Annotated in this window: 52 protein-coding genes and 1 pseudogene (1 of these 53 cut by a window edge); 18 read left to right on the top strand and 35 right to left on the bottom strand. The window is 73.2% G+C overall.

Annotated features, from left to right (window positions below; all coding sequences use genetic code 11):
- On the top strand, positions 1-1,143 hold the 3' portion of the coding sequence (locus ACIP4Y_RS25095; RefSeq protein ID WP_401397421.1) for an ABC transporter ATP-binding protein. 672 nt of this gene lie to the left of the window's left edge; the window shows 1,143 of its 1,815 coding nt (coding positions 673-1,815); its start codon lies off the left edge, out of view; its stop codon occupies positions 1,141-1,143.
- The gene (locus ACIP4Y_RS25090) at positions 1,140-2,048 is read left to right on the top strand and encodes a serine/threonine-protein kinase (protein ID WP_401397418.1); all 909 of its coding nucleotides are present in this window, start codon (positions 1,140-1,142) and stop codon (positions 2,046-2,048) included. The genes ACIP4Y_RS25095 and ACIP4Y_RS25090 overlap by 4 nt, the downstream gene beginning before the upstream one ends.
- A 10-nt stretch (positions 2,049-2,058) precedes the next feature.
- On the opposite strand, the gene ACIP4Y_RS25085 is transcribed toward ACIP4Y_RS25090, so the two are convergent.
- The 10 genes and pseudogenes from ACIP4Y_RS25085 to ACIP4Y_RS25040 form a co-directional block, all read right to left on the bottom strand.
- Positions 2,059-2,823 (bottom strand): hypothetical protein, encoded by a 765-nt coding sequence (locus ACIP4Y_RS25085; protein ID WP_401397415.1) that lies wholly within the window; start codon positions 2,821-2,823, stop codon positions 2,059-2,061.
- Entirely contained in the window at positions 2,813-3,400 is a 588-nt protein-coding gene (locus ACIP4Y_RS25080; RefSeq protein WP_358643396.1) for a sigma-70 family RNA polymerase sigma factor, read from the bottom strand. Before ACIP4Y_RS25080 ends, ACIP4Y_RS25085 begins: the two co-directional genes overlap by 11 nt.
- A 108-nt stretch (positions 3,401-3,508) precedes the next feature.
- On the bottom strand, positions 3,509-4,054 hold the full coding sequence (locus ACIP4Y_RS25075) for an arginine repressor (RefSeq protein WP_401397411.1): 546 nt from the start codon (positions 4,052-4,054) through the stop codon (positions 3,509-3,511).
- Positions 4,055-4,061: 7 nt separating this feature from the next.
- Complete coding sequence (locus tag ACIP4Y_RS25070; protein ID WP_401397408.1) at positions 4,062-5,270, bottom strand: acetylornithine transaminase; 1,209 nt, start codon at positions 5,268-5,270, stop codon at positions 4,062-4,064.
- Positions 5,267-6,172, bottom strand: coding sequence for an acetylglutamate kinase (gene argB, locus ACIP4Y_RS25065; protein ID WP_401397405.1), 906 nt, complete (start codon positions 6,170-6,172; stop codon positions 5,267-5,269). The genes ACIP4Y_RS25070 and argB overlap by 4 nt, the downstream gene beginning before the upstream one ends.
- Positions 6,169-7,320 carry a bifunctional glutamate N-acetyltransferase/amino-acid acetyltransferase ArgJ gene (gene argJ / locus ACIP4Y_RS25060; protein WP_401397402.1) on the bottom strand — a complete coding sequence of 384 codons (1,152 nt, stop codon included), beginning with the start codon at positions 7,318-7,320 and terminating at the stop codon, positions 6,169-6,171. The genes argB and argJ overlap by 4 nt, the downstream gene beginning before the upstream one ends.
- Positions 7,317-8,345: an N-acetyl-gamma-glutamyl-phosphate reductase gene (gene argC / locus ACIP4Y_RS25055; protein WP_358643406.1), complete on the bottom strand. Its 1,029-nt coding sequence runs from the start codon at positions 8,343-8,345 to the stop codon at positions 7,317-7,319. Before argC ends, argJ begins: the two co-directional genes overlap by 4 nt.
- Positions 8,346-8,390: 45 nt before the next feature.
- On the bottom strand, positions 8,391-8,759 hold the full coding sequence (locus ACIP4Y_RS25050; RefSeq protein WP_358643408.1) for a GtrA family protein: 369 nt from the start codon (positions 8,757-8,759) through the stop codon (positions 8,391-8,393).
- Positions 8,759-9,709, bottom strand: a complete 951-nt coding sequence (locus tag ACIP4Y_RS25045; RefSeq protein WP_401397397.1) for a glycosyltransferase family 2 protein — start codon at positions 9,707-9,709, stop codon at positions 8,759-8,761. The genes ACIP4Y_RS25050 and ACIP4Y_RS25045 overlap by 1 nt, the downstream gene beginning before the upstream one ends.
- A gap of 22 nt (positions 9,710-9,731) precedes the next feature.
- Positions 9,732-12,237, bottom strand: a pseudogene (locus ACIP4Y_RS25040) (YfhO family protein).
- A gap of 270 nt (positions 12,238-12,507) precedes the next feature.
- On the opposite strand from ACIP4Y_RS25040, the gene ACIP4Y_RS25035 reads away from it, so the two are divergent.
- The 3 genes from ACIP4Y_RS25035 (at position 12,508) to ACIP4Y_RS25025 (ending at position 15,393) form a co-directional block, all read left to right on the top strand.
- Complete coding sequence (locus ACIP4Y_RS25035) at positions 12,508-12,933, top strand: hypothetical protein (protein WP_401397395.1); 426 nt, start codon at positions 12,508-12,510, stop codon at positions 12,931-12,933.
- Entirely contained in the window at positions 12,930-14,801 is a 1,872-nt protein-coding gene (locus ACIP4Y_RS25030; protein ID WP_401397392.1) for a caspase family protein, read from the top strand. The genes ACIP4Y_RS25035 and ACIP4Y_RS25030 overlap by 4 nt, the downstream gene beginning before the upstream one ends.
- A 157-nt stretch (positions 14,802-14,958) precedes the next feature.
- A complete protein-coding gene (locus tag ACIP4Y_RS25025; RefSeq protein WP_401397389.1) occupies positions 14,959-15,393 on the top strand; it encodes a carboxymuconolactone decarboxylase family protein in 435 nt (144 codons plus the stop codon).
- Here the strand turns inward: ACIP4Y_RS25025 and ACIP4Y_RS25020 are convergent.
- Entirely contained in the window at positions 15,380-17,860 is a 2,481-nt protein-coding gene (locus tag ACIP4Y_RS25020; RefSeq protein WP_401397386.1) for an alpha-L-arabinofuranosidase C-terminal domain-containing protein, read from the bottom strand. The genes ACIP4Y_RS25025 and ACIP4Y_RS25020 overlap by 14 nt on opposite strands.
- 120 nt (positions 17,861-17,980) lie before the next feature.
- On the opposite strand from ACIP4Y_RS25020, the gene ACIP4Y_RS25015 reads away from it, so the two are divergent.
- Entirely contained in the window at positions 17,981-18,451 is a 471-nt protein-coding gene (locus ACIP4Y_RS25015; RefSeq protein ID WP_401397383.1) for a DUF6314 family protein, read from the top strand.
- Here the strand turns inward: ACIP4Y_RS25015 and ACIP4Y_RS25010 are convergent.
- From ACIP4Y_RS25010 to ACIP4Y_RS25000, 3 genes are all read right to left on the bottom strand, one after another.
- Complete coding sequence (locus tag ACIP4Y_RS25010; RefSeq protein WP_401397380.1) at positions 18,433-19,026, bottom strand: histidine phosphatase family protein; 594 nt, start codon at positions 19,024-19,026, stop codon at positions 18,433-18,435. The two genes, ACIP4Y_RS25015 and ACIP4Y_RS25010, sit on opposite strands and share 19 nt — an antisense overlap.
- Positions 19,027-19,099: 73 nt before the next feature.
- Entirely contained in the window at positions 19,100-19,540 is a 441-nt protein-coding gene (locus ACIP4Y_RS25005; RefSeq protein ID WP_401397377.1) for a GNAT family N-acetyltransferase, read from the bottom strand.
- Between the two features lie 11 nt (positions 19,541-19,551).
- Positions 19,552-21,018 (bottom strand): PLP-dependent aminotransferase family protein, encoded by a 1,467-nt coding sequence (locus ACIP4Y_RS25000; RefSeq protein WP_401397374.1) that lies wholly within the window; start codon positions 21,016-21,018, stop codon positions 19,552-19,554.
- Between ACIP4Y_RS25000 and ACIP4Y_RS24995 the strand changes: the two genes are divergently transcribed.
- Together ACIP4Y_RS24995 and ACIP4Y_RS24990 are read left to right on the top strand one after the other, a co-directional pair.
- On the top strand, positions 21,017-21,928 hold the full coding sequence (locus ACIP4Y_RS24995; RefSeq protein ID WP_401397371.1) for a DMT family transporter: 912 nt from the start codon (positions 21,017-21,019) through the stop codon (positions 21,926-21,928). The two genes, ACIP4Y_RS25000 and ACIP4Y_RS24995, sit on opposite strands and share 2 nt — an antisense overlap.
- A gap of 19 nt (positions 21,929-21,947) precedes the next feature.
- Positions 21,948-22,145 (top strand): DUF1918 domain-containing protein, encoded by a 198-nt coding sequence (locus tag ACIP4Y_RS24990; protein ID WP_358643432.1) that lies wholly within the window; start codon positions 21,948-21,950, stop codon positions 22,143-22,145.
- Here ACIP4Y_RS24990 and ACIP4Y_RS24985 read toward each other — a convergent pair whose 3' ends face one another.
- On the bottom strand, positions 22,146-23,405 hold the full coding sequence (locus tag ACIP4Y_RS24985; protein WP_401397368.1) for a glycoside hydrolase family 10 protein: 1,260 nt from the start codon (positions 23,403-23,405) through the stop codon (positions 22,146-22,148).
- A gap of 171 nt (positions 23,406-23,576) precedes the next feature.
- Here ACIP4Y_RS24985 and ACIP4Y_RS24980 point away from each other — a divergent pair, with 171 nt between their 5' ends.
- Together ACIP4Y_RS24980 and ACIP4Y_RS24975 are read left to right on the top strand one after the other, a co-directional pair.
- Positions 23,577-24,437 carry a 3-hydroxybutyryl-CoA dehydrogenase gene (locus ACIP4Y_RS24980; protein WP_358643435.1) on the top strand — a complete coding sequence of 287 codons (861 nt, stop codon included), beginning with the start codon at positions 23,577-23,579 and terminating at the stop codon, positions 24,435-24,437.
- Between the two features lie 194 nt (positions 24,438-24,631).
- On the top strand, positions 24,632-24,892 hold the full coding sequence (locus tag ACIP4Y_RS24975) for a hypothetical protein (protein ID WP_358643437.1): 261 nt from the start codon (positions 24,632-24,634) through the stop codon (positions 24,890-24,892).
- A 26-nt stretch (positions 24,893-24,918) separates the two neighbouring features.
- Here ACIP4Y_RS24975 and ACIP4Y_RS24970 read toward each other — a convergent pair whose 3' ends face one another.
- From ACIP4Y_RS24970 to infC, 10 genes are all read right to left on the bottom strand, one after another.
- A complete protein-coding gene (locus ACIP4Y_RS24970; RefSeq protein ID WP_401397364.1) occupies positions 24,919-25,455 on the bottom strand; it encodes an NUDIX hydrolase in 537 nt (178 codons plus the stop codon).
- A gap of 65 nt (positions 25,456-25,520) precedes the next feature.
- Complete coding sequence (locus ACIP4Y_RS24965; RefSeq protein ID WP_358643441.1) at positions 25,521-26,861, bottom strand: transcriptional regulator; 1,341 nt, start codon at positions 26,859-26,861, stop codon at positions 25,521-25,523.
- A gap of 204 nt (positions 26,862-27,065) precedes the next feature.
- Complete coding sequence (locus tag ACIP4Y_RS24960; RefSeq protein WP_401397361.1) at positions 27,066-28,139, bottom strand: PP2C family protein-serine/threonine phosphatase; 1,074 nt, start codon at positions 28,137-28,139, stop codon at positions 27,066-27,068.
- A gap of 158 nt (positions 28,140-28,297) precedes the next feature.
- Positions 28,298-30,811: a phenylalanine--tRNA ligase subunit beta gene (pheT, locus tag ACIP4Y_RS24955; RefSeq protein ID WP_401397359.1), complete on the bottom strand. Its 2,514-nt coding sequence runs from the start codon at positions 30,809-30,811 to the stop codon at positions 28,298-28,300.
- Positions 30,811-31,932, bottom strand: coding sequence for a phenylalanine--tRNA ligase subunit alpha (gene pheS, locus ACIP4Y_RS24950; RefSeq protein WP_401397356.1), 1,122 nt, complete (start codon positions 31,930-31,932; stop codon positions 30,811-30,813). The genes pheT and pheS overlap by 1 nt, the downstream gene beginning before the upstream one ends.
- A gap of 125 nt (positions 31,933-32,057) precedes the next feature.
- Positions 32,058-33,194 carry an ATP-binding protein gene (locus tag ACIP4Y_RS24945; protein ID WP_358643449.1) on the bottom strand — a complete coding sequence of 379 codons (1,137 nt, stop codon included), beginning with the start codon at positions 33,192-33,194 and terminating at the stop codon, positions 32,058-32,060.
- A 50-nt stretch (positions 33,195-33,244) separates the two neighbouring features.
- On the bottom strand, positions 33,245-34,105 hold the full coding sequence (locus ACIP4Y_RS24940; RefSeq protein WP_401397353.1) for a TrmH family RNA methyltransferase: 861 nt from the start codon (positions 34,103-34,105) through the stop codon (positions 33,245-33,247).
- Between the two features lie 187 nt (positions 34,106-34,292).
- Entirely contained in the window at positions 34,293-34,676 is a 384-nt protein-coding gene (rplT, locus tag ACIP4Y_RS24935; protein WP_006141703.1) for a 50S ribosomal protein L20, read from the bottom strand.
- 97 nt (positions 34,677-34,773) lie between these two features.
- Positions 34,774-34,968 (bottom strand): 50S ribosomal protein L35, encoded by a 195-nt coding sequence (rpmI, locus tag ACIP4Y_RS24930; RefSeq protein ID WP_004933563.1) that lies wholly within the window; start codon positions 34,966-34,968, stop codon positions 34,774-34,776.
- 112 nt (positions 34,969-35,080) lie between these two features.
- Positions 35,081-35,743, bottom strand: coding sequence for a translation initiation factor IF-3 (gene infC / locus ACIP4Y_RS24925; RefSeq protein ID WP_041667362.1), 663 nt, complete (start codon positions 35,741-35,743; stop codon positions 35,081-35,083).
- Positions 35,744-36,083: 340 nt separating this feature from the next.
- Between infC and ACIP4Y_RS24920 the strand changes: the two genes are divergently transcribed.
- Positions 36,084-36,449 carry a DUF1844 domain-containing protein gene (locus tag ACIP4Y_RS24920; RefSeq protein WP_358643456.1) on the top strand — a complete coding sequence of 122 codons (366 nt, stop codon included), beginning with the start codon at positions 36,084-36,086 and terminating at the stop codon, positions 36,447-36,449.
- A 1-nt stretch (position 36,450) separates the two neighbouring features.
- On the opposite strand, the gene ACIP4Y_RS24915 is transcribed toward ACIP4Y_RS24920, so the two are convergent.
- Positions 36,451-37,182 carry an SseB family protein gene (locus ACIP4Y_RS24915; protein ID WP_401397348.1) on the bottom strand — a complete coding sequence of 244 codons (732 nt, stop codon included), beginning with the start codon at positions 37,180-37,182 and terminating at the stop codon, positions 36,451-36,453.
- Between the two features lie 193 nt (positions 37,183-37,375).
- Between ACIP4Y_RS24915 and ACIP4Y_RS24910 the strand changes: the two genes are divergently transcribed.
- Complete coding sequence (locus ACIP4Y_RS24910) at positions 37,376-38,563, top strand: alpha/beta hydrolase family protein (RefSeq protein WP_401397345.1); 1,188 nt, start codon at positions 37,376-37,378, stop codon at positions 38,561-38,563.
- Between the two features lie 13 nt (positions 38,564-38,576).
- Here the strand turns inward: ACIP4Y_RS24910 and mycP are convergent, their stop codons facing one another.
- Entirely contained in the window at positions 38,577-39,737 is a 1,161-nt protein-coding gene (gene mycP, locus ACIP4Y_RS24905; protein WP_401397342.1) for a type VII secretion-associated serine protease mycosin, read from the bottom strand.
- Positions 39,734-41,542 (bottom strand): hypothetical protein, encoded by a 1,809-nt coding sequence (locus tag ACIP4Y_RS24900; RefSeq protein WP_401397339.1) that lies wholly within the window; start codon positions 41,540-41,542, stop codon positions 39,734-39,736. Before ACIP4Y_RS24900 ends, mycP begins: the two co-directional genes overlap by 4 nt.
- Positions 41,543-41,813: 271 nt before the next feature.
- Here ACIP4Y_RS24900 and ACIP4Y_RS24895 point away from each other — a divergent pair, with 271 nt between their 5' ends.
- Positions 41,814-43,016 carry an amino acid deaminase/aldolase gene (locus ACIP4Y_RS24895; RefSeq protein ID WP_401397336.1) on the top strand — a complete coding sequence of 401 codons (1,203 nt, stop codon included), beginning with the start codon at positions 41,814-41,816 and terminating at the stop codon, positions 43,014-43,016.
- A 9-nt stretch (positions 43,017-43,025) separates the two neighbouring features.
- On the opposite strand, the gene ACIP4Y_RS24890 is transcribed toward ACIP4Y_RS24895, so the two are convergent.
- Genes ACIP4Y_RS24890 through ACIP4Y_RS24880 form a run of 3 tightly spaced genes read right to left on the bottom strand, consistent with a single transcriptional unit; the run spans position 43,026 to position 46,580 of the window.
- Positions 43,026-43,808 (bottom strand): 3-oxoacyl-ACP reductase, encoded by a 783-nt coding sequence (locus ACIP4Y_RS24890; protein WP_358643468.1) that lies wholly within the window; start codon positions 43,806-43,808, stop codon positions 43,026-43,028.
- Positions 43,805-45,178 carry an aldehyde dehydrogenase family protein gene (locus ACIP4Y_RS24885; protein WP_401397333.1) on the bottom strand — a complete coding sequence of 458 codons (1,374 nt, stop codon included), beginning with the start codon at positions 45,176-45,178 and terminating at the stop codon, positions 43,805-43,807. The genes ACIP4Y_RS24890 and ACIP4Y_RS24885 overlap by 4 nt, the downstream gene beginning before the upstream one ends.
- Before the next feature lie 43 nt (positions 45,179-45,221).
- Positions 45,222-46,580, bottom strand: coding sequence for a glutamine synthetase family protein (locus tag ACIP4Y_RS24880; protein WP_358643472.1), 1,359 nt, complete (start codon positions 46,578-46,580; stop codon positions 45,222-45,224).
- A gap of 95 nt (positions 46,581-46,675) precedes the next feature.
- Here ACIP4Y_RS24880 and ACIP4Y_RS24875 point away from each other — a divergent pair, with 95 nt between their 5' ends.
- Both ACIP4Y_RS24875 and ACIP4Y_RS24870 read left to right on the top strand, forming a co-directional pair.
- Complete coding sequence (locus tag ACIP4Y_RS24875) at positions 46,676-47,413, top strand: FadR/GntR family transcriptional regulator (protein WP_401397329.1); 738 nt, start codon at positions 46,676-46,678, stop codon at positions 47,411-47,413.
- Positions 47,414-47,469: 56 nt separating this feature from the next.
- Positions 47,470-48,156: a gamma-glutamyl-gamma-aminobutyrate hydrolase family protein gene (locus ACIP4Y_RS24870; RefSeq protein ID WP_401397326.1), complete on the top strand. Its 687-nt coding sequence runs from the start codon at positions 47,470-47,472 to the stop codon at positions 48,154-48,156.
- Here the strand turns inward: ACIP4Y_RS24870 and ACIP4Y_RS24865 are convergent.
- Both ACIP4Y_RS24865 and ACIP4Y_RS24860 read right to left on the bottom strand, forming a co-directional pair.
- Positions 48,140-49,090, bottom strand: coding sequence for a phosphotransferase (locus ACIP4Y_RS24865; protein ID WP_401397323.1), 951 nt, complete (start codon positions 49,088-49,090; stop codon positions 48,140-48,142). The genes ACIP4Y_RS24870 and ACIP4Y_RS24865 overlap by 17 nt on opposite strands.
- Before the next feature lie 290 nt (positions 49,091-49,380).
- On the bottom strand, positions 49,381-50,304 hold the full coding sequence (locus ACIP4Y_RS24860; RefSeq protein WP_358643480.1) for a LysR family transcriptional regulator: 924 nt from the start codon (positions 50,302-50,304) through the stop codon (positions 49,381-49,383).
- A 70-nt stretch (positions 50,305-50,374) separates the two neighbouring features.
- Here ACIP4Y_RS24860 and ACIP4Y_RS24855 point away from each other — a divergent pair, with 70 nt between their 5' ends.
- Positions 50,375-51,532: a TDT family transporter gene (locus ACIP4Y_RS24855; protein WP_401397320.1), complete on the top strand. Its 1,158-nt coding sequence runs from the start codon at positions 50,375-50,377 to the stop codon at positions 51,530-51,532.
- Here the strand turns inward: ACIP4Y_RS24855 and ACIP4Y_RS24850 are convergent.
- Positions 51,444-52,217 carry a helical backbone metal receptor gene (locus ACIP4Y_RS24850; RefSeq protein WP_401397317.1) on the bottom strand — a complete coding sequence of 258 codons (774 nt, stop codon included), beginning with the start codon at positions 52,215-52,217 and terminating at the stop codon, positions 51,444-51,446. The genes ACIP4Y_RS24855 and ACIP4Y_RS24850 overlap by 89 nt on opposite strands.
- A gap of 28 nt (positions 52,218-52,245) precedes the next feature.
- The gene (locus ACIP4Y_RS24845; RefSeq protein WP_401397314.1) at positions 52,246-52,818 is read right to left on the bottom strand and encodes a helix-turn-helix domain-containing protein; all 573 of its coding nucleotides are present in this window, start codon (positions 52,816-52,818) and stop codon (positions 52,246-52,248) included.
- Positions 52,819-53,427: 609 nt separating this feature from the next.
- Between ACIP4Y_RS24845 and ACIP4Y_RS24840 the strand changes: the two genes are divergently transcribed.
- A complete protein-coding gene (locus ACIP4Y_RS24840; RefSeq protein WP_401397311.1) occupies positions 53,428-54,348 on the top strand; it encodes a 5'-3' exonuclease H3TH domain-containing protein in 921 nt (306 codons plus the stop codon).
- 112 nt (positions 54,349-54,460) lie between these two features.
- Positions 54,461-55,309 carry a siderophore-interacting protein gene (locus tag ACIP4Y_RS24835; RefSeq protein WP_401397308.1) on the top strand — a complete coding sequence of 283 codons (849 nt, stop codon included), beginning with the start codon at positions 54,461-54,463 and terminating at the stop codon, positions 55,307-55,309.
- Positions 55,310-55,406: the final 97 nt, after the last annotated feature.

Genomic DNA, 55,406 nt, shown 5'->3' with positions numbered 1-55,406 from the left:
GCCGAGGAGTCGCTGGGCAACGTCGTGCTGGTGCAGGCGTACAACCGGCAGGGCTGGGAGGAGCGCCGGTTCGAGCGGGAGAACCTCGGCCGGTTCCGGGCGGCGATGGCCTCGGCACGGATCCGTGCCGTCTACGGTCCCGTCGTGGAGATCATCGAGGTGGCCGGCGGCCTGACGGTGATGGGTCTGGGCACCTGGAAGCTGGCCCAGGGTCAGCTCACGCTCGGCGGACTGCTGGTCTTCCTCGCGCTGATCGGCAAGCTGTACGGCCCGGTCCGCGGCCTGTCGCACCTCGGCACCACCTTCTACGCGGCCTCCGCCTCGGCGGAACGGATCATCGAGTTGCTGGACCAGCGGCCCCAGGTGGCCGAGGCTCCCGGCGCCCGGCGGACCGGCCGCGCACGGGGCGAGCTCGAGTTCGACGGGGTGTGGTTCCGCTATCCCGGCGGCCCGTCCTGGGCGCTGTCGGACGTGTCCTTCCACGTGGCGCCCGGGGAGACGCTCGCACTGGTCGGCGCCAGCGGGGCGGGCAAGTCGACCGTCGCCAAGCTCCAGCTGCGCTTCTACGACCCCGACCGGGGCGCGGTCCGCCTCGACGGGACCGATCTGCGGCAGCTGAGCCTGTCCGGCGTCCGGGAGAGCGTGGCGGTGGTGCTCCAGGAGACGCTCGTCTTCCACGGCACCGTCCGGGACAACATCGCCTACGGCCGGCCGGGGGCCACGGACGGAGACATCGTGGCCGCGGCGCGGGCGGCGGACGCGCACGAGTTCATCGAGCTGCTCCCCGAGGGCTACGACACCCTGGTCGACCAGCGCGGCCGCACCCTGTCCGGCGGCCAGTGCCAGCGCCTGGCGATCGCCCGCGCGATGATCCGGGACGCGCCCGTACTGCTCCTGGACGAGCCGACGGCCGGGCTCGACGTGCGGTCGGGCCGGCGGATCATGGACCCGCTGCGCCGGCTCATGGCCGGGCGGACCACGGTCGTCATCTCCCACAACCTGCTGACCGTCCGCGACGCCACGCGCATCGTCGTCCTCGACCACGGCCGGATCGTGGAGCACGGCGCCCACGACGACCTGCTCGGCCACGACGGCGCCTACGCCCGGCTGCACCGGCTGCACACGGGAGCGGTGCTGTCATGAGTGTCACCGCCGTGCCCGACACCCCGCCCCTGCCGCCCGGCACCGAACCGGTCCCGGGCTACGAGATCCTCGCGGGCCTGGCCCGCACCGGCTGGCTGGACGTCTACGACGCCTGGAGCGCGGAACGGGACTGCCGGTGCGTGATCAAGCTGGTGCGCCCCGACCGGCGCGGCGAGCGGCGGCTGGGCGAGCGGTTGCTGCGCGAGGGGCGGTGGCTGCGGGACTTCACCCATCCCCACCTGGTCCGGGCCTACGACGTCCGCACGGAGCCCGAGCCGCTCGTCGTCCTGGAGACCCTGACCGGTGAGACGCTGTCCCACCTGCTGCACCGGCTGCGGCACCGGCCGTCCGCGGCCGACGTGGCGCTCCTCGGGGTGCAGCTGTGCTCCGCGGCCCACTACCTGCACGGCCGGGGTCTGCTGCACCTGGACCTCAAGCCGTCGAACGTGGTGGTGGACCGGGGACTGGCGAAGGTGCTGGACCTGAGCGTCGCCCGGCCTCCGGGGCCCGCCCCGGCGGGCGTGGGCACCTGCTGCTATCTCGCCCCGGAGCAGGCCCGCGGCGGGCCGCTCACGGCCGCCGCCGACGTGTGGGGCATCGGCATCACCCTGTTCGAGGCCGCCTGCGGTGGCCTGCCGTTCGAGTGCCGCACGACCGGCGGGACGGCCGAGCGGCCGTACGCCGGGGACGAGCCGTGCTCGGGGACCGGCACGGGTGGCCCGGACGACTGGTATCCGCAGCCGGAGCGGACCGCGCCGCCGGTCGGGTCGCGGCGGCGGCTGCCGCCCGCGCTCGCCGCCGCCGTCGACGGCTGCCTGCGGCCCGATCCCGTGGCGCGGCCCACCGTCGCCGCACTGGCCGCCGCCCTGGAGGCCGTCCTGCCGGTACCGCGCCGCGGCCGGTGAGCGGGGCTGTTCACGCCTCCGGGGTCGTGACCTGACCCTTCTGCAGCTGGGCGGTGGCGAGGACGGTGCCGTCGGGGGACGTCAGGCGGGCGCCGGAGTACCGGGTGAGGTCGCCGGGCACCGCCACGCCCCAGTCGCCGTGTCCGTCGCGCAGGGCGAAGTCGCCGACGCGCAGGCTCGTGCCGTCGGGGCGGTCGAGGAGACAGGTGACCGGGCCGGTGTACCGGGTGCCGGTGAGGGCGACGGACACGAAGACCCAGCCGGGCGGGCCCGGGTGGGCGTAGACCTCGCCCACGGGCTGCCCGCCGTGCCCCGCCGGAGTCATGTCCCCGACCATCACCGGTTCGGACTCGACGGCGGGCGGCGAGGCGACGACCTGCTCGACGGCGGTGCCGATCGCCCAGCCGGCGAATCCGACGGCGACGGCGAGGGTGGCCCCGACCGCCGCGGCCCGCGCCCGGGCCCGCCGGGCGCCGCGGTGCGGGCCCGGGCGGGGGCGGCCGTAGGCGCGGGCGGGCCGCTGCCTCTCGGACGCGGACGCCTGCCGGGCGAGACTGCGCGCCACGCGGGTCTCGAAGCCCAGCGGCGGCTCGCGGTCCGGCAGCAGGCCGACCAGCCGGTCACCGACCTGGGTCAGTTGCCGGACGTACTCCCGGCAGTTCGCACACCGGTCCAGGTGGGCGACCGCCTCGGCCCGCTCCCGGCCGGGCAGCACGCCCAGCGCGAGCTCGGAACCGATCTCCCGCAGCTTCTCGCAGTCCACGTCACCGGACATGGTCGCCTCGCTTCGCAGACGCGACGGTGGTGCGCAGCTTTGCCATCGCCGTCCTGATCCGCGTCTTGGCGGTGCCCAGCGGGATCCGCTCCGCGTCGGCGACCTGCCGGGCCGTCATGCCGTAGATTCCGGCCATCATCAGCGCCCTGGCCTGCTCCCGTGGCAGCCGTGCCAGGGCGGCCCGGACCTGGGCGGAGGCCTCGTCGGCCAGCGCCCACTGCTCGGGGGTCTCGGTGACGACGTCCAGCAGGTCCTCGAGGTCCTCGGGCGCCATCGGCTCCGTCCGCCGGGCACGGACGGCGTCGATGGCCAGGTTGTGCGCGATGCTCGTCAGCCAGGTCATGACCGAGCCGCGACGCGAGTCGTAGATCTGCGCATGACGCCACGCACGCTCGAACGTCTGCTGGGCGACGTCCTCGGCTAGTTGCTGGTCCCCGGTGACCGCCATGGCCACACCGAAGACCCGATGCTGGAACCTCCGTACGAAGAGCCCAGCCAGCTCCGGATCTCCGGCGGCCAGCCCGGACAGCAGAGCCTCGTCCGGGAGGCGGCCGACGGGGAACCGGTTTCCCGACACACCTCTGTATACGTTCGACGGCCGCCAGGGGATTGCCCGGCCCCCGGCCCGCTCGCCGCGGAAGATCACATGCCCATTCTGCGTCGGCCGGGCGGACCCCGCATGCGGTCAGTGGCCGTTCTGCGCCAGCCGCAGCAGATGGTCCGCCAGCGCCTGCCCCCCGGTGGGGTCCCGGCTGATCAGCAGCAAGGTGTCGTCGCCGGCGATCGTGCCCAGGATGTCGTGCAGCTCCGCCTGGTCGATGGCGGAGGCCAGGAACTGCGCGGCCCCCGGCGGAGTGCGCAGGACCACCAGGTTCGCCGAGGCCTCCGCGGAGATCAGCAGCTCCTGGGAGAGCCGCCGCATCCGCTCCTCCTTCGCCGACCCCCCCAGCGGGGCGCGCGGGGTACGGAAACCGCCCTCGCTCGGCACCGCGTAGATCAGGTCGCCGTCGGTGTTGCGGATCTTCACCGCGTTCAGCTCGTCGAGGTCCCGGCTGAGCGTCGCCTGCGTGACGCTCAGCCCGTCGTCGGCGAGCAGCTTGGCCAGCTGGCTCTGCGACCGCACCGGCTGCCGGTTGAGGATGTCCACGATCCGGCGGTGCCGTGCGGTGCGGGTCTGCGGTACGGCGGGTCCGGCCCCCGCCGCCTGCTCGTGGTCCTGCGCCTGGCTCATCGTCGTCTCATTCTCCGGATCGTCCGTCCCCATCCACAGGGCCAGCTGCGTCGAGGATGCCGGGCAGCGCCCGGAGCAGCGCACCCACCTCGTCGTCGCGGACATTCAGCGGCGGCATGAGCCGTACGACGTCGGGGGCGGGCGCGTTCACCAGGAACCCGGCCTCCTGGGCCGCCTGCTGCACCTGAGGTGCGCGCGGCCCGGTGAGCACGATACCCAGGAGCAGGCCCGCGCCCCGGACATAATCGATCAACGGGTGGTTCAGCGCCTCGATTCCGTCCCGCACCCTCTCGCCCTGCCGCTTGACGTTGTCGAGCAGGTTCTCGCCCTCGATGGTGTCGAGCACGGCGAGCCCGGCGGCGCAGGCGACGGGGTTGCCGCCGAAGGTGGTGCCGTGCTGGCCGGGCTGGAGCAGTTCCGCGGCCCGGCCGAAGGCCACGGTCGCGCCGAGCGGCAGACCGCCGCCGAGCTGCTTGGCGAGGGTGACGACGTCGGGCAGCACGCCCTCGTGGGCCTGGTACTCGAACCAGGTGCCGGTGCGGCCGATGCCGGTCTGCACCTCGTCCAGGACCAGCAGGGCGCCGGTGGCGGCGGTGATCGCGCGGGCCGCCTTGAGGTAGCCGGCCGGCGGCACGACCACGCCGTTCTCGCCCTGGATCGGCTCGATGACGACGAGGGCCGTCTCCTCCGTCACCGCGGCGGCCAGCGCCTGGGCGTCACCGTAGGGGACGTGGGTGACCTCGCCGGGCAGCGGCAGGAAGGGCTCCTGCTTGGCGGGCTGGCCGGTGAGCGCGAGGGCGCCCATCGTCCGGCCGTGGAAGCCGCCGTCGGCGGCGACCATGTGGGTGCGCCCGGTGAGCCGGCCGATCTTGAACGCGGCCTCGTTGGCCTCGGCGCCGGAGTTGCAGAAGAAGACCCGGCCCTCCCGGCCGAAGAGCTGGAGCAGCCGTTCGGCGAGGGCGACGGTGGGCTCGGCCAGGAAGAGGTTGGAGATGTGGCCGAGGGCGGCGATCTGGCCGCTCACGGCCTCGACGATCGCGGGGTGGGCGTGGCCGAGGGCGTTGGTGGCGATGCCGCCGACGAAGTCGAGGTACTGCTTGCCGTCCGCGTCCCACAGCGTGGTGCCCTCGCCACGGACGAGGGGCAGGCGCGGAGTGCCGTAGTTGTTCATGAGCGCGCCCTGCCACCGCTGGGTCAGCTCCTGATTGCCCGTCACTGTGCGTCCCCCTCAGGCTGGTCGGGCACGACCATGGTGCCGATGCCCTCGTCGGTGAAGATCTCCAGCAGGATCGAGTGCTGGACCCGGCCGTCGATGACGCGGGCCGTCGTCACGCCGTTGCGCACGGCGTGCAGGCAGCCCTCCATCTTCGGCACCATGCCGGAGCTCAACTCCGGTAGCAGTTTCTCCAGTTGGGATGCGGTGAGGCGGCTGATCACCTCGTCGCTGTGCGGCCAGTCCTCGTAGAGGCCCTCGACGTCCGTGAGGACCATGAGGGTTTCGGCGCCCAGAGCAGCAGCGAGTGCCGCAGCCGCCGTATCAGCATTGACGTTGTAGACATGTCCGTCGTCCTGGCTACGGGCGATCGAGGAGACGACCGGGATGCGGCCGTCGGCGAGCAGTGCCTCGATGGCGCCCGTGTCGATCGCGGTGATCTCGCCGACCCGGCCGATGTCGACCGGTTCGCCGTCGATCTCGGGCTGGTGCTTGGTCGCGGTGATGGTGTGCGCGTCCTCGCCGGTGAGGCCGACGGCGAGCGGTCCGTGCTGGTTGAGCAGGCCGACCAGCTCGCGCTGCACCTGCCCGGCGAGCACCATCCGTACGACGTCCATGGCGTCCTCGGTGGTGACGCGCAGGCCCGCCTTGAACTCGCTGACGATGCCGTGCTTGTCGAGGGCGGCGCTGATCTGCGGGCCGCCGCCGTGCACGACGACCGGCTTGAGGCCGGCGTGGTGCAGGAACACCACGTCCTGGGCGAACGCGGCCTTCAGGTCCTCGTCGATCATGGCGTTGCCGCCGAACTTGATGACGACCGTCCTGCCGTTGTGCTTGACCAGCCAGGGCAGCGCCTCGATGAGGATCTGGGCTTTCGGCAGGGCCGTGTGCTTGCGAGTGCTCATGAGGAGTAGGCGCTGTTCTCGTGGACGTAGTCGGCGGTCAGGTCGTTGGTCCAGATGGTCGCGGTCTCGGTGCCCGCCGCGAGGTCGGCCACGATGTGGACCTCGCGGTAGCGCATGTCGACCAGTTCCCTGTCCTCGCCGACAGAACCGTTCTTGCACACCCAGACGCCGTTGATGGCGACATTCAGCTGGTCCGGCTCGAAGGCGGCCTTCGTGGTGCCGATGGCGGAGAGCACGCGGCCCCAGTTGGGGTCCTCGCCGTGGAGGGCGCACTTCAGGAGGTTGTTGCGGGCGATGGAGCGGCCCACCTCGACGGCGTCCTCCTCGCTCGCCGCGTTGATCACCTCGACCTTGATGTCCTTGCTGGCGCCCTCGGCGTCGCCGATGAGCTGCCGGCCGAGGTCGTCGCAGACCTGCCGTACGGCCTCGGCGAACTCGTCGTACCCGGGGGTGATGCCCGAGGCGCCGGAGGCGAGCAGCAGGACGGTGTCGTTGGTGGACATGCAGCCGTCGGAGTCGACGCGGTCGAAGGTGACCTTGGTGGCCGCGCGCAGGGCCTGGTCCAGCTCCTCGTTGCCGAGGTCGGCGTCGGTGGTGAGGACGACGAGCATGGTGGCCAGGCCCGGGGCGAGCATGCCGGCGCCCTTGGCCATGCCGCCGACGGTCCAGCCGTCCTTGGTCACGACGGACGTCTTGTGGACGGTGTCGGTCGTCTTGATCGCGATGGCGGCCTTCTCGCCACCGTGCTCGGACAGCTGCGCGGCGGCCGTCCCGACGCCGGGCAGGAGCTTGTCCATGGGCAGCAGCACGCCGATCAGGCCGGTGGAGCAGACGGCGACCTCGATGGCGCCGCGGCCGAGCACCTCGGCGGCCTTCTCGGCGGTGGCGTGGGTGTCCTGGAAGCCCTGGGGGCCGGTGCAGGCGTTGGCGCCGCCGGAGTTGAGGACGACGACCGAGACCTGGCCGCCCTTGAGGACCTGCTCGGACCAGAGCACCGGTGCGGCCTTCACGCGGTTGGAGGTGAAGACGCCCGCGGCGGCACGGCGGGGCCCGTTGTTGACCACGAGGGCCAGGTCGGGGTTGCCGTTCTCCTTGATCCCGGCGGCGATGCCCGCCGCCGTGAATCCCTTGGCTGCCGTGACGCTCACGGTGCGACTCCGATCGTGGAAAGACCCGTGGTCTCGTCGAGACCCAGGGCGATGTTCATGCTCTGGACGGCACCGCCCGCGGTGCCCTTGGTCAGGTTGTCGATGGCGCTGATCGCGATGATGCGGCCCACGGACTCGTCGTACGCGACCTGCACCTGAACGGCGTTCGAACCGTGGACGGACGCCGTGGCGGGCCACTGGCCCTCCGGGAGCAGGTGGACGAAGGGCTCGTCGGCGTAGGCCTTCTCGTAGGCGGCGCGGACCGAGTCCGCCGTCACCCCCGCGACGGCCTTGGCGCTGCACGTCGCGAGGATGCCGCGGGGCATCGGCGCGAGGGTCGGCGTGAAGGAGACCGCGATCCGCTCGCCCGCCACCCCGCTCAGGTTCTGGATCATCTCGGGGGTGTGCCGGTGGCCGCCGCCGACGCCGTACGGCGACATGGAGCCCATGACCTCGCTGCCGAGCAGGTGCGGCTTGGGCGCCTTGCCCGCGCCGGAGGTGCCGGAGGCGGCGACGATCACGGCCTCGGGCTCGGCGAGGTGGGCCGCGTAGGCCGGGTACAGGGCGAGGGAGACGGCGGTCGGGTAGCAACCGGGCACCGCGATGCGCTTGGACCCCTCCAGCGCGGCGCGGGCGCCCGGCAGTTCGGGGAGGCCGTAGGGCCAGGTGCCGGCGTGCGGGGAGCCGTAGAAGCTCTCCCAGTCGGCGGGGTCCTTCAGCCGGAAGTCGGCACCCATGTCGATCACGAGGACACCGGGGCCGAGCTGCTCGGCGACGGCGGCGGACTGCCCGTGCGGCAGCGCGAGGAAGACCACGTCGTGCCCGGCGAGCGCCTCCGGCGTGGTCTCGGCCAGCACCCGGTCGGCCAGCGGCAGCAGGTGCGGCTGGAGCGCGCCGAGCCGCTGTCCGGCGTTGGAGTTGCCGGTCAGGGCACCGATCTCGACCTCGGGGTGCGCGAGGAGCAGGCGCAGGACCTCTCCGCCCGCGTATCCGCTCGCTCCGGCCACCGCCGCACGTACTGCCATGTCCACCCTCCTCTGGATGGCATGACTATACGTATCGCTGCACGTTTATGCAATCGGCTTGGGGAGCATCACCCAGCGGGAGACGAGGTAGGTGACCGGGACGGCCATGGCCGAGGCGAGCAGCGGGGCGAAGCGGCTGCCGGCGTGCAGGACGTCCACGATCAGGTACACCCCGGCCGTGGTGATCAGGAAGTTGGTCACGTTCGTCAGCGGGAACAGCAGGAACTTCTGCCAGGTGGGCCGGATCCGGTAGGTGAAGCGCGCGTTCAGGAAAAAGGATCCGATCATGCTGAGCAGAAAGGCCAGGACGTGCGCCGCGAGATAGGGAAAGCCGGTCAGGAACAGGAGGTAGAGGCAGTAGTAGGTCGCCGTGTTGACGACACCGACCACCGCGAAGGTCAGAATCTGCCGCATCAGGGAATGAGATCTTTCGTCCGTTCCACATTGGTCGCCTTCACCAGGAAGTGCGGGCGCCCCTTCACCTCGTAGTAGATGCGGCCGGTGTACTCCCCGATGACTCCCAGCATGACCATCTGGACGCCCGCGAGGGCCGTCACGGTGGTGATGATGGTCACATAGCCGGGGGTCTGGACGCCGTTCGCGAGCGCGGCACCCACGATCCAGGCGGTGTACAGGCCCGCGCACAGCAGCAGCCCCACACCGAGCCACAGCGCGGCCCGCAGCGGGCGGTTGTTGAAGGACAGCAGGCCGTCGAGGCCGTAGTTGAGCAGGCCGCGCAGGTTCCAGGAGCTGCGGCCGGCCTCGCGCGCGGCGTTGCGGTACTCGAAGGTGGTGCTGGGGAAGCCCACCCAGGCGAACAGGCCCTTGGAGAAGCGGTTGTACTCGGTGAGGGCCAGCACCGCGTCCACCACCCGGCGCGACAGCAGCCGGAAGTCCCCGACGCCGTCGACGAGTTCGACGTCGACCAGGCGGTTGACGAGCCGGTAGTACAGGCGCGCGGTGAGGGTCCGGGTGAACCGGTCGCCGGTGCGGGTGCGCTTGGCGATGACCTGGTCGTAGCCCTGCTCGCACAGCTCGACCATGCGCTTGATCAGCGCCGGGGGGTGCTGGAGGTCGGCGTCCATGACGATCACCGAGTCGCCCGAGGCGTGCCGCAGGCCGGCGAGCAGGGCCGCCTCCTTGCCGAAGTTGCGGCTGAAGGAGACGTAGCGCACCCGGGGGTCGCAATCCGCCAGGCCCTTCAGGACGGCGAGCGTACGGTCCCGGCTGCCGTCGTCCACGTACACGAACTCCATGTCGTGGCCGAGGGGCAGCAGTTCCTCGGCGACCTTCTGGACCTCCTGGTGGAAGCGGGCGAGGACGTCTTCCTCGTTGTAGCAGGGCGCGACGATCGATATCAGCATGCGGGGTCCCCCCTGGGCGCGGTCAGAGAGCGGTGGTCACGCGCTCACGCGGTGATGTGGTCGTGGGCGGCGCCGGGGCGCGCCGGCGGCGGACGGCGCCGACGGCGGTGAGCAGGACGAGGGCGAGCAGCGAGGCCGCCCCGACGGTCGTGCCCAGCCGCAGGCCGGGTGGATGGAAGGTGCAGGTCAGCGTGGTGGTGGTGCCGTCCAGGGGGACGGCGACCAGGCCGTGGAAGTCACCGGCGGGGCGCTCGGGGCCGTCCCCGGTGGCGCACCGCCAGCCGGCGATCCGGGGCGCCGCGACGACCGCGATGCCCTTGCTGCCGGCGGGCAGCCGGGCCCGCACGGTGCCGTCGGAGACCGTCACCCGGGTGGCTCCGGTCGCCTTCAGCCGGGCTGCGGCGGTGTCCAGCCTCGCGGTGTCCAGGCAGCCGACGGCGCCGGGCGGGATGCGGCCGGGCCGGTCCGGGGTCAGCTCGACGCGCAGCCGCCCGGAGGCGGGGGCGCGGCCGAGCGGCTCCATGGCGGCGCGGTTGCGCGGGAACGCGAACCTGAACCGGGCGGTGGCGCCGGCGCCGGCGAGCCGTGCGGTGCCGGAGAAGTGCGGGGCCCACAGGTGGACCTGGGTGCCGGCCGGGCAGCGTGCGGTGATCGTCGGCCGGGCCAGGGCGTTTCCGGTGCCGATCCGGCGGCTCGTCACCGGCCGCCCGCCGTCGTCGTGCACGGTGACGCGGGGCACGGTGTAGACGCGGCTGCCGAGCAGCAGTTCCTGGTTGCGGTACGGCGACGGCCCGAATGGTGTGCTGTCGGGTGCGGCCCGGACGGTGACCAGGGGCGGCACGTCCCGCCGGGTGACGGTGACCGGTCCGCCGCCCGGGGGCACGTGCTTCTGGTGCGGGTCGGGCGGGGAGTGCACCCGGGCGCCGACCGAGAAGACGACGTCCGTGACGGCGTTGTCCAGGCTCTGCACGTTCCGGCCGCGCGAGGTCCAGCCGTCGCCCAGCGCGGTGAGGGTGCGGCTGAGGACGTCCGAGGTCAGGCTGCTGTAGTACTGGGCGCCCTCGCCTCCCACCAGCAGCGGGTCGTTGCCGACGGTCTGCTCGCGGCCGGGGTCGGTGCGGTACCGGGGCCAGCCGTCGGCCCCGGCGACGGCCGCCGCCTGCGTCGTCTGCCGCTCGCCCCAGGGTGCGTAGTCGTCCAGGTGCGCGAGGCGCATCCGGGTGGCCACGGCGGAGGTGGCGGCGCTCTCGCCGGCCTGCACGCCGAGCAGCAGGACGACGGCCAGCCCGGCGAGCCGGGTGCGCTGCCCGGTGCGCGCCAGCAGGACGAGCCCCGCCAGGGCGCCCGCGAGGGCGGGCAGCAGGACCGGCCAGGTGTACCAGCCGACCAGCGTGCTGCGGCCGGCGTCGACGGCGATCAGCGCCAGCAGCGCGGCCGCGGCGCCGAGCGCGCGCCGGTCGGGGACGCCGTACGCCAGAGCGTGCCAGGCGGCGATCACCAGCAGGCCGCACAGCACGAACGCCTGCCGGTAGGCGCTGCCCTGCGGGGTGGCGAAGGCGTGCCAGACCAGGTGGGTGGGGCCCCACTGGAGGGACAGGGCCACCGCGAGCACCAGTGCCGTCCAGCCGGTGCGGACCGGGACCGGGACCGCCCGGTGGAAGGGCAGCGCGAGGGCGAGGAGCAGGGCGGTGAGGCCGACGTAGAGGGCCGGGGAGCCGAAGCCGTAGGTCGCGGGCAGCAGCCGGGCGGCGACGTCCTCGGCGGGCACCGGGGCGAACTGCCGTACCCGGCCCGGGTAGGCGTGCCGGGTGCCGAAGTAGACGACGGTGACCAGCGGGGCGGCGAGGCCCACGCCGAGGGCGGTGGTGAGGGCGGCGCGGCCGGCCGTGGCGAGCGCCTGCCGGCGCGGCGGGCGGGCGAGCAGCAGGCGCAGCAGCAGCACCAGGGCGGCGCCGAGGGCCGGGCAGGCTCCGGCGTCCGGCGAGCGCGCGTTCGCCGACCAGGCACAGCAGCGGCAGGGCGACCAGACCGTCGAGCCACATCGGGTTGTACGAGGCGTCGGCCAGGCTCCAGCCGCACAGCGCGTACGAGGCGCCGAGCAGTCCCGCCGCCCACCGGCGGCCGGGACGCAGGGTGAGCAGCAGCCAGGCCATGGCCGCGGCGGCGGAGGCGGTCTTCAGCAGGGTGACGGCGTAGACGGCGAGGTCGATCCGGTCGCGCGGGAGGACCGCGACGAGCAGGGCGAACGGGCTGCCGAGGTAGGTGCCGAGGTCGGGCAGGAAGCTCGCGCCGTAGCCGGACTGCCAGTTGACGAGGAGGCCGCCCTGGGCCCTGCCGTGCAGCAGGTCCCACAGGTGGGCGTGGAAGGGCACGTACTGGTTGCCGAGGTCGTTGACGCTGCGGGTGCGGGGGCCGAAGGGGTAGCTGCGCGCCAGCACGTCACCGGCGCAGATTGCGGTGATCGTGACGGCCGCGGCGAGGAGGGCGGCGGCCGGGCGCGGCGCACGGGGCGAAAGCGGACGGTCCATGTGTCGGGAGGCCCCCAGCGAATTCATTTCGTCTGTTTCGCCGGGTCAGACGGGGCTGCTTTCCGCATGGTTGTGTGCTCACCAAAAAGTGGGGCGAGTTCCTCCGAATACGGGAAACACCGCATGAATTCCAGGGTGCCCGGGAAAACGGCGGCTTTCCGAACGGTGTTTTCAAGGTGAACCCGGTGGGTGCCCGGAACCTGACGTGCTCAAGAGGGCGAAGTACCGGGTTCCGGCCCGGTTCCGGCTGCCGCGCGGCATGATGAACGGGTGACCTCGGCGACATCTCGACAGCTGCGCATCCGTACCGAGTCCGGGACCGGCGAGACCGGCCACGGGGCCGACGAGCTGAGATCCCTCTTCGACTGGCTGCGGCACGAGGACGCGCTGCGCGGACGGGTGCGCGTCGAACACGCCCCGATCGCGCCGGGCGAGATGGGTGGCGGGCTGGACGCCCTGGTGGTGGCCGTCGGCCCCGGTGGCGTGGGCGCGGCCGCGGTCGGCGCGCTGATCGGCGCTCTGGCCACCTGGTTCCAGCATCGCCGTGCGGACCTGCGGATCACCGTCACCGACGAGAACGGACGCACCGTCGAGGTGGACGGCAAGCGCGTCGACGTCCCCGCACTGGTCGAGGTCGTCGAGCGGCTGCTGGCGGACGGGGAGGCAGGCAGGGACGGGGAGGGGACGCCGGAGTGACCCGGTTCCCTGATCCGGCCGGTTCGCGGGCCGTCCTGATCGGCGCGAGCCGGTACGAGCACCCCAAGCTGCCCGGGATCCCGGCGGTGCGGGCGAACCTCGCCGACCTCAGGGCGGTCCTCACGGATCCGGTCAACGGGACCCTGCGGCCCGGGCACTGTGTCGTGGTCGACGAGCCCAAGACCCCCGCAGACGTCGGCATCCCGGTCACCGCGGCGGCCGGCGAGGCCACGGACGTGCTGTTCGTCTACTACGCCGGTCACGGAGTCGTCGACGGGCAGGGCAGGCTCCACCTGGCCGTGTTCCACACCGACCCGGCCCAGTCGGGCGTGACCGCGCTCCCCTACGACGTCCTGCGGGAGGCGATGGCCCACAGTCGCGCGGCGGTCGGGGTGCTCGTCCTGGACTGCTGCTTCTCCGGCCGGGCGACCGGGCCGATGGGGGACGGGCAAGGGCTGGTCAGCGGGCAGCTCGACGTCGCCGGCACGTACGTCCTCGCCTCGTCATCGGCGACCAGGCCCTCGCGGGCTGTACCGGGCGCGACCCACACCGCCTTCACCGGGGCGCTGCTCGGGGCGCTGCACCGCCCGGATCCGCTCACCCTCGACGCGTTGTTCGACGAGGTCCACCATCACCTCCGCGCCCGGGCGTTGCCCCTGCCCCAGCGGCGGGTGATGAACACGGCGGGAGGCCTGACCCTGGTGAAGGGCCCGCCTTCCGCAGCGCCCCCCGGCGACACGTCCCCCGCCGCGGGGGCGCCGCCTGCCCGGTGGAACCGGCGCGGGTTCCTGGTCGCCGGCTCCGCCGCCGGTCTGGCTCTCGGCACCGCCGCCCTGGCATGGACGGTCAAGGGCGGGTTCGACCACGACACACCGGGGTCCGGTGGACCGTCGCCGAGCGGCTCCCCCGTCACGAAGGTCACCGGTGCACCCTCTCCGGGGCTCGCCGATCACAAGGGCGCCGTCCAGTCGGTGGCGTTCCGCCCCGGGGGAAGGGTCCTGGCCAGCGGCAGCTCCGACCGGACGATCCGGCTGTGGAAGGTGACCGACCCGGCGGAACCGGCACCGCTCGTCTCCCTCACCGCCCCCACGGACAACGTCGACGCGGTGGCGTTCAGTCCCGACGGCGGCCTGCTGGCCGGCGGCGGCAACGACAACACGGTCCGGCTCTGGAAGACGACCGATCCCGCGAGACCGAGGGCGCTGCGCCCGCTGACCGGCCACACGGGCGCCGTCTTCTCGGTCGCCTTCAATCCCGACGGCACCGTCCTGGCCAGCGGCAGCGCGGATCGGACGCTCCGCCTCTGGAACGTGTCGGACCCCGCGAAGCCGACACCGATGGGCCGTCCCGGCACCGGGCACACCGACGCCGTCCTCTCCGTGGCGTTCAGTCCCGACCAGAGCCTCATGGCCACCGGCAGCGCCGACAACTCGATCCTGCTGTGGAACGTGGCCACCCCGCCGGCCACCGTGGGCGCACGCATCCCCGGCCACGACGACCGCGTCCACAGCGTGGCGTTCAGTCCCGACGGCAAGGTCCTGGCCAGTGCCGGCGGGGACCGGACGGTCCGCCTGTGGAAGGTGACCGACCTCGCGCACCCGACCCGGATCGGCGCTCCCCTGGCCGGCCACACGGACGCGGTCTACTGCCTCGCCTTCAGCACCGACGGCAAGGTCCTGGCCAGCGCCGGTGCCGACAGGAAGGTCCGCCTCTGGGACCTGACGGACCCGGCGAAACCGACACCGCTCGGCCGCCCTCTCTCCGGCCACACGGGCGCCGTTCACTCCGTCGCCTTCACCACCGACGGCAAGCTCCTGGCCAGCGCCGGCGACGACAGCAGGATCCGCCTCTGGCCGGTCGCCCGCTGAGGGTGCCCGTGCCCGACGGGGGATCGGGATCCGGCTTGCCCTGGAGTGCGCTCGAGGTTCTACCGTCCTCCCTGCGGAGCACCTCCGCGCTGGACGACACGATCGATCACCACGTACGGCTGCCGCGCGGGCGGCAGCCGGGGACGGACGAACCGACATGAGCGAGAGCACCACCCGTGACGAGCGTTTCGCCCACGGCCTGGAGGTCCTGCGGAGGGTCGACGGCGAGGCCGGGCAGCGGGTCGTCGACTCGCTCGCCGACGTCAGCCCGGAGCTGGGGCACCAGGTCGTCGCCTGGGCCTTCGGGGAGATCTACGACCGGCCCGGGCTCGCCCCGCGCGACCGCCAGCTGGTCACCCTGGGCATGCTCACCGCGCTCGGCGGCTGCGAGGCCCAGCTGGACGTGCACGTGAACGCGGCGCTCAACGTCGGGCTCACCCCCGAGGAGATCACGGAGGCGTTGCTGCACTCCGCCGTCTACTGCGGCATGCCGAAGGCGCTGAACGCCACCTTCGCCGCGAAGAAGGTGTTCGCCGAGCGCGGGCTGCTGCCCGTGGGGCAGCAGCCCGCGGCTGCGGCTACTTCTGCTTGATGCGCAGGAAGGTGATGGAGTTCGCCGGGAAGGTGTACGTGAACTTCCGCGCGACTCCGGTGAGGGTGGACGTCTGCGGGGCGACCGCCGTGGACGTCTCGGTGTTGACCGCGTCCGGTGCGGCGGCCAGCGTGGTCACCCGGGCCCTGGACGCGACCCGGGCAGCACCGAGGTCGATGGCCGTGCGGGCGGCGGCCGGCTGGGCGTTGACGACCTTGACGATCAGCTCGCCCGTCTTCGCGTCCCGGGTGACGACCTGGCGGAACGGCTCGGCCGGCTTGTCGTCGGTGAAGCTGCCCCACTCCTTGCCGTCGAGGTAGAGGGTGACCTGGCGGCCCCGCACCTTGATGTCGATGTCGTAGGCGCGGCCCGTGTCGATCGACCCGGCCTTGGAGATCAGCGTCGACTTGCCGCCGTCCACGGCCTGCTCGACCGCCGACTGGGTGTTGTTCCAGCCGCCCAGGTTCCACCAGTAGTAGCTGCCGGTGTCCTTGACGCCGAAGGCGACGAGGAAGCCCTCCTTGCCGGACTTCTTGGTGGCCTTCACGTGCAGGTCGTAGTCGTGCCAGTCGGCGTCACCGGCCTGGACCATGGTGTTCTCGGCGGTGTCGTTCGTCTGGACGTACTGGCCGTCCTGCACGGTCCAGCTGCCGGTGCCGGTGTGGGTCCACTTGGCGGCGTCACCGGAGAAGTCGTCGCTCAGCAGCGTGCTGCGGTCGGCGGCGGTGACCGACACGTCGTCGTAGGCGGCGCTGGTGTTCCAGGTGGACAGGCCGACGGCACCGGTGACGGGCCCGCTCAGGCTCGGGGTGCCGGTGGCCGTGCTGGGCACCACCCGGTCGCCCACGTTGGTCATGAACAGCTTCTGGACCTCGTAGTTGGCCGAGCCCCAGGAGGCATGGTTGTTGAACCACACCATGTCCGGGCTCCACTGCACGTAGTCCTCGTTGGCGAACAGCGGGGCGTAGGAGGCGAGCTTGACGACGTCCGCGTTGCGCTCGAGACCGGTCATGTAGGCCGCCTCGGCGAGGCCGTTCTTGAAGGCGTTGCCCTGGGAGGCGTACTCGCCGAGGAAGACCTTCGGGCCGGAGCGGTCGTAGGAGTCGTACCGGTCGTTGTTCTGCAGGAACCACTGCGGGCTGTTGTAGTAGTGCTCGTCGACCATGTCGACCTTGGCGTCCCGGTTGAGCTTCCAGGCCGTGTCGAAGGTCGAACCGGCGTCGTCGGGACCGGAGTTGGAGATCACCTGCACGTACGGGTACTTCGCCTGGACGGCCGCGCGGAACTGCTGGAAGCGGGCGAAGAACTCGTTCGGCAGGTTCTCCTCGTTGCCGACCTCGATGTGGGTGAGGTGGAAGGGCTTGGGGTGGCCCATCTCGGCGCGCTTCCTGCCCCACTCGCTCGTCACCGGTCCGTTGGCGAACTCTATGAGGTCGAGGGTGTCCTGGATGTGCCGCTTGAGCAGGGCGTCGTCGGCGACGGCCTTGTTCTGGCCGCAGCCGGTGACCAGGGCCGGCACGACGGGCAGCGGCATGGCACCGATGTCCTCGGCGAACCGGAAGTACTCGTAGTAGCCGAGGCCGTAGCTCTGGTTGTAGCCCCAGAAGTTGGAGTTCGTGGCGCGGGTCTCGACCGGGCCTATGGTGTCCTTCCACTGGTAGGAGCGCTTGCGCTGCCAGCCGGAGGCCTCGCTGTAGTCCTCCATGGAGCCCGTGTTGACCAGGCAGCCGCCGGGGAAGCGGACGAAGCCCGGGTGCAGGGCGGCGACCTTCTCGGCGAGGTCCTTGCGCAGGCCGTTGGGCTCGTGCCGGTAGGTGTCCCGCGGGAAGAGGGACACCATGTCCAGGCTGGTCGCCGCGTCGGCGGCCACGGTGAGCCGGCCGGTGGTGCTGGTGCGGGTGGCCACGAAGGTGGCCTTGTACCGGGCCCAGCCGTTCTTCTTCACGGCGATCCGCCGGGCGGTCGCGAGCGTGCCGCCGGAGTCCTGGAGGGTCACGGTGAGGGCGCTGACGGCGTCGGCGCGGGCCCAGACCGAGAAGTCGTACGTCTTGCCGTCCTGCACGGCGATGCCGGTGTTGTAGCCGGCGTTGGTCACGGAGGAACCGGCGCCCAGGGAGAGGTACGTGCGGTTGCGGTCGCCCAGCCGGCCGGAGTCGTCGGCGACCTGCGCGGTGCCGGAGACCGTCCATGCGGTCAGCGGGGTGTACGACCTGTTGTCGTCGGTGGAGTACTCGAAGGACCGGTTCTGGACGAGTTCGGCGTACAGGCCGCCGTCGGCGGCGCGGTTGATGTCCTCGAAGAAGACGCCGTACATCGTCTTGTCGATCTTCGGCCCGGTGGCGGCGGGGTCGACGGTGATCGCGTAGTCGGTGGTGTCCTCCGCGTGGGCGGGGGCGGGGAGGACGGCCGTGGCGAGCAGGACGGCGCTCGCTCCGAGGCCCAGTCTCCAGCGGGTGGTGCGTGACATGGATACTCCGCGGCTCGTTGTTCGAAATATCAGACAATGGTCAGCACTTCGAACGGCAAGATAGGCAAGGGGTATGAACACGTCAATGGGGCGGACGCGGTCGCCCCGTAAGCTCGCCTCATGGATGTGCTGACGCCGCACCGCGAACCGCGCGAGTTCTGGCCGGTGCCGGACGTCCTGGCCCACCTGGCCGGACGCTGGCGTGCCGAGCGCGCCGTGCGGGATCTGGCGAGCGGCGCCGAGGGCCGCTTCACCGGCACCACCGTCTTCAGCCCGCTGGAGGGCGGCGGGCTGCTGCACGAGGAGTCCGGCACCTTCACCTGGCACGGAACGGCCCGGCCGGCCACCCGGACGCTGCGATTCCTGCCCGGGCCCACGCCGGGCCGGGCGGACGTGCGGTTCGCCGACGGGCGGCCCTTCCACGAGCTGGACCTGACCACCGGACGGTACGTCGCCGACCACCCCTGCGCGGCGGACCTCTACCGGGGCGAGTTCACCGTCCGGGACGCCGACCACTGGCGCTCGGTGTGGCGGGTCGGCGGCCCGGCGAAGGACCTGGTTCTGACCACCGACTACGTACGCGAGCGCTGAGCCGGACTCCCGTCGAAGCGGAGGTTCCAGCGGCCGGCGCGGCCGGTGACCGTGGTCGTGGACAGCGGGCGGACGTCGATGTTCCAGTAGCTGGAGGGCGGCGCCTTCAGGGCGTAGACCAGGGCCGCCCGGATGACGGACGGCTCGGCCACGGCGACGATCCGGCCGCCGTCGTCCACCGGCCGGGTGTCCAGCCAGCCGCCGACCCGGGAGATGAACGCCAGCAGGGACTCGCCGCCGTGCGGGGTGGCGAGCGGGTCGGCGAGCCAGCAGTCCACCGCTGCCGGCTCCCGGGCCATCGCCTCGCCCAGCGTCAGCCCGCGCCAGCGGCCCATGTCGCAGTCCCGCAGCGCGAGCTGGACCAGCGGGGCGTACCCCAGGGCGTCGCCCGTGGCCCGGCTGCGCGGGGTCGGCGAGCAGTAGCGCAGCTCGGCCGCCGCGAGCGGCAGCAGGTCCCCGGCGACGCGCTGCACCTCGTCCCAGCCGGCCTGGTCCAGCGGCCGGTCGTCCTCGAAGCGCTCCGCGAGCAGCGGGGCACCGCGCGCGGCGGCGACGAACGTCACCCTCAGTGGCATGCGGTGATGGTGAGCCGCCGGGAGGTGCAGGTCAAGGGCTGTTACCGCGGAGTTACCAGAGGTATGCGCATGCTTACCCGAAGGGGGTGTGCAGCATCCACTGGTCGGGCCGGTCCAGCGGCCGGAAGCCGAGCTTGGCGTAGACCCCGTGCGCGTCGTGCGTGGCGAGCAGGACGCGGCGCACCCCGAGGGGCGTCAGGTGGTCGCGGATGCGGCCGACGAACGCCGTGCCGATGCCCTTGCCGCGCACCGACGGGTCGACGTACACATCCGCGAGCCAGGCGAACAGTGCCTGGTCGGTGACCACGCGCGCGTACGCCACCTGCTCGCCCGAGGCCGTGTCGTACACCCCGAAGTTCAGCGAGTGCGCCATCGCCCGCTCGTGCTGCTCGCGCGGGCGGTCGATCGCCCAGTACGCGTCGGAGGACAGCCAGCCGTGCACGCGGCCGACGTCGACGCGGGCGGTGTCGGCGGAGAACTCGTAGCCGTCGGGGAGTACCGGTGTATCGCTCATGCGGTGGATCATCACAGGGCGGGCCGTCGCCGGGCGAGCGGATTTCCCATGACCTCGTCGCACGCCGTCCGCAGCCGCCGGACGCCCTCCGCGATCTCCCCGGTGCCGGCCACCGCCGCGAAGCTCAGGCGGAGGTGGGCGGCGGGGGGTTCGGCGCTGAAGTAGGGGCGGCCGGGGGTGAGGGCGACGCCGGCGCGCAGGGCCGCCGCGGTCAGCGCGCCCTCGTCCGTGCCCTCGGGCAGCCGCAGCCACAGGTGGTAGCCGCCGGACGGGATGTGCGGCAGGGCGAGTTCGGGCAGCTGCCCGGCGAGCGCGCTCGTCATCGCGTCGCGGCGAATCTTCAGCTCGGCCGAGAGGGCCCGCAGGTGGCGGGGCCAGGCCGGGGAGCCGACGAGTTCCAGGGCGGCCTCCTGGAGCGGCCGGGGGACGAAGAAGCTGTCCACGACCTGGATGGCGCGCAGCCGTTCCAGCACCGGCCCGTGCGCGGCCAGGGCGCTCACCCGGAAGCTGGGCGAGGTCGCCTTGGTCAGGGAGCCGACGTGGACGACGACGCCGTCCGGGTCGTCGGCGGCCAGCGGGCGGGGCAGCGGGCCCGCGTCGGCGTGCACGAGCCGGCGGACGAAGTCGTCCTCGACCACGAACGCGCCGGCCTCGCGGGCGATGCGCAGCACCTCGGCGCGCCGGGTGGGCGCCAGCACGGCACCCGTGGGGTTCTGGAACAGCGGCTGGCAGACGAAGACCCGGGCACCGGTGGCGTGGAAGGCGTCGGCGAGCAGGTCGGGGCGTACCCCGTCGGGGTCCACGGGCACCGGGACGGGCCGCAGGCCGGCCGCGCGGGCGAGGGCCAGCATGCCCGGGTAGGTGGGCGACTCCACGAGTACGGGGGCGCCGGGCGGGGCGAGCGCGCGCAGGGCGGTGGCCAGCGCGGCCTGACCGCCCGCCGCGATCAGCACCTCGGCCGCGGTGACGGCGCCGCCGATGCCGCGTGCGAACCACTCCCGCAGCTCCGGCAGCCCTTCCAGCGGAGGCCTCCCCCAGGCGCCGGGCCGCCGCCCGGCCCGGGCCAGCGCCGCCGCCATCGCCCGCTCCGGCTGGAGGGAGGGGTGCGGATAGCCGCCGTTGAACTCCAGCACCCCGGGCGGCGGTGCGGCCAGCGAGACCGTGACGCCGGAGGCGTCCACCGTGCGCGGTACGAGGTCGGCGGTGCCGTCGGCGCTCAGCGCGACCTCCTGCCAGGAGGTGTCCCCGGCGGGCGGCTGCGGGGTGTGCGGCCGGGCCCGGAAGGCGCCGGCGCCCGGCCGGGTGACCACCAGGCCCTCGGCGGCGAGCTGGGCGAGCGCCCGGGAGACGGTCACCGGGCTGACCCGGAACCGCTCCACCAGGGCCCGGCTCGACGGGAGCTTTCCACCAGGAGAGTAGCGGTCAAGCTCCCTGCGGAGCTGTTCTGCCAGTTCACCGACACTGCTACGCTGTTGCATGAAAACACAGAGTAGCGCTACTACTGCGAGCCCGATAGCAGTCGCCGCCCCCCGGGAGCTCCGGGGACTCGGCACCGCCCAGGCCGCCCTCGGCGTGGTCGCCTTCTCGCTGACCTTCCCGTCGACCGCCTGGGGCCTGGAGAGCTTCGGCCCGTGGTCCCTGGTGGCGGTGCGCGGCGTCCTCGCCGCCCTGGTCGCCGGCGGCTGCCTGCTCGCCCTGCGGGTCCGGCTTCCGGCGCGGCGCCAGCTCGCCGGCCTTGCCGTGGTCGCCGCCGGAGTGGTGCTGGGCTTCCCGATGCTGACCACGCTCGCCCTGCAGACGTCCACCACCGCCCACGCGGCCGTCGTGGTGGGGCTGCTGCCGCTGACCACGGCCGTGTTCTCGGCGGTGCGCACCGGCACCCGGCCCTCCCGGCGGTTCTGGCTGGCGGCCGTGGCGGGCGCGGTGGCCGTACTCGCCTTCACCGTCGGCCAGAGCGGCGGCGCGCTCACCGCGGCCGACGGCTGTCTGTTCGGGGCGCTGCTGGTGTGCGCGGCCGGGTACACCGAGGGCGGCCGGCTGGCCCGGGTCATGCCGGGCTGGCAGGTCATCGGCTGGGCGCTGGTGCTGTGTCTGCCGCTGACCGTGCCGGCCGCGGCGCTGGCGCTGTCGTACGAGCCGGTGCACCTGAGCGTCCACGGGGTGGCGGGCCTGGTGTGGGTGGCGGTCGGTTCGACGTTCTTCGGGCTGCTCGTCTGGTACCGGGGGATGGCGGCCATCGGCATCCCGCGGGCCAGCCAGTTGCAGTTGGCTCAGCCCCTGCTCACACTGGTGTGGTCGGCGCTGCTGCTGGGCGAGCACTTCACGGTGGCCGCTCCCCTGACCGCCGTGGCCGTGCTCGTGTGCATCGCCGTCACCCAGCGGTCGTGAACGTGAGGAGGGCCGGCAGATGCGCGCATCCAAGGGCGACAAGCTTGTCCAGCACGGCAGGGTGGTGGGCCAGCACGATCAGGTCACCGAAGTCGTCGAAGTGATGGGCGAGAACGGCAACCCGCCCTATCGCGTCCGCTTCGACGACGGACACGAGGCGATCATGTCCCCCGGCCCCGACTGCCAGGTCAAGCACGGGGACAAGCAGAAGCAGTAGTCACCGCGGTGGTGCCGCCGGCCCCCGGTAGTGGTCGGCGACCACCCGGGCCATGGCCCCGATCCGATCGTCCGCCAGGTCCTTGGCGGCGAAGAACACGTGCCCGCGCACCTGCGGGTACCGGGCGGCGAGGGTCAGGTGGCGGGACAGCTCGACCGGGTCCTGCCAGGCCGCGGGCTGCCCGGCCGCGCCCGCCCGGTACAGCGCCTCCCCGATGTACAGCCGCGTCTTCGTCCCCTGGGCGGCCTGCGCCCACCAGGCCACGAGCCGGGCGTAGTCGGCGGCGGAGTAGCCGATGTGCCAGTACAGCTGCGGCACGATGTAGTCGATCCAGTGGTTGCGGACCCACTTCCGGGTGTCCGCGTGCAGATCGTCGTACGTCTCGACGCCCGCCCGCGTGTCGGAGCCGCGCGCGTCGGTCGACGCGTTGCGCCACACGCCGAAGGGGCTGATCCCGAACCGGGTGCCTGGCCGGACCCGCTGGATGCCGGCGGCCGTCTCGCGCACCAGCCGGTCGATGTTGTCCCGCCGCCAGGCGGCCCGGCTCGCGAAGGCGCCGCCGTGGCGGTCGTACGCCTCGTCGTCGTCGAAGGTCTGGCCGGCGACCGGGTAGGGGTAGAAGTAGTCGTCGAAGTGGACGGCGTCCACCGGGTAGCGGGCGACCGCGTCGAGCATCGCCTGCTGCACGAAGGCGCGGACCGCGGGCAGACCGGGGTTGTAGTACAGCCGGCCGCCGTAGGGCACCACCCAGTCGGGGTGCTTGCGCGCCGGGTGCGAGGCGGCCAGCCGGCCGGGGTCGGTGTGGTTGGCGACCCGGTACGGATTGCACCAGGCGTGCAGCTCCAGGCCCCGGGCGTGGGCCTCGGCGACGGCCGTGCCGAGCGGGTCCCAGCCGGGATGGCGGCCCTGGGTGCCGGTGAGGTACTCGGACCAGGGCTCGTACGGCGACGGCCACAGCGCGTCGGCGGTGGGCCGCACCTGGAGGATCACCGTGTTGAGCCGGTTGCGGACCGCCCGGTCGAGGTGGGCGACCAGCTCCTTGCGCTGGGCGCTCGCCGAGAGGCCGGGCCGCGAGGGCCAGTCCCGGTTGACGACCGTCGCGATCCACACGCCTCGCAGCTCGGCGGTCGCGGCCCGCCCGGCGCCGGCCGCCGCCCCCGGGGCCGGTACGGCCGGGTCCTCGGCCGGGGCGGCGACCGGGGCGGTGGCCAGCGTGGACAGCGCGGCCAGTGCGAAGGCCCGCCGAGACATGCGCCCCATCGGCACACCCCCATACGCTCCGGATCCGCTCCGTCACGGATCGTTCCGCGGTTCAGGATGCCCCCACCCGGACGATCGATCATCGATACTTGGCGGTAACGTGCACGATCGGAGCAGGCGCCGAACCCGGAGGTCTGCCAGCGAGCCGGAAACTTCAGCGAAGGGGACGATGTGACCGACATCGAGCGCATCGGGGTCGTGGGCTGCGGCCAGATGGGCGCGGGCATCGCCGAGGTGTGCGCCCGCGCGGGACTGGACGTGAAGGTCGCCGAGACCACCGGCGAGGCTCTGGAGATCGGCCGTACCCGGCTGTTCAACTCCTTGTCCAAGGCCGCCGAGCGCGGAAAGATCAGCGAGGCGGAGCGGGACGACGCGCAGGCGAGGCTGAGCTTCACCACCGACCTCGGCGAGTTCGCCGACCGGGACCTGGTGATCGAGGCCGTCGTCGAGAACGAGCAGGTGAAGACCGAGATCTTCCAGGTGCTCGACCAGGTGGTGACCCGGCCGGACGCGATCCTGGCCTCCAACACCTCCTCGATCCCGCTGGTGAAGCTGGCGGTCGCCACCTCCCGCCCGGACCACGTCGTCGGCATCCACTTCTTCAACCCGGCCCCGGTGCAGCAGCTGGTCGAGCTGATCCCGGCGCTCACCACCTCCGAGGGCACCCTCAGCCGCGCCCAGGTCTTCGCCGAGAAGGTGCTCGGCAAGCACGCCATCCGCGCCCAGGACCGCTCCGGCTTCGTGGTGAACGCGCTGCTCGTGCCCTACCTGCTGTCCGCGATCCGGATGTTCGAGTCGGGCATCGCGAGCCGCGAGGACATCGACAACGGCATGGAGATGGGCTGCGCCCACCCGATGGGCCCGCTGAAGCTGTCCGACCTGATCGGCCTGGACACCATCGTCTCCATCGCCAACAGCATGTACGCCGAGTACAAGGAGCCGCTGTACGCCGCTCCCCCGCTGCTCCAGCGCATGGTCGAGGCGGGCCGGCTGGGCCGGAAGACCGGCTCGGGCTTCTACACCTACGGCTGATTACGAAGAGCGACGCCTGCGGGCCCGGCACCGGAGTTCGGTGCCGGGCCCGTCTGTTTCACACACCGTGTGCGCGCCGGGCACGCATATGCCCGCCACACACGCTCCCCACGCGCCCACCAGGCGAGTTGACTCTTCATGCGCATGCAAGGGATGCGGAACCACCCATGTCGACTACCGAAAGGAGCGGACCCGTGACCCCCGATCCGCAGCATCCCGTGGTCCAGGGAGAACTCGCAGAGTTACGGCGCCGCCTCGACGTGGCCTACGCCCGCGTCGAGGGAGGGCTGGCTCTGCTGCGTCACCGCACCGAGGAGTCCGCCAAGGAACTGGACGAGCTGAACTCCCGGATGGCCTCGCTGGAACACGCACGCTGGCCGCTGCCCTCGCTCGCCGCGCTGACCGCGCTCGGCGCGCTCGTGGTGACGATCTGGCAGGCGCTGGCGGCGCACTAGCCGCCGGCTCCCCAGCCGCCGGCTCTCTAGCCTTCGGCGAGCCTGAGGTGGTGCAGCAGGAGTAACGCGGCCGCCATGTTGGCGGCCGGGACCTCCCCACGGGCGATCAGGTCGGGGACGAGTTTGAGGGGGACCCATTCCCGCCGGTCCGACTCGAAGTCGTCCACGGGATGCCCGACGTACTCGCCCCGGTCGGACCAGTAGATGTGGTGCCGGGCGTCGGTGAGGCCGTTGGACGGCTCCACGCTCATCAGGTGGTGCAGGGGCCCCGGCCGCCAGCCGGTCTCCTCCTCCAGTTCCCTGGCCGCCGCGCTCGCGATGTCCTCGCCGTCCTCGACCACGCCCGCGGCCAGCTCCCAGCCCCAGCTGTCGGTGATGAAGCGGTGCCGCCACAGCAGCAGCACCTCGTTGGCCTCGTTGACCACCGTGGCCACGGCCACCGGGCGCAGCCGGATCAGGAAGTGGTCGAGGTGCCGGCCGTCCGGCAGTTCGACATCTGCGAGATTGACGCTGAACCAGCGGTTTTCATACACAGTTTGTTCGTTGTGTTTCGTCCACTGCACGGTTCTGCCACCTTCCGCCGAGTAAGTGGCAATATCGCAGCAGGGACGGTGCGCCTACAGTGGGCCTACAGCGGTACGCGCAGTGCGCCGTCGATGAGTTCGGCGGCTTCGGCGGTGCCGGCCGAGCCGCAGCGCACCAGGTGCTCGCGTACCGCGCGCAGTCTGTCGCGCAGCCGCTGGGACTCCATTCCGCGGGCCTGCTCCGCCATCTGCACGGCGGTGACCACGGCCTTCTCGGCGTTGCCCTGGCGCAGTTCGATGGTGCTGAGCATGGCCAGCCGGTGCACCCGCCCCCGGTCGTGGGCGGGGTTGCCGACGGCCGCCGCCGCGTGCTCCCGGGCCGCGGCGAGGTCACCGAGGCTGAGCAGCGCCTCGGCCACCTGCACATTGACCAGACCCGGCTGGACGTACCCGGTCTCGTCGGGCTCGTAGCCGCGCCGGATCCGCTCGGCGGCCGTCTCCGCCCGCCGGATGCAGGACAGCGCGCTGCCGCTGTCCCCGAGGTGCGCGTACGCCTTGGCCTGCATCGCGTACAGGTCGGAGGCGAGCGCCGGGGTGATGTGCCGGCCGGCGGCGCGCAGCGCGGCCTCGGCGAAGGCGACGGCCTGCCGGTACTCCCGCATGAACAGCGACTGGTTGACCAGCAGCGCGATGACGTACGCGCCGAGTCCCCGGTCCCCGCTCGCCTTCGCCAGCCGCAGCGCCTGGTGGAAGTAGCGCTGGGCGAGTCCGTGCGCGTCGGAGTCGTAGGCGCAGATGCCCGCGATCGCCACCAACCCCCCGGTCGCCCGGTGCAGTTGGCGTCCGGTGGCGTCGGTGTAGCTGCCGCGCAGCAGCGGCGCGGCCTCGGTGTTGAGGAAGCCGACGATCCGCGTCCGGGTCGCGATGCCGCCGGCCTTGCGGTACATCTGCTCGTAGTGCGTCCGGGCGGCCCGCAGCATCTCGATGTCGGCCGCCGTGACCGGGTGCCGGCCGCCCCGGGAGACGTCCACGTCCTCGGGCGGGTTCTCCCACTCCCACACCGGCATCACGGCGGGGGTCCCGGTGACGGCCGGCGCGCCCAGCACATGGGGCCGCTGCTGCTCGTCCGACCGCCACAGGGCGGTGGCCCGCTCCACGAACCCGCCCAGCGAACCGGCGTGCGGGGTGCTCGGCTCCCCGGGCACGCCGAGCCCGATGTCGTCGAGCGTGACGGGCCGCTGGAGCCGGGCCGCCAGCACCTCGCAGATCAGGTCGGGCACCTGACCGCGGGGCCGCTGGCCCTTCAACCAGCGCGCCACGGCGGTGTGTTCGTACCGCAGCGCGAGTCCGCGTCTGCGGCCCGCCTGGTTGACGTGGGCGGCGAGGCCGGCGTGCGAGATGCCCGCCTCGTCCAGGATGGCGTCGAGCAGGGTGTTGGGCTGCATGGGATGCCCCCCGAGTGGCCTGGTGCGGTCAGCGTAGTGCGTACGCGTTCACACGGGGTGTGAACGGAGTGCGTGGATCCGCGCCGTGTGCGCGCTGTCGCGCAGCGTGCCGGTTCGGTTGACTGGGGTGCCTCGCAAGAGGCCGGCCAAGCCGCCGGCTCCCCCTCGAACGACGGTGGCTTGGCCGGGGCGGAGAGGGTGCCGCTACGGGTACGTGGTGGCTTGTCGCGCCCGCGCGGCGGAGCCGCCGACGTCCTCGCCCCGCGCCCCCGACAGCTGCACCCTTCTGCGGCCGTTCCGCAGGACCAGGAGCGCCACGTCGTCCGTCGGTCTGCCGGCCGTGTGGTGCAGGAGGGCCCTGAAGAGAGTGCGCAGCACCGTCTGCGGTGACACCGGCTGGTCGCTCACGGCGGCGCGCAACGCCGCGGGCAGCGAGAAGAACCGGCCGTGGGCGTCCCGTGCGTCCTCCGCCCCGTCCGTGAAGAGGACCAGCGACTCCCCCGGATGCAGCCGACCGCACGACAGCGTCTCCAGCTCCGCCGGCAGCGGAAACGGTCCCAGCGGCGGGAGGGGGTCCTCGCAGGACAGCTGCTCGACCCGCGTACCGGTCAGCACGTACGGCCACGGATGGCCGCAGTTGAGGACGCGCAGTTCGCCGTCCCTGCCGATCTCCAGCAGGAGAACGGTGACGAACTCCTCGGCGACCGGGTTGTCGGGGTCGGCGACGCCGTTCGCGGGATGCTCCGCGCGGGCGCGTTCGCGCAGGTGGCGGGCGAGGGCGCGGTCCAGTCTGCGGAGCACGCGGCCCAGTTCAGGCTCGTCGTGGACGGCCTCGCGGAAACTGCCGAGCAGGGCGGCGACCGTGCCGAGAGCGGCCAGTCCGTGCCCCCGTACGTCCCCCATGACCACCCGCACCCCGTGCTCGGTGGCGATGGCCTCGTACAGATCGCCGCCGACGCTCGCGCCCCGGTCGGCGGACAGCTGGGCGGCGGCGACGTCGATCCCGTCGAGCCGCGGCGGCAGCGGCCGCAGCACGACGTTCTGCGCGGCGCGCGCCGCCCGCCGGGCGAACCGCAGCTCCCGCAGCAGGGCCCGGCGCACATGGAATATCAGGCCGGTGCCGACGGCGAAGAACACCGCGCTGGTGACGATGCGCGCCCCGATCCCGTCCTGCTGGGCGAGCGGGCAGCCGAACTTGTAGCCGACCGCGACGGCTCCCCACACGGTGGGCAGTACGACTGCCCGCCCGGTGGGCGCCCGTGCCTTGATGCGGATCATGCCTCTGGTCCCCCATGTGGGCCCTGACAGAGCAGACGGACCGACCCCGAAAGGCCGGTCCGATTCTGTCGACGGCATGACCCGGGCGGGTCAGATCGCCCTCAGTTGCCACCCGAATGAGTGAGCCCCCGTGAGCCGACCCGCATTTATGCAGCTGACTAGCCCCGGAGAACCGCACCCGTCCGCTCGCCCGCGAGGGCAACCGCAGCGTCCCGCGCCGCCGAAGCCTCATCCACGGTCAGCGTGCGATCAGCCGCCCGGAAGCGGAGCGCATACGCCAGCGACTTCTTCCCGTCCCCCAACTGCTCGGCGTTCTCGTACACGTCGAACAACCGGATGGACTCGAGAAGCTCACCCGCACCCTCCCGCAGCGCGGCCTGCACGTCCGCGTGCGGCACGAACTGGTCGACCACGAGGGCGACATCCTGCGTGGCGACGGGGAAGGTGGAGATCCGCGGCGCCTGCGGGGCGCCGTCGCCCACCGCCTCCAGGGCGTCCAGGTTCAACTCCGCCGCGCAGGTCCGCTCCGGCAGGCCCAGGGCCTTGAGGACACGCGGGTGCAGTTCTCCCGCATGGCCCACGACCTGCTCCGTGCCGTCGGCGACGACCAGCAGCTCGGCGCAGCGGCCGGGGTGCCAGGGACCGTACTGCCCCCTGCGCACGATCAGCTCGGCGCCGGCCTCGCGGGCGACGGTACGCGCCGCCTCGACGGCGTCGGCCCAGTCCGTGGGACGGCCCTTGCCCCACCAGCCGGCCTGCTCGCGGGCGCCCGCGAGGACGACGGCCACGTGCCGCGGCTGCTCGGGCAGCGCGGCGTCCAGCGCGGCGATCTCCTCGTCGGTGGGCCGCCGGTCGACGGGCAGGTGCGTGGCGACGCGCTGCTCCCCGCGCGGGTGGAACACCAGCCCGGTCTCGAACAGCGCCAGGTCGTGCGCGCCCCGGCCGGCGTTGCGCCGCAGCGCACCGAGCAGGCCCGGCAGCAGCGTCGTGCGGAGCGCGGGCTCCTCGTCGCTGAGCGGGTTGACCAGCTTGACCACACGGCGGGCCGGGTCGTCGGAGTCCAGGCCGAGCTGGTCGAAGACCTGCTCGCTGACGAACGGGTAGTTCGGCGCCTCGACGTAGCCCGCGCCGGCCAGCGCGCGGCCGACCCGGCGGTGCAGCCGCTGGCGGTGCGTGAGGCCGCGGCCCGAGTGGGGCTTGGGCAGCGTGGACGGCAGGTTCTCGTAGCCCTCGAGGCGGATGACCTCCTCGGCGAGGTCGTTCGGGTCGGCCAGGTCGGGCCGCCAGGACGGGACGGTGACGATCAGCTCGTCCTGCCCGTACACGTCGCAGCCGACCTGCTGGAGGCGGCGGACGACCGTCTCACGGCCGAACTCGACGCCCGCCACCTTGTCGGGGTGGTCGGCCGGGATGGTGATGGTGTGCGGGGCCGAGGGCGCGATGATCTCGGTGACGCCGGCCTCCGCCGTTCCCCCGGCGAGCAGGACCAGCAGGTCCACGGTGCGCTGCGCGGCGGCCGCGGCGGCCTGCGGGTCGACGCCGCGCTCGAAGCGGCGGGACGCCTCGGACAGCAGCTTGTGGCGGCGGGCCGTGCGGGCGATCGAGACGGCGTCGAAGTGGGCGGCCTCGATGACCACGTCGGTCGTCGCGTTCTCGGCGTCCTCGTGGTCGGCGATCTCCGTGTTCGCGCCGCCCATGACACCGGCGAGGCCGATCGGGCCGCGCTCGTCGGTGATGACCAGGTCCTCGGCGTGCAGCGTGCGCTCGACGCCGTCGAGGGTGACGAGCTTCTCGCCCTCCTCGGCACGGCGCACGCCGATTGCGCCCTGGACCAGCGTGCGGTCGTAGGCGTGCAGGGGCTGGCCAAGCTCCATCATCACGTAGTTCGTGACGTCGACGGCGAGCGAGATCGGGCGCATGCCGACCTTCTGCAGCCGGCGCTGGAGCCAGATCGGGGAGCGCGCCTCGGGGCTCAGGCCGGTGACCGTGCGGGCGGTGAAGCGGTCGCAGCCGAACGGGTCGCCGACCTGGACGGGGTACCCGAAGGCGTTCGGCGCCGGTACGTCCAGCAGGGCGGGGTCGCGCAGCGGCAGGCCGTAGGCGATGGCGGTCTCACGGGCGACCCCGCGGATGGACAGGCAGTCGCCGCGGTTGGCGGTGACGGCGATGTCCAGGACCTCGTCGACCAGTTCGAGCAGCTCGATGGCGTCCTTGCCGACCTCGGTCTCCGGCGGCAGCACGATGATGCCGTGCGCACCGTCGTCGCCCATGCCCAGCTCGTCGCTGGAGCAGATCATGCCGTGGGACGTCCTGCCGTAGGTCTTGCGGGCGGAGATGGAGAAGCCGCCGGGGAGCGTGGCACCCGGGAGGACCACGACCACCTTGTCACCGACGGAGAAGTTGCGGGCGCCGCAGACGATCTCCTGGGGCTCACCGGTGCCGTTGGCCTGGCCGACGTCGACCGTGCAGAAGCGGATCGGCTTCTTGAAGCCCTCCAGCTCCTCGATGGTCAGCACCTGGCCGACGACCAGCGGGCCCTTGAGGTCGGCGCCGAGCTGTTCGACGGTCTCGACCTCCAGGCCGGCCGAAATGAGCTTGGCCTGGACGTCGCGGCCGGTCTCCGTCGCCGGCAGGTCGACGTACTCCCGCAGCCAAGAAAGCGGGACCCGCATCAGATCTCCATCCCGAACGGCCGGGTGAACCGGACGTCACCCTCGACCATGTCTCGCATGTCTTCGACGTTGTGGCGGAACATCAGCATCCGCTCGATGCCGAACCCGAAGGCGAAGCCGCTGTACTTCTCCGGGTCGATGCCGCAGGCCGTCAGGACCCGCGGGTTGACCATGCCGCAGCCGCCCAGCTCGATCCAGCCCTCGCTGGAGCAGGTGCGGCAGGGCCGGTCGGGGTTGCCGACGGACTCGCCCTTGCACACGTAGCAGAGCATGTCCATCTCGGCGCTCGGCTCGGTGAAGGGGAAGAAGTTCGGCCGCAGCCGGGTCTTCATGCCCTCGCCGAACAGGGACTGGACCATGTGGTCGAGGGTGCCCTTGAGGTCGGCCATGGTCAGGCCCTCGTCCACGGCGAGCAGCTCGACCTGGCGGAAGACGGGGGTGTGGGTGGCGTCCAGCTCGTCGGTGCGGTAGACGACGCCGGGGCAGATCACGTAGACCGGCAGCTCGCGGTCGAGCATCGAGCGGATCTGCACGGGCGAGGTGTGGGTGCGCAGCACCACGCCGGACTCGGTGCCGCCGTCGAGGCCCTGCACGAAGAAGGTGTCGGCCTCGCCGCGGGCCGGGTGGTCCGGTCCGATGTTGAGCGCGTCGAAGTTGAACCACTCCGCCTCTACCTGCGGGCCCTCGGCCACCTCGTAGCCCATGGCCACGAAGATGTCCTCGATGCGCTCGGAGAGCGTGGTCAGCGGGTGCCGGGCGCCGGCCGGGACGCGGTCGTAGGGCAGCGTGACGTCCACCGCCTCCTCGACCAGCACCCGGGCGTCGCGCTCGGCCTCCAGTTCGGCCTGGCGGGCGGCGAGGGCCTTGTTCACGGCGCCACGGGCCATGCCGACGCGCTTGCCGGCCTCGGCCTTGGCGTGCGGGGGCAGGGCGCCGATCTCGCGGTTGGCGAGGGCCAGCGGGGAGGCGGGGCCGGTGTGGGCGACCTTGGCCTCGTGGAGCGCGTCGAGGGAGTCTGCGGCGGCGAAGGCGGCGAGCGCCTCGTCCCGCATGCGCTCGATCTCTTCCGGTTTCAACGCCTCGACCTCGACAGGGTCGTACGACTTATTGGGTGCCGACATCTCTTCCCGTGCTTCCGATTGCTGGCGGATGGTCCCCGTGACCATGGATGGGCCGTGTGAAGGACACAAAGGTGCCAAAGGCCGAGTCTAACGGGGTGGAGGTGTGCGAGTGCGCCCGTGGGCCGTCAGGCGAGATACGCCGGGGCCGCCACGGGCAATGTAAATCGGAACTCGGCGCCGCCGCCGGCGGCGCGGCCGACCGTGATGGTGCCGCCATGGGCCTCCACGATGCCCTTGACGATGTACAGCCCCAGGCCCGTGCCGCCGCGCTTGCTGCCCCGCCAGAAACGGGTGAAGACGCGGTTCATGGACTCCTCCGGGATGCCGGGCCCCTCGTCGCTCACCGTGACCGACGTGCCGGTTTCCTCGCCCTCGCGCGGGGACGGCGTGGGCGTGACGTCAATGGTGACGGTTCCCTCGCCGTGCCGCACCGCATTTTCGATGAGGTTGCTGAGCACCTGGTCGATCTTGTCGGGGTCGGCCCACAGGCCGGGCAGCGGCTGTTCGATGCGGAGCAGGAAGCGGTCGGCGCGCTGGCCGGCCGCCACGTAGGCCTGGATGTGCCGGGAGACGGCGGCTCCGATGTCCACGGGCTGGCGGCGCACCTCGAGCCGCCCGGAGTCGATCCGGGAGATGTCGAGCAGCTCGGCGATGAGGCGGGTGACGCGGTCGGCGTCGGCGTCGACGGTCTCCAGCATGAGCCGCTTCTGGTCGTCCGTGAAGCGTTCCCACTTGGCGAGCAGGGTGGCGGTGAAGCCCTTCACGGAGGTCAGCGGGGAGCGCAGCTCGTGGGCGACCGTGGCGATCAGCTCGGCGTGGCTGCGCTCGGTACGGCGGCGGGCCTCGGTGTCCCGCAGGGAGACGACCACGCTGCGCACCGGCCCCAGCGGCTCGTCGCGCACGTACCGGGCGCAGACGAGCACCTCGCGGCCGCCCGGCAGCAGCAGGTTGCGCTCCGGCTGCCGGACCCGGATGGCGAGCCCGCCGTAGGGGTCGGTGAGCTGCCACCAGCGGCGCCCCTCCAGGTCCTCCAGGGGCAACGCCTTCTCCAGCAACTGCCCGAGGGCGTCGGCGGGCCGTACCGCGGTGATGCGCGCGGCGGCGGCGTTGAAGCAGGTCACCCGGCCGTGCTCGTCGGCGATGACGAGCCCGTCGGGCAGCTGGTCGGGATCGACGCCGGGGCCGTCGCCGGCGTGCCGGGGCGCGGGTGCGCGCCGCGCGTCCCGTCCCTCCGGCGCGGTGCTCGTGCCGGCCACACTCATCCCCGTACCCCACCTCTCAGACGGCGCAGGGCCCCGCGTTGGTCACCCTACTAGCTCTCGGTGACGGAGCGGCACCCTCCGGAGGCGCGCTGTGCACGGGCCGACGCGTAGAGACATACGGCGGCGGCGGTGGCGAGGTTCAGGCTCTCGGCCTTCCCGTGGATGGGGACGCGTACGACGGCGTCGGCGAGGGCGCGGGTCTCCTCGGGCAGTCCCCAGGCCTCGTTGCCGAAGACCCAGGCGGTGGGGCCGCCCATGGTGCCCTTGTCCAGCTCCTCGTCCAGGTCGCGGTCGCCGGCCCCGTCGGCGGCGAGGATGCGCACCCCGGCCTCCTGCAGCCCGGCCACGGCCCGCTCGACGGGCACACCGACGGCGACGGGCAGGTGGAAGTGGGAGCCGACGGAGGCCCGGACGGCCTTGGGGTTGTACAGGTCGACGGAGGCGTCGGTGAGGACCACGGCATCGGCGCCGGCGGCGTCGGCACAGCGCAGCACGGTGCCGGCGTTGCCCGGGTCCCGTACGTGGGCGAGCACGGCGACCAGCTTGGGCCGGGCGGCGAGGATGTCCTCGAAGGGGGTGTCAAGGAACCGGCAGACCCCGACGAGCCCCTGCGGGGTGACGGTGGTGGAGATGTCGGCGATGACCTCCTCGGAGGCCAGGTGCACCCGGGCGCCGACGCTCCGGGCGGCGCCGATGATGTCGGCGTACCGCTCCGCGGCCTCCACCGTGGCGAACACCTCGACCAGCGTGGCGGTGCCGCCCGCATGATGCCCCGCCGCTTCCCTGACGGCCTGCGGCCCCTCCGCGAGGAACAGCCGGTCCTTCCCCCGGAAGTTCCGCTTGGCGAGCCGTCGCGCGGCGGAGACACGCGCGGAACGGGAGGAGATGAGCTCAGGAGAGACGGGGGGCATCCTTTTACCTTCGGCAACTTGTGGCGCCTCGAAGGGGCGCGGGGCTGCGTCGATCTGCGGCTCCGCCGCGCGGGCGCGACCAGCCACGGCGCAGCCGCACGATGCGCCACAACCCTCAACAACAGGACCCGCAAGCCGTGAAGCCTGCGGGTCCTCCGGTGAACGTCGGCTCAGAGCGAGCGCAGCGTCACGCAGCCTTGGGAGCGTTGACGTCCGACGGCAGCGCCTTCTGCGCGACCTCGACGAGCGCCGCGAAGGCGTTGGCGTCGTTCACGGCCAGCTCGGCCAGGATCTTGCGGTCGACCTCGACGTTCGCGGCCTTCAGACCCTGGATGAAGCGGTTGTAGGTGATGCCGTTGGCGCGGGCAGCGGCGTTGATGCGCTGGATCCACAGCTGACGGAAGTCGCCCTTGCGCTTCTTGCGGTCGTTGTAGTTGTAGACCAGCGAGTGGGTGACCTGCTCCTTGGCCTTGCGGTACAGGCGCGAACGCTGACCGCGGTAGCCGGAGGCCTGCTCGAGGATCGCCCGGCGCTTCTTGTGGGCGTTGACTGCCCGCTTGACGCGTGCCACTTGTTAACTCCTTGTAGCGGGGTCGTGGTGGTCTTCACACGACCCGGAAACGATTCGGTCCCGGTCCAGACGTACGGCGCTCAGTCGGCGCCGCTCGTCACTTGCCGAGAAGCTTCTTGATCTTCGCGGCGTCGCCCGGGGCCATCTCGGCGTTGCCGGTGAGGCGACGCGTGACGCGGGACGACTTGTGCTCGAGCAGGTGGCGCTTGCCGGCGCGCTCACGGAGCACCTTGCCGGAGCCGGTGACCTTGAAGCGCTTGCTGGCACCGCTGTGCGACTTGTTCTTCGGCATAGCGCCGTTCTCTCCTCGTCGGTGGCGCTCCGGTGCCCGGTCGTGAAAACCGGGCACGGTGGAGCGTCGCTCTTCTTTCGGTTACATCCTCGGGGACGTACGTCCCCCGGGATCACGCCTCGGCCGGCTCCTCGGACGGTGCCTCGGCCTCGGCAGGGTTCTGCGACTTTCCGGGGTTCGCCTTCGCGTCGGCCTTGCGGGCCTCCTGCGCCTGGCGGGCCTCGGCCATCGCCTCGGTCTTCTTCTTGTGCGGACCGAGGACCATGATCATGTTTCGGCCGTCCTGCTTCGGGTTCGACTCCACGAAACCGAGGTCCTGGACGTCCTCCGCAAGCCGCTGCAGCAGTCGGTAGCCCAGCTCGGGGCGGGACTGCTCACGGCCACGGAACATGATCGTGATCTTGACCTTGTCGCCCTGCTTGAGGAACCGGACGACGTGACCCTTCTTGGTGTCATAGTCGTGCGGGTCGATCTTCGGCCGGAGCTTCATCTCCTTGATGACCGTGTGCGCCTGGTTCTTGCGCGCCTCACGGGCCTTCATGGCCGACTCGTACTTGAACTTCCCGTAGTCCATGAGCTTGCACACGGGCGGACGGGCGTTCGCCGCGACCTCGACCAGGTCCAGGTCGTACTCCTGCGCAAGCTCCAGTGCCTTAGCGAGCGGGACGATGCCCACCTGCTCGCCACTGGGACCGACAAGTCGCACCTCGGGAACGCGAATCCGGTCGTTGATGCGGGGCTCGGCGCTGATGGATCCTCCTCGGTAGCACCACACGGCGGTCTGGCGGACAGCCGCGTAACGTCTCTTTTCGTGAGACCTAACCGCGCCGAAGCACAAAAAATGCCCCGGACGATCACAGGCGGGGCTCCAAGCACTACCGGAACACCGCCGCGATGCCGCGGGGCGCGCTTTCGGGCGACTCCATCGTCCGTACGGAACGATGGTGGCCGCCTGACCGGGTGACCCGCCGTCCCGGGGGACGGTCAGGTGGGAGATCGGAGCCTCCACTTGTGGGCCGGGCACATAGGTCCGGCCGGTCGTCCTTCAGATTAGCAGGATCGCTTGACAAGGGCTAATTGAGGGCCGCCGGACGCGACCGCCTATGGTGTGGGACATGAGTGACACCCCTGCCGAGTCTTCCGAGGCTCCCGACTTCGACGCGATGACCCGGGACATCGCCGAGGTCCCCGCCGTCGAGGTGATCGTGACGGTCGCCGTCAACCTGATGAGCGCCGCCGCCGTGAAGCTCGGGCTGAGCGAGGAGGGCGAGAAGTACAAGGACCTGGACGAGGCCCGCAAGCTGATCACCGGGCTCGCCGGTCTGCTGGACGCGAGCGCGACCGAGATCAGCTCCTTCCACGCGGCCCCGCTGCGCGACGGCCTGAAGTCGCTGCAGCTGGCCTTCCGCGAGGCGTCCGTCGTCCCGGACGAGCCGGGCCAGGGCCCGGGCGAGAAGTACACCGGGCCCGTCTACGGCTGACCTACTCCTTCACGTACAGGGGCTCGCCCGGAGGCGTGGTCCCGGCCGGCAGCAGTGCCAGGTCGAGGCCGCGCACCAGGCGGGCCCGCAGTGTCTCGTCGGCGGCGAGCCGCTCGGCGACCGCGCGGGCGGCCTCGGCGGGCGGCACGGCCGGGTCGAGGACGAGGGCGAGGGTGCCGTCGGCCCGCCCGGGCCCGAGGTGGGCGCGCAGCACGGCGGGCTCCGCCGCCACCGCCGTACGGACGGCCGCCAGCACGGCGGGGTCGGCGAGCGGGTCGGTGCTGGTGCGGCCCTCGGCGAGGGCGAGCAGCGCCGGGCCGGTCAGCTCGAACGGCACCGGTCCGGCGAGGTCGAGCACGACCGTGTCGGCCTTCTCGTGCGCGGCGGCCTGGAGCGCCTGGTGCAGGGGTACGGCGACGGGCCGGGCGGCCGGGTCCCAGCGGGTCAGGGAGTCCGTGGAGGTGAAGGCGGGCAGTGCGGTGCGGCCGCCGGCCTTCAGGGTGGGTACGGCCATGTCGCTGGTCTTCTCGCGGCGCAGCCCGTTCTCGTCCTCCTCCACCTCGCCGAGCACGGCGACGACGGGGACCAGCAGGCGGGCACCCTTGAGCGCCTCCAGGACCGGTCCGAGAGCGCTGCGGTCCTCGGCCCAGGCGGCGAGCGCGGCGCTCAGCCGGGGGTCGGCGGAGCCGTCGTCGTCGGAGAAGCCGGGGTCGGGAATGTTCTTGTTCGCCACGGTCACCGACCCTATAGCCCGAAGGGGGCGGCGGCGGCAGCGGCTTCTGGCGATAAACGAACCATCACGTTCGGCCGGAAAAATCCAGAATCCTGCACGCCAAATGATCTAGGGTGCAAGGGACTTGACGATGAGCAGGCCGGACGTTGGTGTTCTCTTTGCCAATCGGATGTCCGGCCGCGGAAGGAGCCTCGTGCCTCCCGTACGCCCCACTCGCCGAACCCTCATTGCCGGCGGCCTCGGAGCCGTCGCAGCCGCCGCCGTTCCCCTGTCGGCACCCGGATACGCCTCGGCGGCCGGTCTCATCCCCGTCCGGCTGGCCGGACCGACCGGGCCCGCGCCGGTGGGCGCCGTGGAACTGCACCTGGTCGACCGGGCGCGGACCGAGCCCCGGTCGGGCGCGGGAGAGCCGCGCGAGCTGATGGTGACCGTGCACTACCCGGCCACCGACGTACGTGGTCACGCGCCGCTGCCGTGGCTGCCGACCGGTGCCGAGCGGGCGGTGAAGGCCCGCTTCGGGGGCGCGGTGGACGGCTACGCGCTGCCGTGGACCCACAGCGCGGACCGGGCACCGGCCAGGCCGGGCCGTCGGCCGGTGCTGCTGTACTCGCCGGGCTACACCTCGGACCGCACGTTCAACACCCTCGTCGTCGAGGACCTGGTGTCCTGGGGGTACGTGGTGGTCACGGTGGACCACCCGTACGACTCGGGCGAGGTGGAGTTCCCCGACGGCCGCGTCGTGACCCGGCCCGAGCCGGATCCGGCCGGCCGGGCCGAGGCGGTCGCGGTGCGCGCCGACGACCTGCGGTTCGTGCTCGACCAGCTGGCCGTCCTGAACCGGGGCGGCAACCCCGACGCACAGCGGCGCCCGCTGCCCCGCGGGCTGTGCGGGAGCCTGGACCTCGCGCGGACCGGCGTCTTCGGGCACTCCCGGGGCGGTGCCGCGTCGGCGGCCGTCATGTACCTGGACGAGCGGGTGCGGGCCGGCATCGACCTGGACGGAGCGCTGTACGGACCGGTGGTCGAGCGCGGCCTCGACCGGCCGTTCCTGCTGATGGACACAGCCATCCACGACGGCATGGACCAGGACCCGACCTGGCACCCGTTCTGGGAGCAGCTGCGCGGCTGGCGCCGCTGTCTGCGGCTCGCGGACGCCGACCACAACTCCTACACGGACCTCGTGGCCGTCGCGCCCCAGCTCCCGGAGGTGGTGCGCCAGCAGTTGCAGGCCGGCACGATCCCGGCCGAGCGGGCGGTGGCGGCCGTGCGGGCGGCGGTGCGGGCCTTCTTCGACCTGCAGTTGCGCGGCCGGCCCGACACCGGGCACCTGCTGCACGGCGCTGCGCCGCGCTACCCGGAGATCGGGTACATCGCCGGATAGCGGGGCGGCGGGGTCAGGCCGGCCGCCGGCGGTTGCGCCACAGGACCACCCCGGCCACCAGGAGGACCCCGCCCGCGCCGCCGGCGAGCGGGGCCGCCCAGTCGGAGGGTCCGCTGTCGGCCTTGGCGGCGTCCGGGCCGGCGCCGAAGTACTTCTCGCCGTACGACGCGGCGCGCAGGCCCCGGGGCTTCAGGCGGGCGGCGGCTCGCAGGGCCGCCGCCGGGTCGATCATGCCGAAGCCGCGGGAGTCGTCCCGGCCGCCCACCGGGGCGTCCCGCGCGGTGTCCTCCAGGAGCTTCTTGATCTGCGCCGGGGCCAGGTCGGGGTGGGCCGACCTGATCAGGGCGGCCGCGCCGGAGACGAAGGCGGAGGCCGCGCTCGTGCCCCAGCCGGCGTAGTACTTGTGGTCGGGGTCGGCGATGACGACGTCGACGCCGGGCGCGCTGACGGCGGCGTACCAGCGGCGGGTGGAGAAGCCGGCGCGGGTGCCGTACTTGTCGACGGCGGTGGCGGCGATGACGCCCGGGTAGGCGGCCGGGTAGGAGACGTGGTCGCCCTTGTCGCCGCCGTTGCCCGCGGAGGCGACCACGACCACGCCCTTCTTCAGGGCGTACTGCACCGCCTCGTCCTCGCTGGGCTCGGGGTGCGCGGAGTCGGAGTCGTCGCCGAGGGAGAGGTTGATGACGTCGGCGCCGTGGTCGGCGGCCCAGCGGATGCCGTCGGCGAGGGCGTTGCCGCGGGTGGTACGGGCCTTGGCGCGGGCGGGGTCGCCGTCCTCCAGGATCACCCGGACGGGCAGGAGCTTCGCCTCCGGGGCGACGCCCATGACGCCCTCGGTGTTGCCGGTGCCGTGGCCGTGCCCGGCGATGATCCCGGCCATGGCGGTGCCGTGCCGGGCCCAGGTGCGGTCGCCGGGCCCGGCACCGAAGCCGATCATGTCCTTGGCGGTCAGGACGTTGCCGGCGAGGTCCGGGTGGTCGGCCTCCACGCCGGTGTCCAGGACGGCGACGGTGACACCGCGGCCCTTGGTGGTCCGCCATGCCTCGTCCAGGTGGAGGGCGGACAGGCCCCACTGCTGGGCGCGGATGCCGTCGGCGTGCGCGGTGGCGGACGGCAGCAGGGCGAGGGAGCCGGCGAGCAGCAGGCTCACCGCCGCTCCGGAAAGAGGCTTCATGCGGGCTTCTCCGTGGCCGTGCCGACGGTCTTGCGCAGGCGTCGTTCGACGCGGTCTGCCAGGCCCTGGGCCTCGTTGCCGAGGCCGGCCTGCGCCGGATCGGTGGTGGCGCCGGAACGGACGGCGTCCGCGGCGGGCTGGGGGGCGTCGACGGTACGGCCGTCGGCCCAGCCGGAGACGGCGTAGGCGACGACGGGGGCGTCGGTGAGGACGGAGAGGGTCCAGGAGGCCCGCTGCGCGTCGCCGAACGTGGCGGCGGCCGTGCCGGCGGCGGCGTACGGCCGGGGCATCAAGTCGGCGCGCCGGTCCAGGTGTTCGTCGCGGAAGCGGGCGGCGAGCGCGGACATGGCGGCCGGGTCGGCCTTGGTGAACAGCAGGCCGACGGTGGTGACGTAGCTCTGGGTGGCGTCGGTGTAGGTGGCGCGCAGCAGCCGCTGGCAGCCGACCGGGGCGAGGGCCTTGTACAGCAGCGGGTCGAAGGCGTGGGCGCAGCCGCTGTCGGGGGCCACGGCGATCCGGGTCCAGGTGCGGTCGGCGCCGCCGGGGCCGGCGCCCGTGCCCTCGACGGTGAGCGGGAACAGGTCGTCCACGGGCACGCTGTGCCACAGCGTGCGTGCGGTGCCGAACGAGTTCCCGGCCGCCTCGGGCCCGGCCTCCCCGGTGAGCCAACTCCCGGTCACGGCACCGCCGATCAGCCCGAGCCCGAGCACGAAGCATGCGGCGGCGGCAACGCTGCGCGACCCCGTCCGGGGGCTCGTCCGCGCGCCGGACACATCGGGCTCCGCGAACGACACCACGGGCCGCCCGGCCGGACCGGCACCCCACGAGTACGCCGGATCCGGCCCCTGTGTCCCCATCGGACTCCATCCCCCACCACCGGCCTCACCGGAACGCCCCCGCTCCGGCCGCCGCCCGCCCTTCGCCCCGGCGGGCGCCGCCGTGGGCGTGGAGCGGGGGGGCGTGGTGGGGGCCGGGTGCCCGGGAGCAGGGTGCGTGGGGGCAGGGGGCCTGGAGGCCGGGTGCCCGGGAGCACGGTGTGCGGGGTGCGCGGGAGCGGGGTGGCGGGGACTCGGCGCCGAGGCGCGCTGGGCAGCCGACGGGGTGGAGGACGCCGACGGCGCCGGGGACGCCGGGGCCGCCGAGCGGATCGGGCGCAGGCGCGCGGTCGTCTCCGACGGGGTTTCGACCGGGGCATCCTGCCGCCCGGACGCCCTACCGGAGCGCAGCCGGGCCGTCGTCTCGGCGCCGGTCTCCGACGGAGCCGCCGAGGCGCCCGAGTCCGCCAGGGCTGCCGGCCCGCCCGAAGCCGTCGAGCCGGCCGGGGCCTGTCGGCCGATCTGCCCGCCGGGGCGAGCCGGACCGGTGCCGTCGCGGCGGGCCGCTCGTCCGGTGCTCGGCGGTGCGTCGGGGAACCGGGCCGAGGCGGGCGGCGGGGGTGGGCTCACGGGGCCGGCGACCTCGGGTACGGCCGAGGGGCGCGGCCGGTGGGCACGCGCGCTCGGGACGGCCGGCGGTCGTACACCGCGCGGGGTGAACACCGACGGCTCCTCGTCGAGGTCGTCGTCCGGGGGCATCGACAGACGCCGGACCGGCCCGCCGGAGACCTCACTGGGCGACACCGGCTCGGCAACGGAGCCGGCAGGGCCGACGGTGTCGCGGCCCCGAGCGGAACCGGCGCTGCGGCCCTCGCCGACGGCGTCACCGCGCCCGGAGTCGCCCGTCTCGCTCCCCCAGGCGAAACCCGTGCTGCCGCCGGGGCCGACGGTGTCGCCGGAGGTGGGGGTGGGTCGTGCTTCTGGGCTCATGCACCCCCCGTTTCCTCATGCCCGGGCCGTTTGCTCGTACGCGGGCCGTCGCTGCTGGTCGGCCGCGCCCGGTGCACTGTTCCTCCCGGGCACGCATACCCGTACGGCCGGACCGGCATCCCGGTTCACGTGGGTGCCGGGTGCGTTCCGCCGTACGTGCGCGTCACTCTACGGGTTGTCGGGGGTCGGGACGGAACCGGTCCACGGAGCCGGGGCATCTGCCCGGAACGTCCCTCTACCCTGCGGTAATCCTGTCTGGCAGGCTTCCGTCATGACTGCGCGCGCCGCCGACCGGGCCCGTTACGACCGGGCCACCGCCCATCTCGACGCCCCCCTCGCGATCGTGGACCTGGACGCCTTCGACGCCAACGCGGACGACCTGGTCCGACGCGCCGCGGGCAAGCCCGTGCGGGTCGCCAGCAAGTCGGTCCGCTGCCGGGCCCTGCTGGAACGGGTACTGGCCAGGGACGGCTTCCAGGGGATCATGTCGTTCACCCTCGCCGAGTCGCTGTGGCTCGCGCGGTCGGGGTTCGAGGACATCCTGCTGGCCTATCCGTCCGCCGACCGGGCAGGATTCGCGGAGCTGGCCGCCGATCCGAAGCTGGCCGGTGCCGTCACCGTGATGACCGACGACCCGGCGCACCTCGACCTCATCGATGCCTCCCGCGATGGCGGGCGCGAACCCGTCCGCGTCTGCCTGGAGTTGGACACCTCGCTGAAGCTGCTCGGCGGCCGGGTACGGGTCGGCGCCCGGCGCTCCCCGCTGCACTCCCCCGCCCAACTCGCCGACCTGGCAAGGGCGGTGGCCCGGCGGCCGGGTTTCCGGCTGGTGGGGATCATGGCGTACGAGGGCCACATCGCCGGGGTCGGGGACGCGGTCGCCGGACGGCCCCTGCGCTCGCGGGCGATCCGGCTGATGCAGGCCGCCGCCCGGCGGGAGCTGGCCGAGCGGCGGGCCGCCGTGGTGCGGGCGGTGCGGGCCGTCGCTCCGGACCTCGAGTTCGTCAACGGCGGCGGCACCGGCAGCGTGCAGCACACCGCCGCCGAGGACGCGGTGACCGAGATCGCGGCCGGTTCGGGGCTGTACGTGCCCCGGCTCTTCGACAACTACACGTCGTTCACGGGCCGTCCGGCCGCCCTCTTCGCCCAGCCCGTGGTCCGCCGGCCGGGTGTCGGGACCGTCACCGTGCTCGGCGGCGGTTACCCGGCCTCCGGCGCCGCCGGCCCGGACCGGCTGCCGGTGCCGTACCTGCCGGAGGGCCTGCGGTACGACCCGCAGGAGGGCCCCGGGGAGGTGCAGACCCCGCTGCTCGGCTCGCCCGCCGACGACCTGCTCATCGGCGACAAGGTGTGGTTCCGGCACGCCAAGGCGGGCGAGCTGTGCGAGCGGTTCGACGCCCTCCACCTGATCGAGGGGGACACGGTCGCCGCGACCGTGCCCACCTACCGGGGTGAGGGGCACACGTTCCTGTGACGGGCCGTCCTACAGGGGCGTGACGTACGCGCCCGCGATGCCGCCGTCCACCAGGAAGTCGGTGGCGTTGACGAAGGAGGAGTCGTCGCTGGCCAGGAAGGCGACGGCGGCGGCGATCTCCTCCGCCTCGGCGAACCGGCCGACCGGGATGTGGACGAGGCGGCGGGCGGCCCGCTCGGGGTCCTTCGCGAACAGCTCCTGCAGCAGGGGCGTGTTGACCGGGCCGGGGCACAGGGCGTTGACCCGGATGCCCTCCCGGGCGAACTGCACGCCCAGTTCGCGGGACATGGCGAGGACTCCGCCCTTGGAGGCCGTGTACGAGATCTGGGACGTGGCCGCGCCCATCCGGGCCACGAAGGACGCGGTGTTGATGATGGAGCCCTTGCCCTGCCGGCGCATGTAGGGGATGGCGGCCTTGCAGCACAGGTAGACGGAGGTGAGGTTGACCTCCTGGACGCGCTTCCAGGCCTCCAGACCGGTCTCCAGGATGGAGTCGTCGTCGGGCGGGGAGATGCCGGCGTTGTTGAAGGCGATGTCGACGCTGCCGTAGGTGTCGTACGCCGCCTTGAACAGAGCCTCCACCTGCTCGGGGTCGGTGACGTCGGTCTTCACGAAGAGCCCGCCGACCTCGTCGGCGGCGGCCTTGCCGCGGGCCTCGTCGACGTCGGCGCAGACGACGTGGGCGCCCTCGGAGGCGAGCCGGCGGACGGTGGCGAGTCCGATGCCGCTGCCGGCTCCGGTGACGACGGCGGTACGGCCGGCCAGACGGCGGCAAACAGATTCTGCGGTCACTGTGCGGGGCCCTCCGTGCTGATGAAGACGTTCTTGGTTTCGGTGAAGGCGGTCAGGGCGTCGGGGCCGAGTTCGCGGCCGAGGCCGGACTGCTTGAAGCCGCCGAACGGGGTCCAGTAGCGGACGCTGGAGTGGGAGTTGACGGACAGGTTGCCCGCGCGGACGGCCTGGGACACGCGCAGGGCGCGGCCCACGTCCCGGGTCCAGACGGAGCCGGAGAGACCGTAGGGGGTGTCGTTGGCGAGGCGGACCGCGTCCTCCTCGTCGGTGAAGGGCAGCAGGACGGCGACGGGGCCGAAGATCTCCTCGCGGGCCGCGGGACTGTCGTGCCGCTCCCCGGTGAGCACGGTCGGCGGGAACCAGAAGCCGGGGCCGTCGGGGGCGCTGCCGCGCAGCGCGGGGGCGTCCTCGGGGACGTACGAGCGGACGCGCTCCCGCTGCCGGCCGGAGATCAGCGGGCCCATCTGGGTCTTCTCGTCGGCCGGGTCGCCCACGACCACGGCGGCCAGCGCGTCGGCGAGGAAGGCGCGGGCCTCGTCCAGCACGGTCTCCTGGACCAGGATGCGGGTGCGGGCGCAGCAGTCCTGGCCGCAGTTGTCCAGGAAGGAGAAGGGGTCGAGGGCGGCCTCGAGGTCGGCGTCGGCGAAGACGACGTTGGGGCTCTTGCCGCCGAGTTCCAGGGTGACCGGTTTGACCAGGCGGGCGCAGCGCTCCATGACCTCGCGGCCGGTGCTCGTCGAGCCGGTGAACACGATCTTGGCGACGTCCGGGTGGTCCACCAGGGCGCGTCCGGCGGTGCCGCCGTAGCCGGGCAGGACCTGGAGGACGTGCTCGGGCAGGCCGGCTTCCAGGGCCAGTTCGGCCAGCCGGAGCGCGGTGAGCGGGGTGGTCTCGGCGGGCTTGAGGACCACCGCGTTGCCGGCCGCGAGCGCCGGGAAGGAGCCCCAGGCGGCGATCGGCAGGGGGAAGTTCCAGGGGGCGATCACGCCGATCACGCCCAGGGGTTCCTGGAAGGTGACGTTCCAGCCGCCGGGTGCCGGGATCTGCCGGCCGAGCAGGCGTTCGGCGCCGCCGGCCGCGTAGAGCAGCAGATCACGCGCGTTGCCCGCCTCCCAGCGGGCGTTGCCGACGGTGTGCCCGGCCTCGCGGACCTCCAGCTGGGCGAGTTCCTCGGTGTGGGCGTCGACCACGTCGGCGAAGCGGCGCAGCAGCCGGGCCCGGTCGGCGGGGGCGAGGGCGGCCCAGCGGGTCTGGGCGCGGCGGGCGCGTACGACGGCGGCGTCCACGTCCTCGGCGGTGGCGGCGGGAACGGTGGCGATGATCTCCTCGGTGGCGGGGTTGAGGACCTTCAGCTCGTGCGGGTCGGACACGTGATGACCTTTCCCAGGCGTCGAATCACAGGAGGGCGCGGGCTCACAGGCGTTCGAAGGAGCGGCGCAGCTCCCAGTCGGTGACCGCGGCGTCGAAGGCCTCCAGCTCGACGCGCGCCATGTTGCGGTAGTGGGCGACCACCTCGTCACCGAAGGCGGCCTTGGCCACGGGGCTGTTCTCCCACAGCTCGGCGGCCTCGCGCAGGGTGGTCGGGACGTGCTCGAACCCGGCGGTGTAGGCGTTGCCGGGGCAGGGTTCGGGCAGTTCCAGCTTGTGCTCGATGCCGTACAGGCCGGCGGCCACCAGCCCCGCCACGGCGAGGTACGGGTTGACGTCGCCGCCCGGCAGCCGGTTCTCGAAGCGCAGCGAGCGTCCGTGGCCGACCACCCGGAGGGCGCAGGTGCGGTTGTCGTGGCCCCAGGCGACGGCGGTGGGCGCGAAGGAGCCGGGCTGGAACCGCTTGTAGGAGTTGATGTTGGGGGCGTAGAGGAGGGAGAAGTCGCGCAGGGCGGCGAGCTGTCCGGCGAGGAAGTGCCGCATCACCTCGGACATCCCGTCGGGGCCGGCCATGGCGTTGCGGCCGTCGGCGTCGGCGAGGGAGAGGTGGATGTGGCAGGAGTTGCCCTCGCGTTCGTTGTACTTGGCCATGAAGGTGATCGAGACGCCCTCCTGGGCGGCGATCTCCTTGGCGCCGGTCTTGTACAGGGCGTGCTGGTCGCAGGTGACGAGGGCCTCGTCGTAGCGGAAGGCGATCTCGTGCTGGCCGGGGTTGCACTCGCCCTTGGCGGACTCGACGGTGAGGCCGGCGCCGGCCATGTCGTTGCGCAGGCGGCGCAGCAGGGGCTCGATGCGGCCGGTGCCGAGGATGGAGTAGTCGATGTTGTACTGGTTGGCCGGGGTGAGATCGCGGTAGTTCGCGTTCCAGGCCTGCTCGTAGCTGTCCTTGAAGACGATGAACTCCAGCTCGGTGCCGACCTGGGCGGTGTAGCCGAGTGCGGCGAGCCGCTCCAGCTGGCGACGCAGGATCTGGCGCGGGGCGGCGACCACCGGGGAGCCGTCGTTCCAGGCGAGGTCGGCGACGAGCAGGGCGGTGCCGGGGTGCCAGGGGATGCGGCGCAGGGTGGACAGGTCCGGGTGCATGGCGAAGTCGCCGTAGCCGCGTTCCCAGGAGGACATCGCGTAGCCGTCGACGGTGTTCATCTCGGTGTCGACGGCGAGCAGGTAGTTGCATCCCTCGGTGCCGTGGTGCAGGACCTCGTCGAGGAAGAAGCGGGCGGCGAACCGCTTGCCCTGCAGCCGCCCTTGCATGTCGGGGAAGGCCAGGACGACAGTGTCGATCTCACCGCCCGCGACGAGGGCGTGCAGTTCCTCGACGCTGAGCGGGGGTGTGCGGTCTGCCACGGGAGAGCCTCCTTCGGCGCCATCGCGCTTTTTCGGCCGGGCCGGGAGCCATAAGGTATTGCGGAGAACCATTGCTTGGGAAGGGGGTACGGCCGATGTCGCAGGACATGGGTGCCGACGGGCCGCAGGACCGGCTCGCTCCGGTGCTGCGGCCGGTGCGGGCGGGCAACGGCTTCGAGGAGGCGCTGGAGCAGATCCTGCAGGTCGTCCGGCTGGGCCTGGTGCCGGGCGGCGAGCGCCTGCCGGCGGAACGGGAGCTGGCGGAACGGCTCGGGATCAGCCGGGTGACGTTGCGCGAGGTGCTGAAGGTGCTCCAGGACCAGGGTCTGGTGGAGGCGCGGCGCGGGCGGTACGGCGGAACGTTCGTGCTGCCCCGCACGGACGCGGGCGGCGAGGACGAGCTGCGGCGCCGGATCGCCGAGGTCGACATCGAGGACGTGCTGCGCTTCCGTGAGGTGCTGGAGGTGGGGGCGGCCGGGCTGTGCGCGGCGCACGGGCTGACCCGGGAGCAGGCGGAGCGGCTGCGGGAGGCGCTGGACCGCACCCACGAGGCCCCGCTGGCGGACTACCGTCGGGCGGACACGCTGCTGCACCTGACACTGGCCGAGCTGTGCGGTTCGCCGTCGCTGACCGCGCAGTACGCGGCGGTCCGGGCCACCGTGAACGACCTGCTGGACTGCATCCCGCTGCTGGTGCGCAACCTGGAGCACTCCCAGCGGCAGCACACCGCGCTGGTGGGGGCGGTGCTGGACGGGGACGCGGACGGGGCGCGGGAGATGATGCGTGAGCACTGCGCGGGGACGGCGGCGCTGCTGCGGGGCTTCCTGGCCTGAGCCGCTTCTGCAAAGGTATGAGTGAACACCTTTGAAGGCATGCCAGGGAGGACAACATGAGCGCACGGCCGCTGATCGGTGTGAGCACGTATCTGGAGTCCGGCGTGCGCTGGGGGGTGTGGGAGCTGGACGCGGTGCTGCTGGCGGCCGGCTATCCGCGGCTGGTGCAGCGGGCCGGCGGGCTTGCGGCGCTGCTGCCGCCGGACGCCCCGGAGCACGCCGAGGCCGCGGTGGCCCGGCTCGACGGGCTGGTCATCGCGGGCGGCCCGGATGTCGACCCGGCCCGGTACGGCGCCGAGCGCTCACCGCGCACGGGGCCGCCCGCGCCGGAGCGGGACGCCTGGGAGCTGGCGCTGATCCGGGCGGCGCTGGCCGCGGAGGTGCCCCTGCTCGGCGTCTGCCGGGGCATGCAGCTGCTGAACGTCGCCCTCGGCGGCACGCTCGTCCAGCACCTGGACGGGCACGCGGAGCTGGTCGGCGTGTTCGGCGAGCACCCGGTGAAGCCGGTGCCGGGCACGCTCTACGCCGGCATCGTCCCGGACGAGCTGGCGGTGCCGACGTACCACCACCAGGCGGTGGAGCGGCTCGGCGAGGGACTCGTCCCGTCGGCCTACGCGGCCGACGGGACCGTGGAGGCCGTGGAACTGCCGGCGGACCGGGGCTGGGTGCTGGGCGTGCAGTGGCATCCGGAGATGGGCGAGGACCTGCGGGTGATGCGGGCCCTGGTCACAGCCGCCTCCTGAGCCAGGCCAGGGCGGCCTCGCCCTGCGCGCGCTGGAAGGGGCGCAGGGTGGGCAGGCCCGGCGGCGCCGGGCGCAGCGAGCCGCGCAGGAAGTAGCCGGTGAGGGCGGCCAGCGCCGCGGTCACGGCGCCCGGCTCAGCGGCCCGGCCGAGGGGGTGCGCAGCGAACACCTCTTCCGGGTCCGGACCGCCCTGCGCCCGCACGCACGGCAGCATGACCAGCAGGTCGAACCAGGGCGCGGCGCGCAGGGCGTGCGGCCAGTCCACGAAGACGACGCCGTCGGCCGTGAGCAGGACGTTGTCCGCGCGCAGGTCGGCATGGGCCAGGGTGTCGCCGGACGCGCCCTCGGACCATCCGGCCTCCAGCGCGGCGAGTTCGGCCAGGTGACCGGCGGCCCAGCCGCCGAGCCGGTCCCGTACGTCGCCGCCCTCGCCGTCGCGGAGCGCGCGCCAGCCGGCGAAGTCGTCGGCCAGCTCCTCGGCGACGGGCGGCGCGTCGACCGGGGACGGCGTGCCGGTGCGGGCGAGCACGGTCAGGGCGTCCAGCACCCGGCGCAGTTCCGCCGGCCGCCAGGGCACGTGCGGCTGACGTCCCGCCACCTCCTCGAAGACCAGCGCCACCCAGGTGCCGTCGTCGTACGACCCGAGCAGCCGGGGCGCCGGCACGGTGGCCGGCAGTGCGGCGGCGTTCCGTGCCTCCTTGCGGTGCAGGCCGGGGCTGTGCGGATTGGCCTCGGCGCTGACCGCCTTGACGAAGCCGGTACGGCCGGCCGCCGTCCGCACCCGGGCGGCCACACCGGGCGAAAACCCACCGCTCTGTGTGACGGCCCGCACCACCGGCCCCCCGAGCACCTCCCCGACGGCGTCACGGACGACGGCCGGGAGACCTTCCCAGGGAGCACGAACGCCCGTGGCGGGCGGGGCGATGGCGGTCATGGAGAGCATGGTGCCGGTCCGCCGCACGACTTGGCCAAGGGATTTCAGGCCCGGCACCGGGGGCGGGGATGGAGGGGCGCCGTAGGGGGTGGCGGGGACCTCCCGGGCCTGGCTCGGTGGACGGACGCCGCAAGGGGTTACGGATCGCCCTGGGTGGAGCTGGGCGGATGGCCGTCGTAGGAGCGGTGGGTCCCGCCCCGGGCGCGGGTCCGTGGCGGCTGAAGTCGCGCCAAGCGGCGGAGCAGCATGCCGGCGCGGCACGCTCGCGGCGGAGCCCCCTGCCGACGCTCTCACCCCCGTGTCAGTGACAGAAGTTCGCGGGCCGGGCCGGTTGGGCGGTGGCCCGTGGGCCATACCGCGCGGAGGTCGCGGTGGAGGGATACGCCCTCGACCGGGATGCTGACCAGGCGCCGCATCGACAGTTCCTCGCCCACCGCCAGTTCGCTCAGGACCGAGGGGCCGGCGCCGCTGACCGCCGAGGCCTTCACCGCCGTCGTGGAGGAGAGCTCGATCAGCGGGCGGGCCAGGCCGCCGAGGGCCGCGTCGAGGACCTGGCGGGTGCCGGAGCCGCGTTCGCGCAGGATCAGGGGGGTCGCGGCCAGCTCCGCCGCCGTCACGGGCCGCCGGCGGCGGGCCCAGGCGTGGCCCGGCGCGGTGACGACGATCAGCCGGTCGTGGGCGATGACCGCGGAGTCCAGCCCCGGGGGCACGGACAGGCCCTCCACGAAGCCGACGTCCGCCTCGCCGGACAGCAGCAGCTCCGCGACCTTCGCCGAGTTGCCCGCGAGCAGCGAGACGGCCGTGTCGGGCCGCTCGGCGTGCAGCGCGAGGAGCCAGCCGGGCAGCAGGTACTCGGCGATGGTCATGCTCGCCGCGACCCGGAGCCGGGAGTCCCGCCGGTCCCTGAGCGCCCGCGCCCCCGCGTCGAAGGCCGCCGCGGCCTCCACCACCCGCCGGGCCCAGTCGGTGACCAGGGCGCCGGCGTCGGTGAGCCGGGAGCCGCGCGGCGAGCGGTCGACCAGGGCGACGCCCAGCTGCCGTTCCATGGAGCGGATCCGGCTGCTGGCGGCGGGCTGGGTGATCCCGACCTCGCGGGCCGCCGCGCCGAGACTGCCCAGCCGCGCCACCGCGAGCAGCAACTCCAGCGCGGCGAGGTCCGGCACCCGGTGCGCCAGGGATGCCGTCGGCTGTCGCTGTTCCTCCGCCTCGCTCATAAGACCAGCTTATGTCCTCATAGACAGGAAGTCCCTGGTCAGGGGCGATCGGCCGCGGGACCGTGGGGACATGGTCACCGCAGCCCAGCCCCTGCCCCTCTCCCGTGCCGGCCGTCTCCGGCACCTCGGCCCGAACTGGTACGCCTCCGTGATGGGCACCGCCGTCGTCGGCTCGGCCGGCGTCGCGCTGCCCGGACCGGCGCACGGCCCGCGCGGTGTCTTCGCGGCCTTCTGGGCGCTGTCCCTGCTCCTGCTGGCGACCCTGCTGGCCGCCCGGGCGATGCACTGGAGCCGCCACCGCGACCAGGCCCGCGCCCATCTCCTCGACCCCGCCATGGCCCCGTTCTACGGCTGCCTGGCGATGGCCCTGCTGGCGGTCGGCGGCGGCGCCCTGACGGCCGGCCGGGAGCTGATCGGCATGCGGGCGGCCGTCGCCCTGGACACCGTGCTGTTCACCACCGGTACGGCGGTCGGGCTCGGGGCCGCCGTGGCCGTGCCGTACCTGATGGCCGTACGGCATCGCGTCGAGGCCGCCCAGGCCACCCCGGTGTGGCTGCTGCCGCTGGTCGCGCCCATGGTGTCGGCCGCGCTCGGCCCGCTGCTGGTGCCGCATCTGCCGCCGGGGCAGCCCCGGGAGACCCTGCTGCTGGCCTGCTTCGCGCTGTTCGGACTGAGCCTGCTGGCCGTGCTGCTGATGCTGCCGCTGGTCTTCGCCCGGCTGCTCACCGCCGGGCCGCTGCCGCTCGCGCTCACCCCGACCCTGTTCCTGGTCCTCGGCCCGCTCGGCCAGTCCACCACCGCCGTCGCGCTGATCGCGGACGCGGCCCCCGGGGTCGTACCGGCCCCGTACGACCGCGGTCTCGGCGTGTTCGCCGTGCTGTACGGCGTGCCGGTGATGGGCTTCGCGCTGCTCTGGCTGGGGCTGGCCACCGCGCACGTGGTGCGGGCCCGGCGCCGGGGCATGGGCTTCGCGCTGACCTGGTGGGCGTTCACCTTCCCGGTGGGCACCTGTGTCACCGGCGCCGCGGCCCTCGCCCGGCACACCGGGCTGGCGCTGTACGACGCCCTGGCCGTCGGCCTGTACGCCGTCCTCGTGGCCGCCTGGCTCGCGGCGGCCCGGGGCACCGTGCGCGGTCTGCTCAGCGGCGAGCTGCTCGCAGCGCCCCGGCCAGCACCCGTGGCGCTTCCGCCAGGGACGGGCCGTACCACGTCAGGTGCCGCCCGCTGACCAGGGCGCAGGGCAGGCCGGGGAAGGCCTCCGGGCCGTCGTCGGCGGTGAACCGGTACGGCTCGTCGGGCAGCACCACCACGTCCGGGTGCGCCGCCCGCAGCTCGTCCAGGGGGATGCGGGGGTAGCGCTCGGGGTGCGTGGCGTACACGTGGTCCACGCCCAGACGGGCCAGGACGTCGCCCGCGAAGGTGTCCCGGCCGAGCACCATCCAGGGCCGGCGCCAGACCGGTACGACCGCTGTCCTGCGCTCCGCAGGCTCGGGCAGCGCCGCCCAGGCGGCCTCGGCCGCGTCCAGCCAGCCGGGCCGGCCCGGCGCACCGCACGCGGTGAGCACCCGGTCCAGCTCGGTGAACGCCTGCGGCACGCTGCGCACCTCGGTGACCAGCACCTCGGCCCCCGCCGCACGCAGAGCGTCCAGGTCGGCGGCCCGGTTCTCCTCCTCGTTGGCGATCACCAGGTCGGGGGCGAGGGCGACGATCCGGTCCACCTTCGGGTTCTTCGTCCCGCCGATCCGGGTGACATCGAGGTCCGCCGGGTGGGAGCACCAGTCGGTGGCACCGACGAGGGCGCCGGGCAGGGTGACCGCCACCGCCTCGGTCAGGGACGGAACCAGGGAGACGACCCGCGCCCTGAAGGGGCCGGAATCGCGCGACCAGCCACGACGGCGCCGCAGACCGTCCACGCCGCCCTCACCCCCTCCCGCCGCACTCTCAGCGGGACCGGTCCTGAAAAGCCTCGATGTGCTCCGCCACCGCTACCACGATGATCCGGGTGTCCGGAACGGTGGCCCGCCACCGGTGCCGTACCCCGCCCGTCAGATAAAGGGTGTCGCCGCGGCCGAGCCGGTACGCGCGCCCCTCGGCCTCGATCTCCACCGCGCCGTCGGCGACGTACATCAGCTCGTCGTTGCGGTGCTGGAACTCGCGGCCGGCGTCGTGGTCGCCGGTGAACTCGGAGGCGTGCAGCTGGTGGTGGCCGCGCACCAGGGTGCGGGTGCGCGGGTCGAAGTCGCCCTCGGGGAGGTGCTCGGCGCGGACGACGTCCACGCTGGCGGCCGGATCGGCGGCGGCGAGGAGTTCGACGGCCGTGGTCCGCAGCGCGTCGGCCAGCTTCTCCAGGGAGGTGCGGCTCGGGCGGGCCCGGTCGTTCTCGACCTGGCTGAGGAAGGGCACCGAGAGGCCGCTGCGCTCGGCCACGACGGCGAGGGTGAGTTCCAGCGCGCGGCGGCGCCGCCGGACGGCCGCGCCCACCCGCACGGGCTGCTGCTCTTTGTGGTCGCCCATCGCTCCGGCTCCCTCCCTCACTCGTCGTGCCGCTGTCCGAGTGCCCGCTGCGGGGCACACCTCTTCCGATGACTTCTCTGCACCCTACGCATGTTCGGCAAACCGTTTCACGTGCCTGCCACATCCCTGTCGTTCCCGTGATCCCCCACCCTGTCGGTTCGCGCCAGTGATCGGGGGCGGGCGGCCGGTCCGGAACCCGGTCACCCGGGAGGATGAACATGCCGACCAGCTGGGCGGGGCACCCCGGCACAGGCCAACGCTCCTGACGCACAGTGATTGGCCTGATCCTTGCCGTAGCCGGAACCCTGCGAGGGGCGGGCAGCCGCCACAGCCGGGCGCGGACGGCGTCCCCCTCCCTGCCCTTGCCCGCCCCGTGCACGGCCGGCGTGGAGCCGCCGACCCGCCCGGGCTGACGCGTCGGCCACGGGGGCGGTCGGGCCGACGGCGCGCAGCTCCGGCCGGCCGGCGCCCCTGCGCAGGCGTCCGACTGCGTCGTCGCCCCAGGTCGAGGCGGGGCAGACTCGGAAGCGGCCGTTCACGGCAGTGCGCGTCATGGAACGCCGTCCGGGAGCACCGGGCGCTGTCGGTGGCGTGCGGCATGATGCCTGCGTGACCGGACGACTGATGCTTCTCGACACCGCCTCGCTGTACTTCCGCGCCTACTTCGGCGTCCCGGACTCCGTGAAGGCGCCGGACGGCACGCCCGTCAACGCGGTCCGCGGGCTGCTGGACTTCATCGACCGGCTGGTCAAGGACCACCGGCCGGAGCACCTGGTGGCCTGCATGGACGCCGACTGGCGCCCGCAGTGGCGGGTGGACCTCATCCCCACCTACAAGGCGCACCGGGTCGCCGAGGAGCACGAGGGCGCGCCGGACGAGGAGGAGGTGCCGGACACCCTCGCCCCGCAGGTGCCGGTGATCGAGGAGGTGCTGGACGCGATCGGGATCGCGCGCGTCGGCGTCGCGGGGTACGAGGCGGACGACGTGATCGGCACGTTCACCGCGCGGGCCCGGGGCCCGGTCGACATCGTCACCGGCGACCGCGACCTGTACCAGCTGGTGGACGACGAGCGGGAGATCCGGGTGCTGTATCCGCTCAAGGGCGTCGGCACGCTGCAGCTGACTGACGCGGCGGTGCTGCGCGAGAAGTATGGCGTCGACGGGCGCGGGTACGCGGACCTGGCGCTGCTGCGCGGCGACCCGAGCGACGGCCTGCCGGGCGTGGCCGGGATCGGCGAGAAGACGGCCGCCAAGCTGCTCGCCGAGTTCGGCGACCTGGCCGGGATCATGGCGGCGGTCGACGACCCGCGGGCGAAGCTCACGCCGTCGCAGCGCAGGCGGCTCACCGAGGCCCGGCCGTATGTCGCGGTCGCGCCGAAGGTGGTGCGGGTGGCCGACGACGTGCCGCTGCCGGACGTCGACACGGCCCTGCCGGGGGCCCCGCGCGATCCGGCGGCGCTGGAGGCGCTGGCGCACCGCTGGGGCCTCGGCGGTTCCCTGCAGCGGCTGTTGACGACGCTCGCGCGGTGACGTCGACCGGAATATTCCGGTAAAGGGGCTCAGCGGGCGCTGACGGAACAGGTGTGGAATCAGAGCGGGATGCTAACTTAGGTAAACCTAACCAACCCCGCAGGAGGCCGTGATGGCAGAACGTCCGGGACGAAAGCCGCGCAAGCCCCATACCGCCCAGGTGATGCGCACCGAGCGGCTGACCCCGCACATGCAGCGTGTGGTGCTCGGCGGAGAGGGCCTGGCCGGATTCGCCGCGGACACCTGCACCGACCACTACGTGAAGCTGCTGTTCGGCGCCGACGGCGTCACCTACCCGGAGCCCTTCGACCTGGAGCGGATCCGCGCCGAGTTCCCGCGCGAGCAGTGGCCGGTGACCCGGACGTACACCGTGCGCGCCTGGGACCCGGGCCGGCGCGAGCTGACCCTGGACTTCGTGATCCACGGCGACGAGGGCCTGGCCGGCCCCTGGGCCGTCCGGGCCCAGCCCGGCGACACCGTGCGCCTCCTGGGCCCCGGCGGCGCGTACGCGCCCGACCCGGAGGCCGACTGGCATCTGCTCGCCGGTGACGAGAGCGCGCTGCCCGCGATCGCCCGCGCCCTGGAGGCGCTGCCCGCCGGCGCCCGTGCGCACGCCTTCGTCGAGGTGTCCGGGCCCGAGGAGGAGCAGAAGATCGTCACCGACGTACCGGTGGTCTGGCTGCACCGCGGGGACCGGCCGGTCGGCGAGACCCTGGTGGAGGCCGTGCGCGGGCTGGAGTTCCCCGAAGGCCGGATGCACGCCTTCGTGCACGGCGAGGCGGGCTTCGTGAAGGAGCTGCGCCGGCTGCTGCGGGTCGAGCGGGAGGTCCCGCGCGAGGACCTGTCGATCTCCGGCTACTGGCGCCTCGGCCACAACGAGGACGGCTGGCAGGCCTCCAAGCGGGAGTGGAACGCCCGGATCGAGGCCGAGCAGGAGGGCGCGGCGGCAGCGGCGGCATGAGCGGACGGAGGCGGGGGGGCCCCCCCCCGGGGGGGCCCCCCCCCCCCCCGGCCCGGGGGGGTGTGGGGCGGGCCCCCGCCGGGGGGGGGGGATTAGG

Source organism: Streptomyces sp. NPDC088810, assembly GCF_044750305.1.
GTDB lineage: Bacteria > Actinomycetota > Actinomycetes > Streptomycetales > Streptomycetaceae > Streptomyces.
The sequence above is the reverse complement of the archived record's forward strand: the minus strand, read 5'-3'. Positions and strand labels throughout refer to the sequence as shown.

Excerpts from the sequence above, each read along its gene's own strand:
- ACIP4Y_RS25015 (WP_401397383.1), top strand. The coding sequence starts at position 17,981 with ATGGATGTGCTGACGCCGCACCGCGAACCGCGCGAGTTCTGGCCGGTG.
- ACIP4Y_RS25025 (WP_401397389.1), top strand. The coding sequence starts at position 14,959 with ATGAGCGAGAGCACCACCCGTGACGAGCGTTTCGCCCACGGCCTGGAG.
- ACIP4Y_RS24995 (WP_401397371.1), top strand. The coding sequence starts at position 21,017 with ATGAAAACACAGAGTAGCGCTACTACTGCGAGCCCGATAGCAGTCGCC.
- ACIP4Y_RS24875 (WP_401397329.1), top strand. The coding sequence starts at position 46,676 with ATGTCGCAGGACATGGGTGCCGACGGGCCGCAGGACCGGCTCGCTCCG.
- ACIP4Y_RS24895 (WP_401397336.1), top strand. The coding sequence starts at position 41,814 with ATGACTGCGCGCGCCGCCGACCGGGCCCGTTACGACCGGGCCACCGCC.
- pheS (WP_401397356.1), bottom strand. The coding sequence starts at position 31,932 with ATGTCGGCACCCAATAAGTCGTACGACCCTGTCGAGGTCGAGGCGTTG.
- ACIP4Y_RS25090 (WP_401397418.1), top strand. The coding sequence starts at position 1,140 with ATGAGTGTCACCGCCGTGCCCGACACCCCGCCCCTGCCGCCCGGCACC.
- ACIP4Y_RS24940 (WP_401397353.1), bottom strand. The coding sequence starts at position 34,105 with ATGCCCCCCGTCTCTCCTGAGCTCATCTCCTCCCGTTCCGCGCGTGTC.
- ACIP4Y_RS24870 (WP_401397326.1), top strand. The coding sequence starts at position 47,470 with ATGAGCGCACGGCCGCTGATCGGTGTGAGCACGTATCTGGAGTCCGGC.
- ACIP4Y_RS25005 (WP_401397377.1), bottom strand. The coding sequence starts at position 19,540 with ATGAGCGATACACCGGTACTCCCCGACGGCTACGAGTTCTCCGCCGAC.
- ACIP4Y_RS24865 (WP_401397323.1), bottom strand. The coding sequence starts at position 49,090 with ATGACCGCCATCGCCCCGCCCGCCACGGGCGTTCGTGCTCCCTGGGAA.
- ACIP4Y_RS24990 (WP_358643432.1), top strand. The coding sequence starts at position 21,948 with ATGCGCGCATCCAAGGGCGACAAGCTTGTCCAGCACGGCAGGGTGGTG.
- ACIP4Y_RS24900 (WP_401397339.1), bottom strand. The coding sequence starts at position 41,542 with ATGAGCCCAGAAGCACGACCCACCCCCACCTCCGGCGACACCGTCGGC.
- ACIP4Y_RS25020 (WP_401397386.1), bottom strand. The coding sequence starts at position 17,860 with ATGTCACGCACCACCCGCTGGAGACTGGGCCTCGGAGCGAGCGCCGTC.
- ACIP4Y_RS24945 (WP_358643449.1), bottom strand. The coding sequence starts at position 33,194 with ATGAGTGTGGCCGGCACGAGCACCGCGCCGGAGGGACGGGACGCGCGG.
- ACIP4Y_RS25045 (WP_401397397.1), bottom strand. The coding sequence starts at position 9,709 with ATGCTGATATCGATCGTCGCGCCCTGCTACAACGAGGAAGACGTCCTC.
- rpmI (WP_004933563.1), bottom strand. The coding sequence starts at position 34,968 with ATGCCGAAGAACAAGTCGCACAGCGGTGCCAGCAAGCGCTTCAAGGTC.
- ACIP4Y_RS24965 (WP_358643441.1), bottom strand. The coding sequence starts at position 26,861 with ATGCAGCCCAACACCCTGCTCGACGCCATCCTGGACGAGGCGGGCATC.
- ACIP4Y_RS24985 (WP_401397368.1), bottom strand. The coding sequence starts at position 23,405 with ATGGGGCGCATGTCTCGGCGGGCCTTCGCACTGGCCGCGCTGTCCACG.
- ACIP4Y_RS25000 (WP_401397374.1), bottom strand. The coding sequence starts at position 21,018 with ATGCAACAGCGTAGCAGTGTCGGTGAACTGGCAGAACAGCTCCGCAGG.
- ACIP4Y_RS25075 (WP_401397411.1), bottom strand. The coding sequence starts at position 4,054 with ATGAGCCAGGCGCAGGACCACGAGCAGGCGGCGGGGGCCGGACCCGCC.
- ACIP4Y_RS24920 (WP_358643456.1), top strand. The coding sequence starts at position 36,084 with ATGAGTGACACCCCTGCCGAGTCTTCCGAGGCTCCCGACTTCGACGCG.
- ACIP4Y_RS24960 (WP_401397361.1), bottom strand. The coding sequence starts at position 28,139 with ATGATCCGCATCAAGGCACGGGCGCCCACCGGGCGGGCAGTCGTACTG.
- pheT (WP_401397359.1), bottom strand. The coding sequence starts at position 30,811 with ATGCGGGTCCCGCTTTCTTGGCTGCGGGAGTACGTCGACCTGCCGGCG.
- ACIP4Y_RS25050 (WP_358643408.1), bottom strand. The coding sequence starts at position 8,759 with ATGCGGCAGATTCTGACCTTCGCGGTGGTCGGTGTCGTCAACACGGCG.
- ACIP4Y_RS25085 (WP_401397415.1), bottom strand. The coding sequence starts at position 2,823 with ATGTCCGGTGACGTGGACTGCGAGAAGCTGCGGGAGATCGGTTCCGAG.
- mycP (WP_401397342.1), bottom strand. The coding sequence starts at position 39,737 with ATGAAGCCTCTTTCCGGAGCGGCGGTGAGCCTGCTGCTCGCCGGCTCC.
- argC (WP_358643406.1), bottom strand. The coding sequence starts at position 8,345 with ATGGCAGTACGTGCGGCGGTGGCCGGAGCGAGCGGATACGCGGGCGGA.
- argB (WP_401397405.1), bottom strand. The coding sequence starts at position 6,172 with ATGAGCACTCGCAAGCACACGGCCCTGCCGAAAGCCCAGATCCTCATC.
- ACIP4Y_RS24835 (WP_401397308.1), top strand. The coding sequence starts at position 54,461 with ATGGCAGAACGTCCGGGACGAAAGCCGCGCAAGCCCCATACCGCCCAG.
- ACIP4Y_RS25010 (WP_401397380.1), bottom strand. The coding sequence starts at position 19,026 with ATGCCACTGAGGGTGACGTTCGTCGCCGCCGCGCGCGGTGCCCCGCTG.
- ACIP4Y_RS24855 (WP_401397320.1), top strand. The coding sequence starts at position 50,375 with ATGGTCACCGCAGCCCAGCCCCTGCCCCTCTCCCGTGCCGGCCGTCTC.
- ACIP4Y_RS24845 (WP_401397314.1), bottom strand. The coding sequence starts at position 52,818 with ATGGGCGACCACAAAGAGCAGCAGCCCGTGCGGGTGGGCGCGGCCGTC.
- ACIP4Y_RS24860 (WP_358643480.1), bottom strand. The coding sequence starts at position 50,304 with ATGAGCGAGGCGGAGGAACAGCGACAGCCGACGGCATCCCTGGCGCAC.